Annotated in this window: 43 protein-coding genes; 14 read left to right on the top strand and 29 right to left on the bottom strand. The window is 68.6% G+C overall.

Annotated features, from left to right (window positions below):
* Nucleotides 1–239 (bottom strand): hypothetical protein (locus tag VHR41_02945; GenBank protein ID HEX3233127.1); only part of this gene is annotated, 239 nt, incomplete at its 3' end.
* A 29-nt stretch (nt 240–268) separates the two neighbouring features.
* Here VHR41_02945 and VHR41_02940 point away from each other — a divergent pair.
* Nucleotides 269–418, top strand: coding sequence for a hypothetical protein (locus VHR41_02940; protein ID HEX3233126.1), 150 nt, complete (start codon nt 269–271; stop codon nt 416–418).
* A gap of 66 nt (nt 419–484) precedes the next feature.
* On the opposite strand, the gene VHR41_02935 is transcribed toward VHR41_02940, so the two are convergent.
* From VHR41_02935 to VHR41_02900, 8 genes are all read right to left on the bottom strand, one after another.
* Complete coding sequence (locus VHR41_02935; protein ID HEX3233125.1) at nt 485–1,462, bottom strand: invasin domain 3-containing protein; 978 nt, start codon at nt 1,460–1,462, stop codon at nt 485–487.
* Between the two features lie 186 nt (nt 1,463–1,648).
* Nucleotides 1,649–2,008, bottom strand: coding sequence for a hypothetical protein (locus VHR41_02930; protein ID HEX3233124.1), 360 nt, complete (start codon nt 2,006–2,008; stop codon nt 1,649–1,651).
* A 225-nt stretch (nt 2,009–2,233) separates the two neighbouring features.
* The gene (locus VHR41_02925; GenBank protein HEX3233123.1) at nt 2,234–2,758 is read right to left on the bottom strand and encodes a DUF488 domain-containing protein; all 525 of its coding nucleotides are present in this window, start codon (nt 2,756–2,758) and stop codon (nt 2,234–2,236) included.
* A 64-nt stretch (nt 2,759–2,822) separates the two neighbouring features.
* Nucleotides 2,823–4,028: a cyclopropane-fatty-acyl-phospholipid synthase family protein gene (locus VHR41_02920; protein ID HEX3233122.1), complete on the bottom strand. Its 1,206-nt coding sequence runs from the start codon at nt 4,026–4,028 to the stop codon at nt 2,823–2,825.
* 121 nt (nt 4,029–4,149) lie between these two features.
* On the bottom strand, nt 4,150–6,504 hold the full coding sequence (locus VHR41_02915) for a protein kinase (protein HEX3233121.1): 2,355 nt from the start codon (nt 6,502–6,504) through the stop codon (nt 4,150–4,152).
* A 67-nt stretch (nt 6,505–6,571) separates the two neighbouring features.
* Nucleotides 6,572–9,604: an efflux RND transporter permease subunit gene (locus VHR41_02910; protein HEX3233120.1), complete on the bottom strand. Its 3,033-nt coding sequence runs from the start codon at nt 9,602–9,604 to the stop codon at nt 6,572–6,574.
* Nucleotides 9,601–10,671 carry an efflux RND transporter periplasmic adaptor subunit gene (locus tag VHR41_02905; GenBank protein HEX3233119.1) on the bottom strand — a complete coding sequence of 357 codons (1,071 nt, stop codon included), beginning with the start codon at nt 10,669–10,671 and terminating at the stop codon, nt 9,601–9,603. Before VHR41_02905 ends, VHR41_02910 begins: the two co-directional genes overlap by 4 nt.
* Nucleotides 10,668–11,870, bottom strand: a complete 1,203-nt coding sequence (locus tag VHR41_02900) for a TolC family protein (protein ID HEX3233118.1) — start codon at nt 11,868–11,870, stop codon at nt 10,668–10,670. The genes VHR41_02905 and VHR41_02900 overlap by 4 nt, the downstream gene beginning before the upstream one ends.
* 184 nt (nt 11,871–12,054) lie before the next feature.
* Between VHR41_02900 and VHR41_02895 the strand changes: the two genes are divergently transcribed.
* Together VHR41_02895 and VHR41_02890 are read left to right on the top strand one after the other, a co-directional pair.
* Nucleotides 12,055–13,104 (top strand): hypothetical protein, encoded by a 1,050-nt coding sequence (locus tag VHR41_02895; protein ID HEX3233117.1) that lies wholly within the window; start codon nt 12,055–12,057, stop codon nt 13,102–13,104.
* Nucleotides 13,105–13,237: 133 nt separating this feature from the next.
* Nucleotides 13,238–14,965, top strand: coding sequence for an FAD-dependent oxidoreductase (locus VHR41_02890; protein HEX3233116.1), 1,728 nt, complete (start codon nt 13,238–13,240; stop codon nt 14,963–14,965).
* A gap of 15 nt (nt 14,966–14,980) precedes the next feature.
* Here the strand turns inward: VHR41_02890 and VHR41_02885 are convergent, their stop codons facing one another.
* Genes VHR41_02885 through VHR41_02875 form a run of 3 tightly spaced genes read right to left on the bottom strand, consistent with a single transcriptional unit; the run spans nt 14,981 to nt 18,539 of the window.
* On the bottom strand, nt 14,981–16,675 hold the full coding sequence (locus VHR41_02885) for a multicopper oxidase family protein (GenBank protein ID HEX3233115.1): 1,695 nt from the start codon (nt 16,673–16,675) through the stop codon (nt 14,981–14,983).
* A complete protein-coding gene (locus VHR41_02880) occupies nt 16,672–17,154 on the bottom strand; it encodes a hypothetical protein (protein HEX3233114.1) in 483 nt (160 codons plus the stop codon). The genes VHR41_02885 and VHR41_02880 overlap by 4 nt, the downstream gene beginning before the upstream one ends.
* Entirely contained in the window at nt 17,151–18,539 is a 1,389-nt protein-coding gene (locus VHR41_02875; GenBank protein HEX3233113.1) for a hypothetical protein, read from the bottom strand. Before VHR41_02875 ends, VHR41_02880 begins: the two co-directional genes overlap by 4 nt.
* Nucleotides 18,540–18,684: 145 nt before the next feature.
* Between VHR41_02875 and VHR41_02870 the strand changes: the two genes are divergently transcribed.
* Genes VHR41_02870 through VHR41_02860 form a run of 3 tightly spaced genes read left to right on the top strand, consistent with a single transcriptional unit; the run spans nt 18,685 to nt 20,188 of the window.
* Nucleotides 18,685–19,146, top strand: coding sequence for a hypothetical protein (locus VHR41_02870; GenBank protein ID HEX3233112.1), 462 nt, complete (start codon nt 18,685–18,687; stop codon nt 19,144–19,146).
* A gap of 41 nt (nt 19,147–19,187) precedes the next feature.
* Nucleotides 19,188–19,640: a MarR family transcriptional regulator gene (locus VHR41_02865; GenBank protein HEX3233111.1), complete on the top strand. Its 453-nt coding sequence runs from the start codon at nt 19,188–19,190 to the stop codon at nt 19,638–19,640.
* Complete coding sequence (locus tag VHR41_02860; protein ID HEX3233110.1) at nt 19,628–20,188, top strand: dihydrofolate reductase family protein; 561 nt, start codon at nt 19,628–19,630, stop codon at nt 20,186–20,188. Before VHR41_02865 ends, VHR41_02860 begins: the two co-directional genes overlap by 13 nt.
* 57 nt (nt 20,189–20,245) lie before the next feature.
* On the opposite strand, the gene VHR41_02855 is transcribed toward VHR41_02860, so the two are convergent.
* From VHR41_02855 to VHR41_02825, 7 genes are all read right to left on the bottom strand, one after another.
* On the bottom strand, nt 20,246–20,812 hold the full coding sequence (locus VHR41_02855; protein ID HEX3233109.1) for a YcxB family protein: 567 nt from the start codon (nt 20,810–20,812) through the stop codon (nt 20,246–20,248).
* Nucleotides 20,813–20,822: 10 nt separating this feature from the next.
* Nucleotides 20,823–21,272, bottom strand: a complete 450-nt coding sequence (locus VHR41_02850) for a DUF4440 domain-containing protein (protein ID HEX3233108.1) — start codon at nt 21,270–21,272, stop codon at nt 20,823–20,825.
* Between the two features lie 42 nt (nt 21,273–21,314).
* Nucleotides 21,315–22,787: a PQQ-dependent sugar dehydrogenase gene (locus VHR41_02845; GenBank protein ID HEX3233107.1), complete on the bottom strand. Its 1,473-nt coding sequence runs from the start codon at nt 22,785–22,787 to the stop codon at nt 21,315–21,317.
* Nucleotides 22,788–22,972: 185 nt separating this feature from the next.
* Nucleotides 22,973–23,398: a plastocyanin/azurin family copper-binding protein gene (locus tag VHR41_02840; protein HEX3233106.1), complete on the bottom strand. Its 426-nt coding sequence runs from the start codon at nt 23,396–23,398 to the stop codon at nt 22,973–22,975.
* A gap of 232 nt (nt 23,399–23,630) precedes the next feature.
* On the bottom strand, nt 23,631–24,578 hold the full coding sequence (locus VHR41_02835) for a serine/threonine-protein kinase (protein HEX3233105.1): 948 nt from the start codon (nt 24,576–24,578) through the stop codon (nt 23,631–23,633).
* Between the two features lies 1 nt (nt 24,579).
* A complete protein-coding gene (locus tag VHR41_02830; GenBank protein ID HEX3233104.1) occupies nt 24,580–25,086 on the bottom strand; it encodes a hypothetical protein in 507 nt (168 codons plus the stop codon).
* Nucleotides 25,087–25,145: 59 nt separating this feature from the next.
* Complete coding sequence (locus tag VHR41_02825) at nt 25,146–25,796, bottom strand: NAD(P)-dependent oxidoreductase (GenBank protein ID HEX3233103.1); 651 nt, start codon at nt 25,794–25,796, stop codon at nt 25,146–25,148.
* Nucleotides 25,797–26,032: 236 nt separating this feature from the next.
* Between VHR41_02825 and VHR41_02820 the strand changes: the two genes are divergently transcribed.
* Nucleotides 26,033–26,572, top strand: coding sequence for a cytochrome c (locus tag VHR41_02820; protein HEX3233102.1), 540 nt, complete (start codon nt 26,033–26,035; stop codon nt 26,570–26,572).
* A 7-nt stretch (nt 26,573–26,579) separates the two neighbouring features.
* Here the strand turns inward: VHR41_02820 and VHR41_02815 are convergent, their stop codons facing one another.
* Entirely contained in the window at nt 26,580–29,243 is a 2,664-nt protein-coding gene (locus VHR41_02815) for a protein kinase (GenBank protein HEX3233101.1), read from the bottom strand.
* 178 nt (nt 29,244–29,421) lie between these two features.
* On the opposite strand from VHR41_02815, the gene VHR41_02810 reads away from it, so the two are divergent.
* From VHR41_02810 to VHR41_02800, 3 genes are all read left to right on the top strand, one after another.
* Nucleotides 29,422–29,772 (top strand): helix-turn-helix domain-containing protein, encoded by a 351-nt coding sequence (locus VHR41_02810; protein HEX3233100.1) that lies wholly within the window; start codon nt 29,422–29,424, stop codon nt 29,770–29,772.
* Nucleotides 29,773–29,839: 67 nt separating this feature from the next.
* Nucleotides 29,840–30,532, top strand: a complete 693-nt coding sequence (locus VHR41_02805) for a hypothetical protein (protein ID HEX3233099.1) — start codon at nt 29,840–29,842, stop codon at nt 30,530–30,532.
* Nucleotides 30,533–30,576: 44 nt separating this feature from the next.
* Nucleotides 30,577–31,344: an SDR family oxidoreductase gene (locus tag VHR41_02800; protein HEX3233098.1), complete on the top strand. Its 768-nt coding sequence runs from the start codon at nt 30,577–30,579 to the stop codon at nt 31,342–31,344.
* A gap of 100 nt (nt 31,345–31,444) precedes the next feature.
* Here VHR41_02800 and VHR41_02795 read toward each other — a convergent pair whose 3' ends face one another.
* Nucleotides 31,445–32,419, bottom strand: a complete 975-nt coding sequence (locus tag VHR41_02795) for a hypothetical protein (GenBank protein HEX3233097.1) — start codon at nt 32,417–32,419, stop codon at nt 31,445–31,447.
* Entirely contained in the window at nt 32,386–32,622 is a 237-nt protein-coding gene (locus tag VHR41_02790; protein HEX3233096.1) for a hypothetical protein, read from the bottom strand. The genes VHR41_02795 and VHR41_02790 overlap by 34 nt, the downstream gene beginning before the upstream one ends.
* 131 nt (nt 32,623–32,753) lie before the next feature.
* Between VHR41_02790 and VHR41_02785 the strand changes: the two genes are divergently transcribed.
* A complete protein-coding gene (locus VHR41_02785; GenBank protein HEX3233095.1) occupies nt 32,754–33,329 on the top strand; it encodes a DUF4142 domain-containing protein in 576 nt (191 codons plus the stop codon).
* On the opposite strand, the gene VHR41_02780 is transcribed toward VHR41_02785, so the two are convergent.
* The 3 genes from VHR41_02780 to VHR41_02770 form a co-directional block, all read right to left on the bottom strand.
* Nucleotides 33,292–35,250, bottom strand: coding sequence for a pyrroloquinoline quinone-dependent dehydrogenase (locus tag VHR41_02780; protein ID HEX3233094.1), 1,959 nt, complete (start codon nt 35,248–35,250; stop codon nt 33,292–33,294). The genes VHR41_02785 and VHR41_02780 overlap by 38 nt on opposite strands.
* A 5-nt stretch (nt 35,251–35,255) precedes the next feature.
* A complete protein-coding gene (locus tag VHR41_02775) occupies nt 35,256–36,281 on the bottom strand; it encodes a hypothetical protein (protein ID HEX3233093.1) in 1,026 nt (341 codons plus the stop codon).
* 168 nt (nt 36,282–36,449) lie between these two features.
* A complete protein-coding gene (locus VHR41_02770) occupies nt 36,450–37,634 on the bottom strand; it encodes a hypothetical protein (GenBank protein ID HEX3233092.1) in 1,185 nt (394 codons plus the stop codon).
* A 194-nt stretch (nt 37,635–37,828) separates the two neighbouring features.
* Between VHR41_02770 and VHR41_02765 the strand changes: the two genes are divergently transcribed.
* On the top strand, nt 37,829–39,073 hold the full coding sequence (locus VHR41_02765) for a hypothetical protein (protein ID HEX3233091.1): 1,245 nt from the start codon (nt 37,829–37,831) through the stop codon (nt 39,071–39,073).
* A 20-nt stretch (nt 39,074–39,093) separates the two neighbouring features.
* Here the strand turns inward: VHR41_02765 and VHR41_02760 are convergent, their stop codons facing one another.
* Nucleotides 39,094–39,696, bottom strand: coding sequence for a peroxiredoxin (locus VHR41_02760; GenBank protein HEX3233090.1), 603 nt, complete (start codon nt 39,694–39,696; stop codon nt 39,094–39,096).
* Nucleotides 39,697–39,976: 280 nt separating this feature from the next.
* On the opposite strand from VHR41_02760, the gene VHR41_02755 reads away from it, so the two are divergent.
* Nucleotides 39,977–40,534, top strand: coding sequence for a hypothetical protein (locus tag VHR41_02755; protein ID HEX3233089.1), 558 nt, complete (start codon nt 39,977–39,979; stop codon nt 40,532–40,534).
* A 131-nt stretch (nt 40,535–40,665) separates the two neighbouring features.
* Here VHR41_02755 and VHR41_02750 read toward each other — a convergent pair whose 3' ends face one another.
* Genes VHR41_02750 through VHR41_02740 form a run of 3 tightly spaced genes read right to left on the bottom strand, consistent with a single transcriptional unit; the run spans nt 40,666 to nt 42,966 of the window.
* Nucleotides 40,666–40,935, bottom strand: coding sequence for a hypothetical protein (locus VHR41_02750; GenBank protein HEX3233088.1), 270 nt, complete (start codon nt 40,933–40,935; stop codon nt 40,666–40,668).
* Nucleotides 40,936–40,975: 40 nt separating this feature from the next.
* The gene (locus VHR41_02745) at nt 40,976–42,205 is read right to left on the bottom strand and encodes an ABC transporter substrate-binding protein (GenBank protein HEX3233087.1); all 1,230 of its coding nucleotides are present in this window, start codon (nt 42,203–42,205) and stop codon (nt 40,976–40,978) included.
* 44 nt (nt 42,206–42,249) lie between these two features.
* Complete coding sequence (locus VHR41_02740) at nt 42,250–42,966, bottom strand: alpha/beta hydrolase (protein ID HEX3233086.1); 717 nt, start codon at nt 42,964–42,966, stop codon at nt 42,250–42,252.
* A 323-nt stretch (nt 42,967–43,289) separates the two neighbouring features.
* Here VHR41_02740 and VHR41_02735 point away from each other — a divergent pair.
* The coding region (locus tag VHR41_02735) for a serine/threonine-protein kinase (GenBank protein ID HEX3233085.1) at nt 43,290–44,074 on the top strand (785 nt) is incomplete at its 3' end.

The following is a 44,074-nucleotide window of genomic DNA, read 5'->3' as shown; positions in this document are numbered from 1 at the left end:
AAGGCAACGAGCGCGGTCGCGTCGATCCGATCCGCGGCACCGCGGACCGCCGTGCGGGCGCTGCCGAGATCGCCCCGGCCCAGCGCGACGAGCACTTTGAGCAGCACCATCTGCGGGCTGGTCGGCGCGAGAGTGATGGCGCGGTCTATGGCGGCGTCGGCGCTGTCGTACTGCCGGAGGAAGATGTGCACGGTGGCGACCCGCCGCGCCACGGTGGGCGAGCGCGGGTCCAGCCGCATGGCGCGCGTCCGGCGGAGTGCAGCTCTTCGTGTCGCCGAAGCTCGCGCTGGACGGCGGGCTCAGCGTGGGTGTGGGGAAGTTGAGGAACATCAAGGTGGACGGGCAGCGGCAGGACTGGGGGACGCCCAACAACACCACCACGACCCGGATCAGGTTCGGGGCGAACTGGTATCCCTGAGCCAGGGAGTGGAGCGAAAAGGGAATGTGGAACCGCCGCCGAGAGCTCGAGCTCTCGGCGGCAGCGTCATTTCACTTCGAACGGCAGACTGAACAGGTACGGCTCCGGCCCGTGGGGCCCCAGCTCGGGCAGCTGATCGGACAGAACCCGCAACCGGTAGTGTCCCTTCTTGTCGACCGCCAGATCGTCGAACACGGCCACCCCGTCCTCAGTCTCCCTGAAGCGATTGCCCAGCAGCCGAGTGTTGGTCGGCGAATCACTCCCTACCGGGAACAACCCGAGATACAGCAGGATTCCGGCGAGAGGAACCAGATTGCCATCCGCATCCGCCATGGCGACCTCGACCCGGAATCGCTCGTTCTTGCGTACGTCGTGGGGCTGAAGCCGAAAGACGAAGTGATCGACCTGGGTCTCCGGAACCTCGGTGACCGTCACATCGGCGGTCTGCGCCAGTCGTATCGAGCCGTTTACGGTGGCCGAGACGACGATCGTTCCCGGCGCGGCGCCGGCCACCGTGCCGGTGGCGGTGCCATCCGATTCAGTCGCGCCATCGGGCTGCGTCACTGTGACGCCGGTACCGCTGGCCTCGAGCGACACGGTGGCGCCCTCGATCGGATCTCCCCGATCATTTCGGACGGTCACCGTGATCGTCGAGCTCCCGGCACCCGCGACAATGGAGGCCGGGTCCGCCGAAAGGCTGGAGCGGCTAGCGCTCGGCGTAGAATCCCCGCCGTTGCCGCCGCCATCGCCCCCGCCGGTGCTGACGGCCGTGAAGGTGACGAAGCTGATACCGGAGATGGTGGCTCGGGCCGCGTTGGCACCGGGTTCCGGGCCCAGGGTCCACTTCGCGGAAGCGAGGCCATCGGCGTCACTGGTGTCCCTCTCCGGGACCAACGTTCCTCCACCGATGGTCACCGCCCAAGTGACCTCGCGGCCGGAGATTCCGACGCCGGTCGTATCCACGACTCTCACGACCAGCGAGTCGTCCAGCGGCTCGCCGACTTTGCCTTCCTGGCGATCTCCATGCACGGCAACGACTTGCATTGGCCCCTCTGAGACCGGAAGGACCAGGTCAGCGCCACCGCATCCGAGGGCGGCAACCATGCAGAGCGGCGCGGCAAGGGGGACGAGGCGCAAGGGAGGCGGGAAGTGAGAGGTTGATCGGCAAGGATCTGATCTCAGGATAGCCAGGCGCCGGATCCGAGGAGAGGACGGCCGTCACAATCCCCGCTAGGGCGCCTCTCTGATCTCTGTCCGTGCCCAGGGGATGATGTCTAGCCGCTCGAATGGGATCGGCTGCCCGGTGGACTCGCTGAGGCCGAACCGATCGGGAGTCTCGTAGAGCCGCTGCAGGGCCGCATCGATCTCTTCCAGCTCACGGGTGGCACGCTCGGCCAGCTGAGTCGACATCTCCTGATCGAAGCTGTCGGTGCCCTTGTCCGCCATATGAAAGGGGTAGTTGGTGAGGTCGCCATCGCCCGTGGGGTTCGAGCCAGACTCGTCATAGCTGCGGATGACCCGCAGGGCGCGTTGGCGCTCCTCCTGGAGACGCTGTTCGAGATGGCGACGCTGCTCGTCGGTCAGTGCCATGGCCTCTCTCTCCGAATCATTGGTTCGCCCCGCTGGGGCCCCTCACAATGATCGCCGAGGGCCGCGTCCGGCGGTGACCGCCGCCACGTCCAGGGCTCACCTGCGCTTCAATGGCTCCGGACGGCCGGCTTCTGGGGAAACACAAGCAGGCCCACGATGATGGCGATCAGCAGCACCGCGGACGCGATGGGGACGACAGGGTGACCGCCGGCACCTTGCTCATGCTCAACTCGGCCCCGCATAGCTCAAGAGACCCGCCGTGATCCGGGCCGCCGAGGTATAGGGGTGTGGGATGGACGAGGTGAGCCCCAGAATGTGGTAGACCTCGAAGCCCGCCCAGCGCAGCCCGTCAGAGATGAGGGCGCGGTGACACCGCCACCAGAGGGCCTCCGCACACATGATGGCGGTCCGGAGGCCACACCCCAGGTCCGCGAGTCGGGCCAGGCCTTCCGCAAACGGCGGCGTCGCCATGTAATCAGCGTAACCGCGGAAGGCCGTGCTGCGCCATGCGGTGTTCGCGGAGTCGGCGCGCGGCTGTCGCCGTCCACCGAGCTCTGGAAACCATTCGTAGTCGAGGCCGGCAGCGAAGAGAGACTTGGCAAGGGCCTCGCCGGCGAAGTGTGGCCATCGGCGGCTGCCAGGATATCGGCGGACATCGGCGACCAGCTCGATGTCGTGAGCTGCCAGCAATGCCAGGAACTGGTCCAACGGCTGGGTGGAGTGGCCCACCGTCCAGAGGCGCGGCGTCATTCCTCAATGTATGCCGGCCCGAGGGTGGGCGGGTTCGGCGGCTGCGTACCCTCAGCAGTCGGGCCTACCGGCGCGCCAGGCGGCACAGTACCTGGTAGACCGAAATGAACCCCGACTCGAAGTTCTTGCGCGCTCCCCGCAGATACAACCGCCACACCCGGAGCCGCTCTTCGCCCGCGATCCCGGCGGCCTCGGCGCGGCGCCGGTCGAGCCGCCGCGCCCAGTGGCGCAGCGTCTCCACGTAGTCCTGCCCGAATCCCTCCACGTGCTCGGACACGAAGCCGGCGCGCTCGAGCGCGAGCAGCACGCGCGAGAGCGGCAGCGGGTCGGTGTCGGGAAACACGTAACGCATGGTGAATGCCCCCACCGCCGCCTCGTACAGCCGCGCGATGCCGTGATTGAGCAGCCTGCCGCCCGGCTGGAGCATGCCGGCCAGCCGCCTGGCGTACAGGTCGATCCGCTCGCCACCGACGTGCTCCACCATGCCGATGCTGGCGATGGCGTCGAACCGCTCGCCGGCGAGATCGCGGTAGTCCAGTAGCAGGATCTGGACCCGCTTCTCCAGCCCAGCCAGGCGGACGCGCTCGCGGGCGAACGCCGCCTGCCGCTGGGAGAGGGTGATTCCCACGACGTCCACGCCGTGCCGCGTGGCGGCATGGATGGCGAAGCCGCCCCATCCGCATCCGACGTCGAGCACCCGCTCGCCGGGTCTGAGCGCGAGCTTCCGGCAGCTGACCTCCAGCTTGGCCTCCTGCGCCGCCTCGAGCGAGTCGGGAGCGCGCGAGAAGAAGGCGCAGCTGTAGGTCATCGAGCGATCGAGGAACAACGCGAAGAACTCGTTGGACACGTCGTAATGATGGCGGACCGCCCGGGCATCGCGGCCCCGCGAGTGGAGCACGCCGCGGGGACGCAGCTCGGCCGCCGGTGCCGGGACGCCGGGGACCGCGCCGCCGGCCCGTGCCGCGGCGAGCATGAGACGGGCGCGGCGGCGGGCGGACAAGCTGGGCGGGTGCCAGGAGTCGGCCACATCCACCAAGGCGTCGAGGTCACTCACCTCGAGCTCACCGGTCACGTAGGCGCGGCCGAGGCCGAGCTGGCCGGGTGCGCGCAGCACGTGGGCCACGCCGCGGGGAGACCGGATGGTAAGGGTGGGGCCACCCCCGTCGGTGGCGGGGACGCCGGTTCCGTCCCAGAGCTCGATGGCGAAGGGGCGGTCGGGAAAGAGCCGCTGAATCTCACGGCGAAGGGGAGCGGTCGAGGCGAAGGGCATGGTCGTCACCGGCGGCCTGGAGTGCGGACGCAAGGGCTGTCGTTCGCAGCTTAGCGAGGCCGGGGGTGGCTCGCATCGGCAGAATGGGCCAGGGCGGCATCTGCTGCTGTTGCGGCCGGCCTCACTCCCCTTCAAGCCGTCGAGCCAGCGCGAGAAACCGTGGGTCGCTCCTGAGCGGCGCGAGCCGTGGATCGATCAAGACGTAGGCGAGGACGGTCGAGCGTTCCTCGTAGGCGCGCTCCAGGTCGCGGAGCGCCTGCTCCCGCTCTCCCAGCCCGGCGTGTACCAGTGCAAACCAATAGGAGGGCACGTATTGCCCGGCCGCGGCCTTGCGAAGCGACTCGAGCACGCCTCGGGCACGGGCGGTCTTCCCGGCGACCGCATAGACGTGCCCGAGGGACGACGCGCGCATGAGGCTGCTGCCGACGACCGGCTGCAGGACCGCGATGGCCTCGTCGAGTCTCCCCTGTTGTTCGGCTACCAGCGCCAGCCCCCATTTGGCGAGGGCGTCGCTGGAGTCGCTCTTGAGGACCTCCCGAAGCCCGTGCTCCGCCTCGTCGTATCGACCCGCGAAGTAGTCGAGCAGGGAGCGGTTGGTCTGCAGCTGCAGCGAGAGCGGGTCCAGCTCCAGGGCCCGGCCGAGCTGCGCGATTGCCTCATCCAGCCGGCGGCGTGACGCGAGAAAGCGGCTGTAGGAGAAGTACGCGTCGGCGTAGTTGGGCCGCAGCTCGAGCGCGCGCCGAAACTCCTGCTCGGCGGCGCGCCAATCCCATTCGTAGTAGGCCCGAATGTAGGCGGTCGCCGCATGCGCTTCCGCCAGGGTCTCGTCCAGTTGGAGCGCGTGTACCAGCGCCGCCCGGGCTTTCGGCAGGACCTCCACCGGTGACACGTCGGTGTAGAAGGGAAGCGCGGTGTAATAGTTGGCCAGGCCCACGTAAGGCGGCGCCCAATCCGGAGCCATGTGGCCGGCATGCTCGAACAGCTTGCGGGCCTGCTCCAGCTCGCCCCGATCCAGATAGAAGCGGCCGCGAAGGTAGGCCTCGTAGGCCCGCTGATCCACTTCTCGGCGGGCATCGAGACGGCTTCGCTCTGTGCCTTTGACGTCGGCCTTGATCGACCCGGTGAGAGCGAGCGTGATCCGCCGTTGCAGGTCCGGCAGCTCACCGAGCCCACCTCGATAGTCTTTCGCGAAGAGGAGGGCACTATCCCGGGCCTGGAGGAGTCGGACGCCGATCCGGACCGTATTCCCTTCCCTTCGAATCGAGCCTTTCACGACCGCGTCGACACCGAGCTCCCTCGCCAGCTCGGCAAGCGGCCGGGCGGTCCCCTGGGCCGCGGCGCCGGAGGAGCGCGAGATCACCTTCAACGAGCCGATCTCGGCCAGATCGGCGATGAGCCCTTCCGTCATGCCCTCGCCGAGATAGGAGCTATCCGGACTGCTGCCCAGCTCCTGGAACGGGAGCACCGCGACCGCCCTGATCATGCTCGAGGCGGGGTGGACCCCGCCCGCAGGAGCTCGTGCGACCAACCACCAGATGGCTGCGGCCAGCACCAGGCCGGCTCCGAGCGCAATCAGTCCCACTCGGCGCGCCAGCGGCGCAGGCCCGCTCCGCGGCGAGGTGGGCACCGGCGCTGGGACTGTCGCGATCTCCGGTGACTGCAGAGCGTCCAGGAACTGCTGCATGGAGTCGAAGCGGTCGGCGGGCAGCTTCGCCATGGCCCGCATGATGGCCGTCTCCATCGCCTGGGGCACGGTCTGGCGAACCACCCGCAGGCTCGGGACGGGCTCGAGCGAGTGCCGGGCGAGGACCGCTTGGGTGGACGGTCCGGTGAAGGGAGGCTGACCGATCAGCATCTCGTATAGAGTGCACGCCAGGCTGTACTGATCGCTGCGACCGTCCACCGCGGCACCGCCGGACTGTTCCGGACTCATGTACTGCGGCGTACCGACGACGATGCCGCTCTGGGTGAGCTGCTCCGTGCCCGCGGCGCTCAGGGCCCGCGCAATGCCGAAGTCGGCGACGACGGCCTGGCCGCCGGAGAGCATGATGTTCTCCGGCTTGATGTCCCGGTGCACGATGCCGTGCTCGTGGGCGTACTGCAGGGCGCTGCCGACTTCTCGGGTGATCCGAAGCGACGTGTCCAGCGGAAGCTGCGGTTCCCGCGCGAGCCGCTGGCGGAGCGACTCGCCTTCGGCGAACGGCATGACGTAGTAGAGCAGGCCATCCGCCTGCCCCGAATCGTACAGCGGGAGAATGTGAGGGTGCTGCAGGCCCGCGGCGATCTCGATCTCACGGAGGAACCGGTCGCTGCCGAGGATGGCCGACAGCTCGGGCTTCAGCAGTTTGATGGCGACGGGTCGGTGGTGCTTGAGATCCTCGGCGAGAAAGACGATGGCCATCCCACCCCGGCCAAGCTCGCGCTCAACCCGGTATCGATCGCCCAGCGCCGTCGCCAGCCGTGCGAGGAGTTCCATGGCGCCGCCTTTTCTCCGGTGGAGAGAATGTGGCGCCGGCGGGCGGGGCGGGCAAGCAAGGACCCGATCAGACCCGCGCGCGCCGCTCGAGCTCCCCAAACACTTCGATCAGCACTGGGACGATCAGCAGCGTCACCAGGGTCGAGACCACGAGCCCGCCGATTACCGCAAGCGCCAGCGGCCGCTGCAGCTCCGCGCCCGCGCCGAGACCGAGCGACAGGGGCACCAGCCCGGCGAGGGTGCAAACCGTCGTCATCAGGATCGGCCGCAGCCGGACCCGTCCGGCATGCGCCAGCGCCCCTGCGGTATCCTCGCCCCCATCAGACGCGTGGTGTGCCGCGTCGAGCAGCAGGATGCCGTTCTTGACGATGAGACCGACCAGCAGGATGAGCCCCATGAAGCTGGAGACGTTGAACGGCACGCCGGTGGCCCCGAGCATGAGCAGCGCACCGGTGGCCCCGAGCGGGACCGCGAGGATGATCGCGAGCGGTCCTCGGAAACTCCCGAACTGGGCCACCAGCAACAGCAGCACGGCGCCGATCGCGAGCGCGAGCACGCCCAACAGCTCCCGAAACGCGGCCTGCTGGCTGGCGTACTGCCCACCGATCTCCAGCGTGACACCGGCCGGCAGCACCACCCGGCCGAGGGCGCGCCGCACGTCGCCCATCACGCCGCCGAGGCTCCGGCCGCTGGTCCGGCCAGTCACTGCCACATAGGGACGCAGGTTCTCCCGCAGCAGTACGCTGGCTCCGCCGCTGTCCCGCACCTGGCCGAGCTGCGCCAGCGGCAGCCAGCCGCCGGGCCCGACGATCGGCACTCGAGCGAGCACGTCGCCCTGCTGGCGCAGGCTGTCGGTCAGGCGGACGCGGATCGGCACCAGGCGGTCCGGCTCTCGGGCGGTTCCGGCGTCAGCCCCGAACAGCGCTGCTCGCGCCTGCGTCTGTACCTCGGCCGCGGTGAGCCCCAGCCGGGCCACGCGAGCCGGGTCGAGGTCCACCCGCCGCTCGGGGTTGACGCCCTGCACGCCATCGAACAGGTCCACCAGGCCGGGCGTCGGCTCGATGGCGGCCGCCACGGCTCGCCCCGCCCGCTCGGCGGCGGCCTGATCGCGGCTGAACAGCTTGAGCTCGACCGGTTCGGGCGCGCCGGCCAGGTCGCCAATCACATCCTGCATGAGCTGCACGAACTCCACCCGCACCGCCGGCGCGCGCTGCTCCGCCGCCACGCGCACCCGGTCCATGACCTGATACACCGACGGACGCCGCCGTCGAGGTTTGAGCAGCACGGTGAAGTCGCCCCGGTTGGGCGAGGTCGCGGCGAAACCGAGCTCGCTGCCGGTGCGGCGGGTGAACGCCTGGACCGCGGAGTCGGCGAGCAGAATCCCTTCGATCACGTGCACCTGGCGATCGGTCTCGGACAGCGCGGCTCCCGCCGGCGCCCAGTAATCGAGAATGAACCCACCCTCGTCCATCTCCGGCAGGAAGCCGGTCCCGATCACCCGGCTGAGACCGAGACCGAGGGCCAGGAGCGCCACGCACGCCGCCACGGCCGCGCCGCGGTGTCCCAGCATCCAGCCGATCGCGCGAGCGTAGCGCTCCTCCAGCGGCCGGAGCGAGAGCCGCGGCACGGATCGCCGCCCGGACGGCGCTATGATCGCGGGGATCAGGGTCATGGCCAGCACCAGCGACAGGAACACCGCTATTGCCAGCGCCAGGGCGAACGATCGGAAGAACTCGCCCACCACCCCAGTCAGCAGCCCCAGTGGCGCGAACACGACGACCGTCGTGAGCGTCGAGCCCGCCACCGGCCCGACGATCTCGTCCGTACCGCTCCGCACCACCTCCGCTGGCGACTCGCCCGGATGGAGGGCCAGCCGCCGCTCGATGTTCTCCACCACGACCACGGCGTCGTCGATGATGATCCCGATGGCCACGGCGAGGCCGCCCAGGCTCATCAGGTTCAGCGAGTCACCCGCCAGCGCGAGCCCCAGCAGGGTGATCGCCACGGTGAGCGGCAGGCTCAGCGCGGCCGCGCCCGTGGTGCGCCATTCGCCGAGGAAGAGGAGGAGCACGAGCACCGCCAGGGCGCCGCCGATCAGCATCGCGTCGCGCACGCTGCGCATGGAGTCGCGCACCAGGGCCGCCTGGTCGTAGACCGATTCGAGCCGGACCCCGGTCGGCAGCAGCGGCCGGATCGAATCCATGGCCGCGCGCACCGCCGCCTGCAGCCGCAGGGTATTGCCGCTCGGCTGACGCGAGATGTTGACCAGCGCCGCAGGCCGGCCGTTCCCCGCCACGATCTGAAAGAGATCCTGGGCGCCATACCCGACCGTGCCCAGGTCGGCCACGCGGACCGGCCGGGGCCCGCTCTCACGGACCACCACCTGCCCCACGGCCTCCGGGGTATTGGTGAGGCCGGAGACGACGATCGCGTACTGGCGATAATCGCGGTCGGTGCGACCCGCGGCCTCAGCCACGTCGGTAGCGCCGATGGCCTGCGCCACCTGGTCCACGCTCACCCCGTTGGCCGTGAGGCGGGCCGGATCGAGCTGCACCGAGATCTCGCGGACGCGCCCGCCCTCGACGGCCACCTCGCCCACGTCCGGCAGGCCGGCCAGCCGCGGCCGCACGGTGAACTCGGCCAGGTCGCGAAGCACCAGCGGGTCGGCGCCGGTGAGCTCGTACTGCAGCATCGGGAACACCGACGGCGTGAGCCGCTCGGCGCTCAGCTCGAGCCCCTCCGGCAGCGAGCTCCGGGCGGCGGCCAGGCGGCCCTGCACCTGACTCAGCGCGAACTGCATGTCGGCGTTGGGACGGAAATCGAGGCTGAGCTCGGCGGAGCCGCGGACGGTGAGCGTGCGGACCCGCCGAAGGCCGAGGATTCCGCTCAACGCCTCCTCGAGCGGGCGGGTGACCGCCACCGTCATCTGCTCGGCCTCGAAGGTACCACCCCGTGCGAGCACCACGATTCGCGGGTAGGTGACCTCGGGATAAATACCGGCGGGGAGAGTAAGCAGCGCCCACACGCCGCCGGCGGCGAGTAGCGCGACGGCGAGATGGACGGCTGCCCGGTGTCGAAGGAAGAACCCGGTAAACCTCACCGCGGCGGTCCGGCCGCCGCAGGTGGAGCGGAGTGCGGGGTCGAGACGACATGCATCCCGTCCTCCAGGCCGAAGGCGCCGGTGGTCACGACGCTGTCGCCCTCGCGCACGTCACCCCGGATCTCGGTGCGTCCGCCGGCGCGAAGCCCCCGAGCCACGACACGCGCGTGCGCCACCGAGTCTCGCCCGACCACGAAGACCACGGTGCTGTCGCCGGCCAGCGCGAGCGCGGCGTCCGGGATTACCAGCACATCGCGCCGGACGCCGAGCCGGATGCGCGCCACGGCCGCCGCGCCCGGATGCAGCCGTCCGGCGGAATTGGGCACTCGGATCACGGCCTCGCCCGCGTTGGTCAGCGTGTCCACGCCCGGCGCGAGGGCGGCGAGCCGCCCGTGCGCGACGGCCGTGTCCCCATCCTGCAGGACGTCCACCGGCAGACCGGTGCGGAGACGTGCGAGATCGGGCGCGGGCACCGGCACCGCCAGATCGAGCGTGTCGGCGGCCATCACCTGCGCCAGCGGGCGGCCGGCGTCGACCCGCTCGCCCCGCTGGACCATGACTTCCTGGAGCCGGCCCGCGATAGGGCTGGCGACCCGGGTCCGGGCCAGCAGCGCGCCGGACGCCGATGCCGCGGCCCTCGCCTGTCGCGCGCTGGCGGCGGCCTCCTCGGCCTGCCGCGCCGAGGTGATTCCGTCGGCCAGAAGCTGCTGCTGGCGATCTGCCTCACGCTCAGCCTGGGCGGCGGCCGCCGTCTTCTGCGCGGCGTCGGCCGCGAGCTCAGGCACTTCGAGCTCGACCACCGTTGCCCCACGCGCGACCCGATCGCCCACCTGGACGCGCACCGCCAGGACGACGCCGGCTGCCGGCGCGGCGAGCAGGGCGGCACCGCCGGGTCGCGGCTCCAGACGCCCGGTCAGGACGAGCGTCTCGGCGAGGGAATCGCGCGCGATGGTGCCGAGCGCAACCGGGACCCTCGCCGTGGCCCCGCTCCCCTCGGCCTCGTCGCCCGAGTTGCCGCCGCACGCGGCCACGACGATCAGGCCGGGCAGCAGGAAACGGCGGGTCACTTGGCCGATCCCACGACGGCATACCAGTCGGCGAGCGCCTCCTGGAACGCGAGCTGATCCTGCAAGGCACCGAGCGATGCGTCGCGTTCGCCGCGCAGCGCGTCGAGCACCGGGAGGATGCCGGTCTCGCCGGCCTGGTACGCCCGCAGCGCCCGGCCCCGCAGCACGCCGGCGCCAGGGACGATTGAGTCGCGATCGAACCGCGCCCGCGCCGATGTCTCCTCGAGATGGATGCGTACCAGCCGGAGCTGGCGGACGGCGTCGAGCCGCGCCTCGCGCGCGAGGGCCGAAGCGCGGGTGGCGCGGGCTCGCGCTTCGTCCACTCTGGACCCACCCAGGTTCCAGAGCGGGAACGGCAGGGCGAGGCCGATGACCCTGAGCGCGCCCGGCTGCGCCTCATCGCCCCACTCCGCACCGGACTGGACGGTCGGCAGGGGCACGCGGGCGCGCGCGGCGCTCCGCGCCTGCTCCGCGGCCGCGGCCGAATCCGCGGTGGCGGTGCGCACGCCCGGAAGCGCCGCGAGGTCGACCGAAGTGTCGGGTAGCTGGTCGAGGCCCGCATCCAGGGGCCCGATTGGGGTCGGCGGCACACCGTCCCAGGCAATCGCTCGCGCCAGGTCGGCCTCGTCCACCCGTGCGGTCTCGCGTGCCGCCGCTGCCGTCTGCCGGGCGCGGGCCGCCTCCTGCGCCGCCTGCTCCTGCTCGAGGAGGGAGATGTCGCCGGCCCGGAGTCGCGCTGCCGAGAGCCGGGCCACGGTGTCGGCCAGGGCCGCCTGGGCGCGCACCAGCGACTCCGCCAGACGCGAGGCGCGCGCCCGAAAGTATGCGGAGCGCACCTCGCGCAGCAGCCCGGCCACCGCGAGCGACGAATCCGCCAGCGCCCGGTCCACACCTGCCCGCGCTGCCGAGCGGTCGCTGCCGCGGCGGAGCAGCCAGTCGAGCGGCTGGTCGAACAGCAGGTGGTTGCGCGGAACGGATTCGGTGCGACTGTAGGAGATGGTGGGATTGGGAACGGCGCCGGCTGTGCGCAGCGCCGACCGCGCCTCGGCGACGGCGGCCGCCGCAGCCACCACCGAGGCGCGCGCGTGGCGGGCGCGGTCGAGCGCCTGGTCCAGGGAGATGGTATCCCCCGGCGATTGGAGCAGGATGGCGACACCCAGCAGGATCATCAGCATGCCGCCGTCGGGCTCACGTGCCAAACCTCCGGTGGAGGCGGAAAGACGGCCGGTCTATGCATGGAAGGTGTACCTGGCCTGGAGAGCAGGCAAATGCCCCACCGCGCCACCGGCGGGTGGGCAGATAGCCAGCGCTCTTGGTCCGTCATTACGTACAGCACTACGGTGTCGCGTCACGGAATCGCTCCCCCAACACTAGAGTCTCCTCATGATATCGACTACCCTGCCCTCTCTCTTCCGCATCCTGGCCGGCTCTGTTGCACTGTGGACCGAGGCTATACCGCCCGTCGCTCAGCCGACCGACTCGGTTTATCACGTCTCGCGCGAGATCAGGCTGGGCGGCGAGGGGCGATGGGACTATGTGACCCTGGACTCGGCCGGACACCGCCTCTTCATCGCGCGGCAGACCCGGGTCATGGTCGTCGATCCGGAGACCGGCCGACTGCTGGGTGAGATCCCAGGCCTCAACGGGGCGCACGGCGTGGCGCTGGCCTATCCGACTGGACACGGCTTCGCCACCTCCGGCCGCGACAGCAGCGTCACCATGTTCGACCTCAAGACGCTCAAGGTCCTTCGGCGGTCCCGGGCCGGCGACGACGCCGACGGCGTGCTGTACGATCCCGCGTCCAAACGCGTCTTCACCTTCAACGGCGACGCCAATTCCTCGACAGCGATCGACCCGGGGTCCGGCCAGATCCTCGGTACTATCCGGCTCGGCGGCAAGCCCGAGTTCGGCGTCAGCAACGGCACGGGGCGACTGTACGTGAACCTCGAGGACAAGGCGGAGATGGTGGAGATCGATCCGGCTCGCCTCCGGGTCACCCGCCGGTGGCCCCTCGGCCCCTGTGAGGAGCCCACCGGGCTGGCAATCGACCGCGGGCACCATCTGCTCTTCAGCGGGTGTCACAACAAGTTGATGGCCATCAGCGACGCGGCAGCGGGCCGGAAGATCGCCCAGGTCCCCATCGGCGGAGGAGTTGATGGCGCGGCATTCGACGCAGGCACCGGGCTGGCCTTTGCGTCCAACGGAGATGGCACCCTCACGGTGGTCCACGAGGACAGCCCCACGACATTCCATCTGGTGTCCAACGTCTCCACGCGCCGGGGCGCGCGTACGATGGCGCTGGATGAGCGCACACACCGTGTGTACACCGTCACCGCGGCCTTCGGCGAGACGCCGGCACCGACGGCTGAGGAGCCGCACCCCCGCCCCAATCTGGCTCCTGGCTCCTTCACGCTGCTGGTGCTAGAGCACTGACGAAACTCGGCTTCCACCTCCGTGGCGGCGGATGCGGCAGGCGCGAGCCTGAGCTGCGATAGATTACGGAGTCCCCGCCGGACCCTCGAGGTCCGGCTCGATTCCTGGAAGCGATACGACCATTGGACTCAACGTGATCACTGCCGACTTGATACGCCATATCTCGCTCTTCTCCAAGGTACCGGAAGACGAGCGCATCTCCCTGGCCGCCCGCGCGGCCGATCTCCGCCTGCGCAAGGACGAGTGGCTCCTCGTCGAGGGCCAGAACGCAGGCTTCTACGGGTTGCTCGAGGGCCACATCGACGTGCTCAAGATCGTCGACGGCCAGGAACATCGGCTCACGACCTATGGCCCAGGCGACTCGTTCGGCGAGGTGCCGCTGCTGCTCGGCTCTCCCGCCATCGCCAACCTCCGCGCCACTGAGCCGTGCCGCGTGCTTCGGCTCGAGGGGGCGGATTTCCTGCAGCTGGTGAGTCAGTGCCAGGTGCTGAGCTCCGAGATCACCAAGACGATGGCGGCTCGGGTGAAGCACCTGAGCCAGTTCCAGGTCGAGCACCCGCGCGGGGTGGTCACGGTGATCGGAGACGCCCGCGATGCCGCCTGCTTCGACCTGCGTGACTTCCTCCTGCGCAACGGTGTGGCGTTCGTCTGGCAGGAGCCGAACGGATCTTCTCCGGCTGACCAGGAGGCCCGGGTCACTCCCACGGCCGTGGTGCTCCCCGATGGCAGGCGGCTGGAGGCGCCCACCTTCCGCGGGCTGGCGGAGGCACTCGGGCTCCAGACCCAGCCCAAGCACCGGGCCTACGACGCCGTGATCGTCGGCGGCGGAATCGGCGGACTGGCGGCCGCGGTGTATGGCGCCTCCGAAGGACTCCGAACGCTGTCAGTCGAGCGGCTGGCGTACGGGGGGCAGGCGGGCACCTCCTCCCGGATCGAGAACTACCTCGGCTTCCCCGTGGGCATCGGCGGTGACGAGCTGAGCGCTCGCGCGCGCCGGCAGGCGCTCCGCTTCGGCGCCGAGCTGCTGGTGCCCCGAACGGTCGCTCGGCTGGAGCCGGGCGATCCCCGGGCGGAAGGGCCGTCTCATACCATCGTCCTCGACGACGAGACCCGCATCCAAGCCAGGACGGTGATTCTCGCAACCGGCGTCGACTGGCGCCGGCTCTCGGTGCCTGGGATCGAGCGACTGGTCGGGCATGGCGTGTACTACGGGGCCGCGAAGGCCGAAGCGCTCAAGATGCAGGGGCTCGACGTGCACCTGGTGGGTGGAGGCAACTCTGCCGGGCAGGCGGCCCTGCTCTTTGCCGACTACGCGAGATCGGTGACGATGCTGGTGCGGGGACAGTCGCTTGCGGCGAGCATGTCACGTTACCTGATCGATCAACTCGAGCAGCAGCACAACGTCACGGTGGAGACCGGAGTCCAGGTCACCGGCGTGGAGGGGAAGGAGAGCCTCGAGGCCATCGAAGTGACGTCTGACAAGGGACGGCGCCGGGAGCGGCGGGCGAGCGACGCGCTCTTCGTGCTCATCGGAGGCGAGGCGCAGACCGCCTGGCTGCCCGACGCGGTGATCCGGGATCAGTGGGGCTACATCTGTACCGGTCGCGACGTCATGGATCTGCTGCGCGAGCGTCCGCCGACCACCTGGCCGCTCGAGCGCGATCCCTTTCTCCTGGAGACCAGCGTGCCTGGCATCCTCGCCGCCGGCGACGTTCGTCACGGATCCATCAAGCGGTGCTCGGCGGCCGTGGGAGAGGGAAGTATGGCGATCGCCGTGGTGCATCATGTGCTGGCCGAGCTCGAGACACGCGGCGAGAGAGCCGAGGTGGGCGGCGGCGCCGGGCAGTCTGCCGTATCGTAGGTGGCGCGTCGGCTCTCAATCGACGTGCAGCACCGCCATCATCCCCGCGCCGAGGTGCTCGGCGATGTGGCAGTGAAGCATCCAGGCGCCGGGGTTGGAGGCATCGATGAGGAGGTCCACGGTAGAGCCGACCGGGATGAGCGCGGTGTCCTTCCAGACCAGGTTCGTGGTGCGAACGCCATCCCGCGCCACGACCAGCATGCGTTGGCCGTGCAGGTGGATCGGGTGCTGCATGGGATGAAACGAGCGGGGATCGTTGACGATTCTGAGCTTCACGACCGAGCCGCGTCTCACGTGCCAGTCGATCGCCCCGTTCTCTTTGCCGGTCGCGTCGTCACGAAGAACCCAGCGGACCTGCTTCGAGGTCGACAGCCAGTTCATGTCCGGCATCCCATCCACCCACTCGACCGGCGCGTAGTAGGCGGTATCGATGGTCATGAACTGCACGGTGGCGAGCGGGAGGCCGGCCGTGCGGACCGTGAGCGTCAGCCGCTTGTCCGGCTCCTTGTCGAAGTACCGCCGGTAGCGCTCGATGTCCTTCGAGACGGCGGTATTGGCTCGCAGCCGCTCGAACGCGGGCGCGTGATCGGGCGTGGCCGCCGCCGAGTCCACCCGCACCATCCCGAGCGTGTCCACCTCTGACTGGAACTCGCCGCGGAAGTGGTTGATCGCCTGCACCATGTTGAGCAGCGGATAGGCCCCCGGCCGGTCGAAGCGCACCTCGACGAGGTACCGCTCCGCCGGGCCCAGCACCACGCTCGGCACCATGGCCTCGCGCTCGAACCGGCTCAGGTCCGACGCGAGCAGCTTGATCGGCGCGCCGCCGAACGAGAGGTTCCAGGTGCGCGAGCTGGCCGCGTTGGTGAGATAGAACCGGATCACCTCGCCCCGGTGCGCGCGCAGCGCGTAGTCCGGCTCGCCGTTCACCAGCAGCACGTTCCCCACCCGCCCCATCAACGCGAAGTCCGGCGCCTCCTTCCCGAACGGAATGAGGCTGTCGGCCTGGATGAGCAGGTCGCTCAGCATCAGCGCCTCCTCCCGGTTGGCCGGCGAGTAGTAGTCGGCGTCGGGGGAGTCGACCACCATGTTTCCGAACAGGCCCATGGACTGCTCGATGTCCTCCCGGACGTGCGGGTGGTACCAGTAGACGCCGGCGTCGGGAAAGCGGACCGTGTACGTGTAGTCGCCGCCGGGCGCCACCGGGTCCTGGGTTACGCCGACGGCCCCGTCGGATGCGTTGTCGAGACGAACGCCATGCCAATGCACCGTGCTCGGCAGGTCGATCCGGTTGTGGAAACGCACGACGATCGCGGCGCCCTGGGCGACCCGGATGAGCGGTCCCGGCACCTGGCCGTTGAAGGCGTACATGGCGAAGGCGTGGCCGCGGATCGTCCGCCGGACCAGCGCGGCCGTCAGGTCGAGGGTATCGTCGTCATCGAGACGCGTGAGCGACGCCGGCTTCGCCGGCGGCAGCGTCATGGGATCGACGCCGCGCCCGGGGACGAAGGGCGTGGTGCCCGGCGTCAGGCCGACGAGCCCCGGCATCATGACCATCCCGCGTGGCATCGGCACCGGCATCGCCATGGCACTATCCGGGTGCTTCCCGCCGTCCATGTCCGTCATTCGATGCGCCGGCTGTTGAGCGGCGAGACGGCTGGCGGTCACGGCGACAGCCGCGGCCGCCAGGAGTACCACCGCCGCGCGGCTCATTGAGCGATCCCGCGGAACAGCGGATGCGTCAGGAAGGACAGGAGCCAGCCGCTGGGCGAAGTGCCGTGGAGGACAGTCGGGCCCGAGTGTCGCGCGGCAGACGAGTCGGGCTCGGCCGTGATCACCAACAGGAACTTGTTGAGCTCGACCGGACCCACGGTAGAGACGCCGTTCCGGACCGAGCCGAGCCGCACCCACTGGGTCAGGTCGGGCGTGGCGGCCCAAGCGACGTAGGCGGCGAACTTGCCCAGTCTCTCCGGCCGCGGGAGCTTCGCCGCGGAGATGCGAACGTCGTAGCTCGCGTGCCCGTCGGCTGTCACCCCGATGCCGAAGGGGGAGCCGCTAGGGATGAGCCGCGCCTCGCCGCTCGCGCCGCGGGCGACGGGTGTCGGGAACAACGCGATGTCGTACGGCCCGCCACCGGACAGCACCAGCACGCTCGCGGCCAGCGTCGCCAACCATGAGAGCGTGCGGGTCACCGGGTCTCGCGGCTCGGGGCGCTTCCCGCTGCGGCGACGGGCCCACGATCGTAGTCCTGCACGCTCGAGATGTTGGGCATGCCGACGTCGCGGCCGTTCCAGCCTTTGAACCCGTCGAGCCGGAAGAGCCAGAGGCCGCTCCGCATATCGGTCATCGCGATCAGCCCGTCGCGGTTTCGCACGTCGATGCCGAACGCGCCCTGCTCCACGCTGTTGGTCCCCTGCCAGCCGTTGTCCGGAGTGCCACCGAAGCCGTTCCCGTGCTTGCACCCGCAGGTGTAGTACCAGCCGTCGGTCTTGGGCGCCCTCGGGTTCTTGAGGTCGAACACCTGGAAGCCATCTTCGTACGCGGAGACGAACACGTAAGGCCACCGCACCTCGTGGTTGTGCGCCAGGTCGCGCCAGTCGGCGGTCCACGCGCTGACGGCGAGGTCGAGGTTCTTGGTCGAGTCACGCTGGCCGGGCCCGAGATCCCAGATCCGAAGCGGCGTGTATTCGTATTCGGTCATCGTCACCGCCCACCGGCCATCGGGCGACGGTGTGAAGGTATGTGCGATGTCGAAGCCGAGTCCGGTCAGGGTGAACATCTCCGTGGGTGACTCGGGATGGGTCACGTCCCATACCGAGTACCCGCCGAGCCCGGCGCCGTAGAACTTGTCCTGGTGAGTGGCGGGATCGTAGCCGACGTAAAAGTCGTGATACCCGCCGGCGCCGATCTGCTTGAAGGGGGTCGGGTTGGGGACGGCGCCGACGATCCAGCCGGTCGAATCGGCGCCACTCACCACCTTGCCGAGGTCGTAGACCAGCGCCTTGGTGTCATTGATGGTGGCGAAGAGCAGCACGCGACCGTCGGAATGCTTGTAGGCAAAGATGTTGTGGAAGCCGCCCGGCGCCGCGGGATAGCGAAGGCGCGCCACCTCCTTCACCTTGCTCGAGTCGGGCAGCCCGGTCACGTCGAACACCACGGCGCCGAGGTCGGCGTCGGGGCTGCCCTGCATGAACTGGAGTGACTGCACGTAGAAATACTTCGAGCCGATCTTGAAGTACTTCCCGTCCATCGCGCCGATGCCGCGGTGCAGCTCGGGATTATCAATCTGCCAGCGGAAGACGCGGCGCGGGTGGGCGGGGTCCTTCACGTCGTAGATCTGGGTATCGAAGTTGACGAACCCGCAGACGTAGACGTACGGCCGCCCGGGGTCCTGCTCCATCTCGATGTCCGCCGCCTTCCACGGGGCGGGGTTGGTCACGACGTGGGCGAGCATGTGCACCGACTTGCTGCCCCCATGCTTCTGGTCGAAGGGGCGCACCGCGACCCCCGGGTCTTGGGCCCGGAGGGCGGCAACCGGGATAGATAGCAGGACCAGGGAGATGAACAGGCGGGACATCGAGGCTCCTCTCGAGGTGGATGCCTGCAAAGATAGGCGTCTGCCTCCCTGCGTGGGGGGGATATTACGGCTTGACAGATATTTCGGTCCACCGTATTATCGTCGACGCCGACATTCGACCCCCGCTCTGCCAAGGATCTGGCTCGTGCTCGCTCTGCCTCTGGCCCTCGTGGCCCTGACCGCCGCCCTCGCCCTCGCCTCGCTTGGTGGCGGCCTCTACGAATTTCTGGTCGTGGACCCGGCTTGGCCCCGCCGGCCGGAGCTCATCCAGCCGGCCCGCGGCGGCGTGTCACGCCGGCGCTTCTGGATTCCCGCCCACACCACCTTCGAGCTGTCGTTGATCGCCTCGCTGATCGTGTCGTGGGGCCAGCCGGCGGTCCGGATGCCCCTGCTCGCGGCGCTCGCCAGCCATGCGGCCATGCGACTCTGGTCCGCCTTCGACTTCATCCCCAAGGCGCTGGCGTTCGAGCGCGCGGATCCGAGCAGCATCACCGAAGACGCCGCGCGCCGCTGGAACCGACGGAGCGTCGGCCGGTTTCCCCTGGATCTGGTGACCTGTGCTGCGCTGATGGACGCGCTCGTGGCCGCCGCCCGGCTCGCGGCATGATCGCGTCGCCCCGCAAGAGACCGGCCTCCACACGAGCGGAGGTGCTCGAGGCGTTCGCCCGGGTGGGACGGGAGCACAGCGACGCCACCGTGCTCTTCCATGGCGTCATGGCCAGCCAGCTCGACCTGCATCCGACCGACTACAAGACGCTGGGCATTCTCGAGCGGCTCGGGCCCATGAGCGCGGGAGAGATCGCGGCGCATTCCGGGTTGGCGAGCGCGTCGGTCACGAACCTGCTGGACCGGCTCGAGCGCAAGGGGTTCGTGCGGCGGGCCCGGGACAGCGCGGACCGGAGACGGGTCCTGGTCGAGCCGGTCAGGGACCGGCTCACGGCGGCCGGCGAGCGGTTCGCCTCCACCCGCCGGTCTCTCGCGCGCCTGGTCGAGCAGTACTCCACCCGCGATCTTGCCGTGATCACCGATTTCCTGGCGCGGAATGCCGAGCGGCTTCGCGCCGAGACCACCAAGCTCGAGGAATCGTCATGCGAAAGCTGAAGCTGCAGATGCAGATCACCGTGGACGGCTTCGTGGCGGGGCCGGCCGGTCAGTTGTCCTGGATGACCACTGAGGCCAATGATGAACGGCTCATCGGGTTCATCACCCACCTGACCGACACCAGTGACACGATCCTGCTGGGGAGAAAGATGACCGGAGGGTTCGTGCAATACTGGGAAGCGCTGATGACGCGGCCGGACAGCCCGGAACACGTTTTCGCCCGCAAGATGGTCGATACCCCGAAGGTCGTCTTCAGCAAGACGCTGAGCCAGGTCCCGGGTAAGAACATCCGGGTGGAGAGCGGGGATCTGCGCGAGGCGGTCAGCCGGCTCAAGGGGCAGGCGGGGAAGGACATCGTCGTGTACGGCGGCGCAACCTTCGTCTCGTCGCTGATTCAGGCCGGGTTGATCGACGAGCTTCACTTCTTCGTCAACCCCGTGGCGATCGGGCAGGGGCTGCAGGTGTTCAAGGCCGAGACGCCGTTCAAGCTGATCGGGTCGACCGCCTATCCGAGCGGGATCGTCGTGAACAGCTACCAGCAGAGGTAGCCTCGCGCACGAGGCAGCCACCAGCGCGGCTACGGTTGCACTGGCCCGGCTGGCCGCTCATGGCCCCGCTGCCTTCCAGTCTCGAATCTGCTGGTGGAAGTCCTCCGCCTCCTGGGCGTCTCTGAAAGCGCGCCGGGGAACCACGTGCGCGCCGACCGCCGACGTGTAGATGAAGATGTAGTCGGCGTTGTGCTCGATTCGATCCACCCCGGCCCAGGAGGCGCGCGCCTCACCGACTGCCGTGCTCTCGGCGATCCCCTCCCGGCTCACCGTCAGCCGATGCCTGCCCACCTGACCTCGCTCCGGCTTCTCCTCCGCAATCAGTCGCCGGATGGCGCGCCGCATCAGCCGCCTCTCCAGGAACCATTGCGCCAGGGAGACGATGGGGAACGCAACCAGGATGAAGATGAAGCTCACGCGTGAGATAACGAAGCCGTCCCGGCCGATGGCGGGCAGGATCGCAAACAGGACGATCGCGGCGAGCCAGCCGAGGTAGGCCCAGCGCCGGGTGCGTCGCGCCCTGGGGGAGGTGAAGGCCGCTCGCCACTGGAAGGCGAACAGGTCGTCCCGGGTGATCTCGTAGTCGAGGGCGTAGCGGTCGCGAAGCTCGCGCTGGGGAGCCACGGGCTCTGGGTTACTTCTTTGCCATGCTGCTGTTCCAGATGTCCCGATAGATCTTCCAACCACCGCCCACCTTCCTGTAGAGCGTCGTATAGGGGCCGTGGTCCAGATGTTTGCCGTCGGTGGAGTTGGCCACCCAGCCGCCGGTCGCGAGGGCGAAGTCGCCGAAACCCACGACATCTCCCGTGGTCAAGGTGTTCTTCGCACCTTGCTTGAGATCTGCTGTAAACAGAGCCTGAATGGCGCTGGTGCCGGAGGCCGGTTCGGCTCCGGGAGCCATGACTGTGGCGTCCTTGGCGTAGAGCGCGGTGAGGGCGGCCGCGTCTCCGGCGTTGTAGGCGGTCTGCCATGCCTGGTCCATCTTCCCGATTTGGGCACGAAGGTCCGCACCGGCCTGCGCGAGCGCGGGGAGCGGCAACGCCAGGGCGAGCGTGACAAGGCCCGCTGCGATACGACGGTTCATACGGCCTCCAGTCTGTGGGAGTGGTGACTAGGCAGAATCGCTTCAGTGCGCAACGATCTTGAATACGCCGCCCTGCTGGGTGACCAGGTAGAGCTCGCCCGAGGCATCTTCGCCGAAGCTGGTCACCTGACCTCCGGGCTCGAGCGCGGGCCAATCGGTCTCCTCCACTGCCATCCCGCCTTCTATCCGGAGGCTGCGCACCCAGCCCAGGCAGTAATCGGCGTAGAAATAGGTTCCCTGCAACGAGGGAATTGCCGGGCCGCGGTAGACGTAGCCGCTCATGACGGCACATCCCTCGGAGTGAGCGTACTCCACGACGGGTAGGGTGAGCCCGGTCTGATCGCAGCCGGCCCGGACGCAATGTGTCCCTTCCATCACGCTCCAGCCGTAGTTGACACCGCGGCCGGCGCCGTCGGCGGCAGCGGCGTGATCCACTTCCTCCCAGTTGCTCTCCCCGACATCGCCGACGTAGAGATCGCCGGTGCTCGGGTCGAAGCTGAAGCGCCAGGGGTTACGGAACCCATAGCTCCAGACCTCGGGCCGGTCGCCGGAGATGCCCACGAACGGATTGTCGGGCGGAACCGTGTAGGGAGCGCCCGAGGAGACGTCGATCCGCAGGATCGAGCCGAGCAGGTCCGCCAGGGACTGGCCCCGTCCCTGATCGTGGTCGGAGCCATCGCCGAGCCCGATGTAGAGCATGCCATCGGACCCGAAGAGGAGCTGGCCTCCCTTGTGGGCGACACCCGGCTGCTCGACCCCGAGCACCAACGTCTCGCTCGCCGGGTCCGCGACATCGGGATCGGCAGACACCTGGAACGACGAGATGCGGCTGTTGCCCGATCGATCGATGTAGTAGACGATGAACCGCCCGCTCGTCGCGTAGTCGGGAGTGAAGGCGAGGCCGAGCAGGCCCAGCTCACCGCCATCGCTCATGACCTTGCTGGTTATGTCGAGGAAGGGGGTGGGCAGGACGGTGCCGCCCTTGATCACCCGGATCGCGCCGCCTTTCTCCACGATGAAGAGCCGGTCGTCGCCCATTGGTGAGGTCAGGTAGAGCGGGAAGTCGAGTCCGGAGGCGACCTGTTGAAGTCCCACAGTCACCGGACCGGGCGGACCGGGGGGACCGGGCGGGCCGGCCGGAGCAGCGACGACCGTGATCGTGAGGCTACCGCTGACGCCTTCGCTGACGGCGCGGATCTCGGCCTGACCCGGTTTGAGGCCGGTCAGGAGACCGGTGGGGGACACTGAGGCAACGGCGGTATCGGCGGTGGCCCACTCGACGGTGCGGTCCTCGAGCACGTTCCCGGCCGCGTCCTTCGCTGTCGCCGAGAGCTGCACCGTCTGCCCGGAATCGATGGTGGTCTTGGGGGCGGTGACGGTGACCGTGGCGACCACCACGGGCTCCTGGATATCTCCACCGCCGCCGCCTGGGCGATCCGAAAAACAGGCGGCAACAACCAGCACGTGGCAGAGGGCGAGCACGGTCGAACGCCGGCGCAGCGGGGGTCTCGGCACAGCGCCTCCCCTTGATCAGACGACAGCAGGACGGCCTGTCATCTGGATAATGGCGGAGGTTCCGGAGGGGCGGAAGAGGCGTATGGCTCAAACCAGACGCCGAAAAGGAGTGAAAATGCGACACGATTCCGGGGAATCGTGTCGCAAGTGCAACCCGCTGCAGCTCCGCGAGGGTCGAGCGTGCGCTACCGGACGACGATCCTCCCTGACATCATCGTGCCGTGAACCGCACAATCGTACTGGTAGGTACCCGCCGTGGTGAACGTGACCTGATACTTCTTGCCGTCGCCGCTCTGGACGGCACTGCTGGCAAAGCTGGGCGAGCCCAGCGACTCGATGCTGTGGGGGACGGCACCCGAGCTGGTCCAAGTCCAGGTGACGGTGCCGCCCACGGCGATGGTGTCCACGGCCGAGTTGGCGGAGCCGTTGTGGCCACTCTTGAAGAAGATGTTGCCGACGATGACGGCAGCCGTGGCCGGTGCCGCGCCGCCACCGGTGCTGCCCCCGGTGCTGCCGCCGGTGCTACCGCCGGTGCTACCGCCGGTCGAGCCGCCTGTCGCCCCCCCAGTGGAGCCCCCTCCGCTGTTCCCCCCCGTCGACCCACCGCCCATGCTGCCCCCGCCGCCATATCCACCGCTCCCCGACCCGCCGGCAGATGGGCCGGTGGGTGAGTAACTCCCGCAAGCCACGAGTACTGCCAGCGTGGCCGCCGCCAGAAAACGCCTGATCATAAGATCCCCCCGCCCCTGAATGTGATCTTGCCTGAGATTCGTAGGGCAAGTTTACGAGGGGGACCATGGAGGAAATATCGGCTGGAAGCTCAGGAGGATGTCGGTGTTTGGACTACAGTGCACGCACGCCCGGCTTCGCCGTGACCGACGCGAACGCCGCGCTCAGCTCGTCCATGGACTGGTAGCGCCCCGCGGGGTCGAGCGCCAGCAGCCGGTCGATTACGGTCTCCAGGTTCGCGGGGAGCTCGGGCTGCAGCGCGCGGAGGCGCAGCGGCTGGTTCTTGAGCCGGGCGAGGGTGACCTCCTGCGGGCCCTTGCCCTCGAACGGCACGCGGCCGGTGAACATCTCGAAGGCGAGCACCCCGAGCGCATACAGGTCGCTGCGCCAGTCGAGCGGCTTCCCGAGGATCTGCTCCGGGCTCATGAACTCCGGCGTGCCGATGGCGATGCCGCTCCGCGTGAGCTTGGTCAGCCCCGGCTCGTCGCGCAGGACCTTGGCCAGGCCGAAATCCAGCAGGACGGCCCGCACACCTCCCGCGGCCCGGTGGTCGGGCACCAGCATGACGTTCTCGGGCTTGAGATCGCGGTGGAGGATTTCCAGCCCGTGCGCGTGCGCGAGGCCCTGGCAGATCTGCAACAGCAGCGGGATCCCATCGCCCACCGACAGCGGACCCTGGCGCATATAGCGCAAGGCCAGCGGCTCACCCGCGAGGTACGGCATCACCAGGTAGATGGGCAGGTCAGGCGCCTCGCCCACGTCGAGGATGGGGCAGACGTTCGGGTGGTCGAGCCGCATCGCGATGGCCGCTTCGCGCCGCAGCCGCTTCACTGACTCCGCGTCGCTCATCAGCTGGGGCAGCAGGACCTTGACGGCGACCTCGCGGTCGTTTCGGAGGTCACGCGCGAGATAGACGTGCGCCATCCCGCCTTCGCCGAGCCGTCGCTCGACCCGGTAGTACGCGTCGAGCGTCTCGCCGGTGAGATCCAGGTGCAGCGGGCCACCCGGCGCGGTGGCCAGCTCGACGGCCCGATCCCGCGCGGTTGTGGTTGGGTCGCTCATCTCAACTCTTGGCTGGGGCCCCGAGAACGTAATCGCCCTTGATGTCCCAGCTCGCTGTCCCGTCCGGCCGGAACGTGCCCTTACAGGTGCCCTTCCCCTTGATGTCTTTGAGCTTACCGGTCCCACCGGTGAACTTCCAGGTGCACTCGCCGCTGGTGGGCTGGCCGCCCGTGAGCTTGCTCTCGCCCTTGAAGTGGACGAAATACTTGTCGCCGTTGGCCACGGTGCCGACGCCATAGCCTCGATCATTGGAGGCGTCGCCCGTCGCGTCCGACGAGATCGTCTCCTGCTCGTCCTTCAGGCGCTCCCCACCCAGCGTGCCCTCGGTCCAGGTACACTTGATCGAGGCGAGCGCCAGGGCGTGATGCGGGCCATCGGCAATGGGCACGGCGTAATTCTGGTCGGGCTTGGCGCACGTGATCTTGCCGGCGAAGGCGGTGGACGTTTGAGCCCCGCCGGTCGTGGCCAGCGCGACGAGCGCGCAGGCAGATAGTACCGTCGTTTTCATGGATGCCTCCGGGTGAGTCGAGCAATCTACTCACAAGATCAACGCGTGCTCCGCGACAATCAATACGCCACGCCGAAGCGCCGACCGATGTGTTGCGGGCGCTCAAGTTCATCGAGCACCGCCGCGGCGTAGTCCTCGAAGGTGATGAAGCTCTTCCCCGACGAGTCGACCAGGAGCTGGTCGCCGGTAGTGCGGTACTTGCCGGTGCGCTGGCCCGGGCCGATCTCCGCGGCGGGGCTCAGGTAGGTCCAGTCGAGTCCCGCCGCTTCGTTGCGCCACACCGCCAGCGCCTCGCGTCCCTCGCGCGCTTCGGCTTTGTAGATCTCCGGGAAGTCGGGCTGGTCGGCGAGTGCCTTGCCGGGGGCGACTTCGAGGCTGCTGGCGCCGCCCACGTAGAGCACTCGCTTAATGCCGGCCGAGCGGAGACCCGCGATGAGGGCGCGGGCGTTGGCGGCGAGTGACGGTGCGGCGAGCCCCCGTGGGTTCGGGCGCGGGGAGATGGCGCTCACCACCGCGTCGGCGCCCTTCACAAGCCGGGCGACGTCGGCGGCGCTGGTGGCATCGCCTTTCACGAGGCGCACGCTCGGGTCGGGGGGCTCAACGGCTTTGGGGTCGCGGACCACGCCAACGACCTCGTGGCCGCGGCGCAGGGCTTCTTTGGCGATGCGCTGGCCCATGTTCCCGGTAGCACCGAAGATGACGATCTTCATGACCTCACACTCCTCGCTTGCTATGAAAATATCACTCGGAGCGCGTCTCCGCCTTCGGTCCGCCCTCCCCTCTCTTGACGATCAGGGCGTTGCGTCTTAGCGTCGGCTCGCGCGGTTCGACAACTGCGCGTGTCACTCATCACCCTCCCCAGCACCGTCTCTCCGACGAGGTCGTCCATGTCACGCCTCTTGATCCCGGTTCTCGTGCTCCTTTGCATGCACGGGCCAAGGTGACCGTGAACGCGAAGGGGGTTGTCGTCTGGCTGACTCTCGCCGGCGCGGTTGGCGGCCTCGTGATATTCGGCGTGACGGTGTTCCTGACTCTGTACGGCGGCCTCTGGCGAATGGAGGCGGATGCGACCCCGTCGTGGATCGAGTCGCGCATCGCCAAGATGGCGTTGAACGCGTCTCTGGCGCGGCGGGCGCCTCACCTCGCCAACCCGTTTCCTCCGTCTGATAGCAATCTCGCCGCAGGGATGCGGATCTACCGGAACAATTGCGCGGGGTGTCACGGCGGAGCCAACAGGAAACCGGCGCCATTCGGTCTTGGCTTCTATCCTCCCGCGCCGCAGCTCGTCCTGCATCCGACGCGCCGGGAGGAGGACCAGGTCTTCTACCTCGTTCGCAACGGCATCCGGCGGACGGGCATGACGGCCTGGAGCAAGATCATGAGCGACGACGATGTCTGGAGGGTCGTTGGGTTCGTGAGTCGGATCGATTCGCTGCCAGGTCCGATCGATTCGGCATGGCGCGCTCCGCCGGCTGGGAAGCCGTGAAAGTGCGCTACGCGGTCCCCTCCACCAGCTTCCGGAACCGCGGATTGTTCCGCAGCGGATCGAAGGTCGGATCGATGCGGAGCCAACCGGGCGAGAGATAGTACGGCGTCTTGAGCATCGACTCGAGATGGTCCAGCGCCTTCTCGGGCTCGCCCACCAGCAGATAGGTCCGTACGAGCTGGAGCTGGTAGTAGGGACCGTTAGACTGATCCCGGCTCACGGGCACCATCTGCACCGCTCGTAGGCCTTCCCGCACCGCCTCGGCCTTCCGTCCGAGATAGCCCAGCGCCACTCCGAGCAGCGCATGGCGCGTGGGGTCCTTGGGCGCGGCCCGGCTCTGCTCCTCGAAAGCGATCCGCGCCGAGTCGGCGTAGATGGCCGCCTGTACCCGATCGCCCCGCAAGTAATAGAGCTGGGCGCGGACGATTCCCCAGTTCCCCCGGTCGTCGTCGAACGCGCTCGGCGGCAACTGGAGCGTCTGCCGTTGGGCGTCGTCCTCCAACACCCAGTAGAGGTCCTGATAGGTCGCGAGGTAGGCGTAGAACGCCCCGGGATCGATGTGCCGCACCGCCGCCCGAATGACCGCGCGGGCACTGTCCAGATCTCCCCGGCCCAGCTGGTTTATCACCTTCTGCCAGGGTGTCCGAGGATTGGTGGGAGCCAGCGCGAGCCCGCGGTCCGCGGCCGAATCGGCCGTGGCGTAGTGCCGGAGCATCGTATGCAGGTCGGCCAGTTGGCTGGTGATGTTGACCGACCGCGGATCCAGCACCGCGGCGTGCGCGAGGCGGGCCGCCGCGCTATCCCAGCGGCCGATACCTGGTTCGATCGCGGCGAGGCCCACGAGCAGCGCGACGTTGTCGGGGGCGAGCCGAATGCCCTCCTGATACTCCGCGAGTGCGCGAGCCAAATCGAGCGGGATGGTGCCGTAGTAGGCCCCGAAGGCCCGGTAGACCAGGGGCTCCTTCGGCTTGAGCCGCTGCGCGCGCTCTGCCGCGACCCGCGCCTGCTCCCCCAGCGCTGGGTCTGGGACACCGTTGTTATACAGGCGTGACCGTGCGTGGGACAGCCGCGCCCAGGCCACCGCAAAGGTGGAATCGAGGGCCACCGCCTGCTCGTAGTAGCCGATCGCCCGGCGCAGATTCAGCGGATCCACCACGCTCATGCCTTGCGATACCGCCTCGCCCTTCAGGAACTCGTCGTACGCGGCGAGGTTCTCGGTCGGCTTGGCCGTGAGCTGGCGCTGGGTGCTGTCGGCCAGGGCGACGCCAAGGGCGTCGGCCACCTTGGTAGCGATGTCGGCCTGCACCTGGAAGACGTCAGTAAGCGAGGCGTCGAACTGCTGACCCCAGCGGGAGCGGGCCGCCTGGCCGGGCCGCGCGTCCACCAGCTCCGGCGTCACCCGAACTCGGCTGGTGCCGCCGGCCTTCTCCCATCGCACCGTGCCGGTCAGCAGGTAGTCGGCGCCGAGCTCGTGGGCGATCTCGGTCGCCCGCTTGGCCGTGTGACGGTACTCGAGCGAGCTGCCCCGGGCGATCACCTCGAGCCCCGCGACCTGGCCAAGCTTGGTGCGCACCTCGTCGCTCACGCCGTCGGCGAAGTAGGCGTCGGCGGAATCGCCCAGATTGTCAAAGGGGAGCACCGCAACCACGCGGGTGCCGCCGGGCGATTCGTGCCCGGCCGCGCTCCGCCGCCAGGCGAACAGCAGGCCGCCGCCGATCAGGAGACCGGCGGTGAGGGCGACGGCCGCAACCGGGACGGGCCGGCGGCGGGGCACTTGTGCCGCCATGGGCCGCGGGGCCTCGGCGACGGGCGAAGGGATCGTGGTAGCGGCCGTCGCGCCGGACGAGGTGACGTGCAGCGCCTGCGCAAACTGGCCCACGGTTGCGAACCGGTCCGCCGCCACCGGCGCGAGGGCCTTCCGGATCGCCTCATCCACCGCCGGCGGCACCGTCGGCCGAACCGCCCGCACGCTCGGCGGCGGCTCGGTCAGCCGCTTGGCCGCGATCGCCTGGGCGGTGGGACCGGTGAACGGCGCCTCCCCCGCCAGCATCTCGTACAACACCGACCCCAGCGAATACAGATCGGTGCGGGGATCGAGCGAGCGATCGCCCGCCGCCTGCTCCGGGCTCATGTACGCCGGCGTCCCCACCGCGAAGCCAGTCTGCGTGAGCCCATCGTTTCCGCCGAGCGCGCGGGCGATGCCGAAATCCGCGACGAGCGTGCTCCCGTCCTGAGTGAGCAGGATGTTCTCGGGCTTGATGTCGCGGTGGACCACGCCGTGGTGGTGGGCGTAGTCGAGCGCGCGGGCGGCCTCGGTCGCGATCCGGAGTGCGTCGTCAACGGGAAGCTGGCGCTCGCGGCGGAGCCGGTCACGCAGCGACTCGCCCTCGACGAACGGCATGGTGAACCAGAGCTGGCCGGCTGTTTCCCCCGAGTCGTGCACCGTCAGGATGTGGGGATGCTGGAGCCGGGCGGCGAGTCGAATCTCGCGTTGGAACCGCTCAGGGCCGAGCGTGGCGGCGAGCTCGGGGAGGAGGATTTTCAGAGCAACCGGGCGGTCATGTCGGAGGTCTTGGGCCAGGTAGACCACGGCCATGCCGCCCCGCCCGAGCTCGCGCTCGATGACGTAGCGGTCGGCGAGTGCGTCGCGCAGGCCGTCCGGCGCGCCCATGCGGATCCCGTGGTTCGAGGAACGAACTGCCTGGTGTCGGGCCTGGAGGTAGGGATAAGTAAACCCGCGGAGACGCCGGGCGCCAGCGACGGGGCCGGCCCGGGGGGCCATCTGCCGGTCGGCGGAAACCCGGTAACATTAGAAGGACCCGAACGGCCCTGCCGGAACGGAGAGAACCATGCCGAGCGATCAGCACCGCGAGACCATGCGGCCGGGGGTGCGCATCCTGGTGAACCTGTTGGGCGATAAGTGGACCGTGCCGGTCATCGACCTGCTCTCGCCCGGGCCGCGCCGCCACGCCGAGCTCAAGCGGGGGTTGCCGGGCGTGTCGCAGCGCATGCTGACCCGCACGCTGCGCCGGCTCGAAGCGCGCGGGCTGCTCACCCGTCGAGTGTATCGCACGGTGCCGCCCGGCGTGGAATACGCGTTGACGCCGTTGGGTCGGAGTCTCACCAAGCCGCTCCAAACTCTCTGCCATTGGACCGAGCGCCATGCGGACGACCTGGACGGGACGACGGTCCGCGTCTGATCGCTCGCCCGACGGCACACAGGTGTTCCTTCTTGCTGGTCGAATGGGCTGTGTCTAGCCTAGGCAGATGTCACAGCAACTCCTCGTCGGCCTGGTAGTCAGCGCCACGGCGCTCGTGGTGATCGCCCTCTTCGCCATCATGTGGCGGGAACGGACATCGCCACGCTCGGCGTGGATCGCCATCCTGAGCGGCCTGGTACTGGCTGCGTGGGCGATCGCCGCCGGCGTTCTCGCGTCCTCCGGCTTCTACCAGCCTCCCGACACCCGGACTCCACCGCCGGTCGGGATCCAGCTGGTCGCGGCGCTGGCGGTGATGGGGGCGTGCCTCTGGCTCTCCCCGACGCTGCGCGGCCTGCTCAGAGACCAGAAGAACCTGATCCGGCTCAACGTCTGGCGGCTGGTAGGCGCGCTCTTCCTGGCTCTCATGTTCACCGGACAGCTTCCGCCCCTCTGGGCGATCCCCGCCGGCACCGGCGACGTCCTGATCGGCGCCGCCGCCTTCTGGGTCGCCGCGCGGCTCGATGCACCCGGCGGCCGGCGCCGCGCCGTGATCTTCAATCTGCTCGGGCTGCTGGACCTGGTCGTGGCCATCGGCCTGGGTATGATGACCACTCCGGGTCCGGTGCAGGTCTTCCACACGACTCCGAGCCCGGAGCTGCTGACGAGCTTTCCCCTCGGCCTGGTACCCGCATTCCTGGTTCCCCTTGCCTTCATGGTGCACTTCGTCTCCCTGTGGCAGCTGAGAGGGCATACAAGATGACGGCTCACGATCGACCCCAGAGCGCGGTGACGCGGACGGCATTAGTGACGGGCGCGACCGGCGGAATCGGGCTCGAGCTGGCGCGGCTCCTGGCCGCGGATGGTTTTCATCTGATTCTGGTGGGCCGCCGGCGGGACCTGCTGGATCGGATTGCGGCCGAGCTCGGCGAGGCACATCGGATCCGGGTTCAGGTCGAGTCCCGGGATCTCTCGACGTCCGGCGCCGCATCGAAGCTCTGGAGCGATCTGGCCTCGACGGGGGTCAGCATCGACGTGCTGGTCAACAACGCGGGTGTGGGACTCTACGGCGCACTCGAGGAGCAGGATCCGGCCGAGCTGGATCGGATGGTGCAACTGAACGTGGCGGCGCTCACCACCCTCACCCGCCTGGCGCTGCCGGGCATGCGCGAGCGCCGCTGGGGACGCATTCTCAACCTCGCGTCGGTGGTGGGGTTTCAGCCGGGCGCCCCGTATATGACGGCGTACTATGCCAGCAAGGCGTACGTCCTCTCGTTCTCGAGGGGTCTGGCGCTGGAGCTGCGGGGCAGCGGTGTCAGCGTGACGGCTCTCTCCCCCGGGCCCACCGAGACCGAGTTCGACGATCGGGCAAGAGCCGGTACGGACGTGCTCTTCAAGCGGCTCCCGAAACTCTCGGCCGCCGCCGTGGCCCGGGCCGGCTATGCCGGGATGCTGCGGGGCTCCATGGTGGTCATCCCCGGTCTCATGAGCAAGCTGTTGTCCTTCGCTGGCGAGCTGCCGCCGCGGCGCATCGCCCTGGAGGTGAATCGGGTATTGTGGACCCGGAGGTCCTAGCGCGGCCAGAGCTTCGCGAGCGCCACGAGATAGAGGTTCAGCCAGTACACATCGACACCGAAGAGGAGCCATCTGGGCGGGATCGAGCCGGTCGCCCGAATCACGGCGGCGATGGCGAAGAGCACGAGGTTGAGCAGGAAGAGCCGGCCGAAGGCTCGGTCGCCTTCGGCCGCGAATCGCTCGGGGAGCTCTGGGAAGTGGTGGTGCCGTTTCCGAGCTCTCCGCGCGGGTTGGTCCCCCAGCACCAGGCGGTTCCGGCCGAGGTCAGGCCGCAGGTGAACTGGAGTCCCCCGGCCAGGCGCTCGAACACGGTACCGGCGACGACCGACGGCGTAAGCCGATCCGTCGTGGTGCCGTCGCCGAGCTGTCCGGCTGTATTGTCGCCCCAGCACCCCATCCCCGTGGTGGTAGCGGCGCAGGTGTGGGAGTCTGGCCCATCGAGACCGCTCGCGGCGATGGCGGTATATCGGAACCCGCCGGCCACGGCTACCGGCGTCGCCGACGCGGTCGTCGTGCCGGTACCGAGCTCGCCCTCGTCATTCTTGCCCCAGCAGTACGCCGCGCCGTCGCTTGCGAGCGCGCAGGTGTGGAGCGCCTCGGCGGAGAGCGCCCGGAACAGCCGGCCACCCGCGACCCTCGTCGGCCTGTTCGACCCCAAGGGTGTCAGATTGCCGAGCTCTCCCTCGGTGTTGTCTCCCCAACACCAGGCGACGCCGTCGGTGCCCAGACCGCAGGTGTGGATCCAGCCCGCCGTGAGGAGCGAGAAGGTGAGCGGCGAGCCGCCGGTCGGGGCGGCCACGGGCACGGGCACGTGCTGTTCGACCTCCGTGGTGCCGTCGCCGAGCGCGCTGCGGCCGTTGTTGCCCCAGCACCAGGCGTGTCCGGCGGTGTCGAGCCCGCAGGTGTGCGTGGCGCCGGCGGTCAGGCTGACAAAGACCACCCCGCCGCTCACCGGCACGGGCGAGGTCCGGGCGGTGGTCGTGCCGTCGCCCAGCCGGCCCTGGTCGTTGACTCCCCAGCAGTAGGCTGCCCCGGCCGCGTCTAGGGCGCAGCGGTGGTAAAGCCCTCCCGCCACGTCGAGCCCTGGGTCGTCACGGTCAGGGTCCCCGGAGTAGCCTGCGGGATGGCGAACTGGAGCGTGGCAGGGGAGACGGCGAGGGGCGTGGGAGCCGGCTTGAGGCTCGGCTCCTCGGGCGACTCGGTGGAACAGGCGAGCGCCGCGGCGGCGGCCACGGCGGAGAGCAGCCGTGAGGGAGTGACGCTTCGAGAGGCGGACATCGTGAGGCCCTGGGTGGAATGATCAAATCAGAGCGGCCATACGACGCGGACGAAACCATCCGCGGAAATCGGCCGTCTGACTTTGGAGCGCGGGTGAACTCGCCCGCGACACAACCTGAAAGGATCAGCGCATGTTCGGCAAACTTCTGGCTCCCGTAGGAGTTACCTGCCTGTTACTCAATGCCGCCGCTGGCCTCACGACAGCGGCCGCGCAGACCGCCCAGCAGCATGCGGCGCTGGCGGCGGACAGCGCCTTCATTCAGATGGCGGGCAGCCTTGGCCTGCTGCAGGTGAAGCTGGGGAAGCTGGCGCAGGAGAAGGGCTCCAGCGAAGTCGTTCGGGATTTCGGCAAGCGGATGGTGGCCGACTATTCGAAGGCGAACGAGGAGCTCGCGGCGGGAGCGAAACAGGCTGCCTATCCCAGGCCCGTCCTGCTGATACAGCATCAGCAGATCTACAACCGTTTGTCCGGCGTGAAGCGGTCTGCCTTCGACAAGAGCTATATGGCCGAGATGATGAGCCAGCATGATGGAGCGGCCCGTCTGTTCCAGGACGAGGCCAAGGATGGGCGGGTGCAGTCGCTGAAGCAGCTCGCCTCGAGCCTGCTGCCGGTCGTGGAGCAACACGAGGCCCTGTCCACCGAGACGGCGCGCTCCGTCGGCGCGGACGTCACCGCGACGGCCTCGCAGGCGCGGCGCGAGTCATAGCGAGCCGAAAGGCCACGACGTAGTCCCCCTGCTTGCTGCCGAGCTTGCCGTGACCGCCGGCGGCGATCACGACGTACTGCGTGCCGTGGATCGCGTAGCTCATCGGCGTCGCCTGGCCGCTGGCGGGAAGCGGGTGGCTCCAGAGCTCCTTCCCGGTCTCCGAGTCGAAGGCCCTGAGGACGGGGTCGATGGCGGCGGCGGTAAACATCAGACCGCCCGCCGTCACCATCGGCCCGCCGAGGTTGATCGAGCCGGTCGTCTTCCCCGGCACCATGGTGCCGAGCGGGGTCTCCCAGCGCGTCTTCCCGGTGAAGAGATCCACGGCCGCAGTGGTGCCCCAGGGCGGCGCATTGCAGGGCGTGCGACTGGGGGAGAAGAGAAACGTGCGGTAGATGCCGTAGGGCGCCGGCTCCTGGTCGCCGAACTCGCCGAAAAGGCGGTTGTCCTGGTCTTTCATCGTCTCGGCGTGGTACTCGGCGCGCGGGATCATCCGCACCCAGGCGACCAGGCGGTTGGTGTTCGCGACCATCAGGTGGCGCTCGGGATCGTATGCGGCGCCGCCCCAGTTGACGCCGCCGACGTTGCCGGGCACCACGACCGTGCCCTTGAGGCTCGGCGGGGTGAAGATCCCTTCCGATCGTGAACGCCGGATCTTGTCGGCGCACCAGGCGGAGTCCGCGGGTGTCGGTCCCCAGGCGTCATCAGGTCCGAACCTCTCCGGCACCAGCGAGATGGTGGAGAACGGCTGGGTGGGCGAGGCCTGCTCGCCCGGCACATCGGTCGCTGGCACCGCTCGCTCTTCGATCGGCAGGAGCGGCTTGCCGGTGAGCCGGTTCAGCACGAACACGTGCCCCATCTTGGTGTTGATGACGACCGCGGGCGTGCCGTCCTTCCAGGTGAACAGCGTGGGCTGGGCGGCCACGTCGTAGTCCCACAGATCGTGGTGGACCACCTGGAAGCCCCACACCAGCTTGCCGGTGGAGGCGCGCAGCGCGACGACGCTGTTGGCCCAGCGGTCATCGCCTTTTCGGAGACCGCCGTAGTAGTCGGGCGCCGGGCTGCTGGTCGGGACGAACACCAGGTCGTGCGCTTCATCTATGGAAAGGGTGGACCAGGCGTTGCCGGCGCCGGTGGGCGGTTTGGTGCCGGCGGCCCAGGGGATCGGGTCCCAGGTCCAGCGCAGCCGTCCGGTGCGGGCGTCGAAGGCGCGGACGATACCGCGGCCGGTGCTCACCTTCCAGTTGTCCGCGATGGAGGAGCCGGTGATGACGAGATCGCGGTACACGGCGGGGGCGGAGGTCACCTGGTAGCCGCCGGTCCAGTCGGACGGGGGATCGGCCCCACGGGTGAGATCGACTGTGCCCCGAGTGCCGAAGCCGGCACAGGGACGGCCGGTCTCACCGTCGAGGGCGATGAGGCGGCCGTCCAGTGTGCCGATGAAGATTCGGAGCCGGCAGGGATGGCCCCGGCCAGCCTTCGGATCGGTCCAGGCGGCCGCGCCTCGGGAGGTGACCTCGGAGTAGTTCCGATCGAGGTTCACGCGCGGATCGTATTCCCATAGCCTCACCCCGGTGGTGGGCTCGAGCGCGATGACGTGGTTGTAGGGCGTGGTCAGCAGCAGCTTCCCCTCGGCCAGGATGGGGGTGGACTCGAAGGCCGCCTTACGGATCAGGTCGGTCTTGGCGTCGAGGGCGCCGGTGCGGTAGGTCCAGGCCGGCTCCAGCCGGGAAATGTTGGCGCGGGTGATCTGGGTGGCAGGGGAATAGCGCGTGCCGGCGGGGTCGGCGCCGTAGTTGGACCAGATCGCGTCGCGGAGCTGGGGGCGGAGAGGATGCGCGCGGGACTGAGCGAGGGCGGGGCGTGCGAGACCAACGACCAGGGTTGCCAGCGTGGCAAGGCGAACGTAATGGCGGCGGTGCATTGTCCTCAGAGACCAATGGCCAGGAGTAGAACCTTACCGAGGACGGGTAGGAGCAGGGGCACCACGTAGGCGGTGGCGAACTTGCGCAGTGTCTGGGCGTCGAACGGCCAGACTGGCAGCTCATCGATGACGGCACCAAGCTTCCTCAGCCGGTCGATGGCGGCCTCGTCCGTCGAGGTAATCTCGCCGGTTGTGATCCTTCCCCTGAGTCGCTCGAATTCCTTCCGCAGGAGACCAGCAACCTGGCTGGTCCATTCCGCCTTCGCCTGCAGCATTCCGTCCCTGAACGGCAGGAGTGGCGCCATGAATACCAAAGGACCTAGGGTAAGGTAGGCCAACGACGCCAGGAGGAGCACCAGTTGCACGGACTGGTCTCGGTCTTGGCTGAAGACCCACACCAGAATGAGGAGAACAATATTGAGACCGAGGATGGTCAGGGTGTATTGATTGCGAAGGCCGAGTCGGCCGACCGGGCGAAGGCCGCCGCACTTGTCGGGGTGAAAGGGGAGAAGCCGGAGGGGGGCCACAGCAACCAAAGCTCGGAGGAAGCTCGAGATGGTCACGCACCGCCAAACGTAGATGATGACCATAGCGTAGAGCAGGCTTATACCAAATGCGTACGAGTAGCTCACTAATCCAACGCCGGAAACGGGCACAATCCACGTCTTGCCGGCAGTCCCCCTGTATGCGAGAAGCGTAGCCAAACCCAGGCAGAGGCCGGCAGTGATGCCTGCCAGTTGACTGACGATATTCGCCTTGCGGAACTTGCGCTCCCAGCTCTCAGTGAGCGTTTTCGCATCCCCGTCGGCAACGTCAACTATACCATCGCGCTGGATTTGTCTTAACGAGGCTGCAAGAACAAGCTCGTCGGAAAGGAACAGCACGAAGAGTGTGGGAAGGGAGATCAAGAGTCCGTAGGCAAGCCCCCAGTCATGAAGCAATGTTAACCGTGCAGCATGGTTGGCCCGCCAGAGAGGAACTCCTGAGATCACGGCTGCGAAGAGCACGGGCAGATAGGCGGCAGCGGCCAACACCACGTATGCGACAACCAGGGAAGTCTGACCGGAGCCACGGACACGGTAACCCACCAGCCAGTGGAGGAAGGAGCCGGTCTTGGTATCCGGACACAACGACGGGCCTGACTGGGGCGACATTGGCTACAGAACCTACCCGACGTTCGAGTCCGGACAAGAGCCAGCTCACCGCGCCCCGTCCGCGAGTTTGGCGACGAAGCCCCACCCGCCGCCCAGCTCGCTCAGCGCCAGCACCAGCTCGTTGGGCCCCTTCCGGAGCGGAAGGTACAGCGCGTCGTCGTCCGCGCTCACGATGCCCAGAAACCCCGGGTCGCGAAAGCCCTGGGCGCTGCGGCCGCGGTAGAGAATGCGGCCGTTGAGGAACACGCTGACCTCGTCGCTGTAGCCGAGGTACAGCTTCCGCACCTCGTCCCGCTCGGCCGGAATGGAGGTCCGCGCGTAGATCAGCTTGGTGCCGGGCTGGGGCGTGAGCCGGGTGGACCAGTCGGTCTGGAAGGTGACGTGCGGGTGGGGCGCCATGCGATAGCGGTAGATGGCGACGATGCCCGGCGGTTCGGCCTCCACCTCCTGCCACCGGATCGCCGCCCGATCCGTCGCGGAGAGCGGACGCTCGGGATCGCGCTGGAGCGCGTCGTAGGTGGGCGAGAGACTCCAGCGCACCAGCGTGCCGGGAGGCATCGGCGGCAGGTGCCGTTCCCAGGACGCGTCGGGCGTGGAACGGATCTCGACGTTGGAGAAGCAGGTGGCGCCGATCAGATCGGCGAGGGCCACCTCGCCCCGCTCGCGGCCGCTCTTGAGGTCGGACATATCGAGCGCGGGCTTGGTCGTGTCCTGCACGTAGAGCCGGGCCGCGGCGCCGGCGATCGCGAGCCGGACATGGAACCAGGTGTCCCGCGGGATGTCCACCGCGCCGGTGAACCCGGGCCCGCTGTAGAGCTGCCAGTTGAGCCCGGTGTTGAGCACCGGCGTGTACTGCATGGCGTCGGGCAGGCCGGACTTGTGCTGCCGCAGGTAGACGAACTCCCCACTCACGCTGTCAGTCCGGAACTGGATCCCGAAGAAGCCGCGGGTGGCGGGGGTCGCGACATCCAGGTCGATCACGCCGTCCCGGAGCTCGAGGTCCTTGATCGTCGCCGCGCCGCCGTCGAGCATGACGCATCGGCGGCCCAAGTACTCGGCGACGCCCGCGCGGCCCTCGAAGGTCCAGCGCGAGGAGTCGGGGGGCACCGCGAGGGACCCTGCCGACTGAGCGGCGGCGGCCAGCGGCGCGAGGAGGGTTCCGGCGATGAACAGCCGCGTGAGGCGGTGCGGACGAGCGCGAACCGACGGGGACGCGATGGCGCCGGGCACGGAAGCTCCTGAGAGTGGGAACTCCAGGCCCTACGCCGGGCGAGGGAGCGGGGTTTCGGGCAGCACCATGGCCGCGCTTGTAAAGCACTGCCGAAGCCGGTAATGTCACGTTATCTCACTCCGACAAGAACCACGCGACAGCCAGGTCGCACCCCCTTCGAGCACGGTCAATCCGGCTCAGACCGAGAAGTCATATGCCCTCCCAGAGTGGCGTTGCAACCTCCGACACCCTGCCTCCCGCGGTCCGCGTGCACGTCGTCGGCGCAGGCCCCGTGGGTCTCATGGTGGCGGCCCTGTTCCAATCGATTGAGGGGTTCTCCGTCCACCTCTATGAAAAGCGACCCGAGTACACCCGGACCCGGATGGTTCAGGTCGCCTCGTACCTGGTGGCCGATTCGGTCGCGAGCTACTGCACCGATTACATCGATAGCGGGAGTGTCGCGGCCATCTTCGATGCCGTGGAGCTCCAGGAGAGCCTCGCGTTTCGGCAGTCCATCGCGCCGGACTTGATGGGGCTGCTCCGCGGCTGGGTAGTTGGATTCTGCCCGCTCAAGGCCATCGAGCGCTCCCTCAGCGATCTGATCGATGCGCGCCGGTCAAATCCGGTGCAGCGCACCGCGGGCGCCGTCACGCCCCAGGACGCGATGGCGATGCTCCAGCCAGGCGACGTCCTGGTCGACTGCACGGGGACCAACTCGCTGCTGCGGGATCAGCTGGTGCCCGGCGCCGCAGCCGGGGATCGCGACGCGAATACGTTCAGGATACGGCTCGAGCACGCACTCGTGGTCACCTTCCTGTACGGCCGCGCCTACGACTGCAACGAGTACTGCAAGTACTACAAGAACATCGACAGCCCGTACTACAAGTTCATTCCGGCGGTCAACCGCACGTTCTACGACGGCAGCATCAGCCACGTGACGGGCGTCGTCAACATCTCCGCCGACGAGTTCGAGCATATGCCCTCACGCTTCGACGGCCAGTGGCTGCGCACCAACTTCCCCCATGTCGCCCAGTCGATGGACCGCTTCATCAGCAAGGTCGACCGGGAGACCGGCGGCGAGATGGTCGGCGACCTGGAGATCGTCCGGATCCCGTTGGACGTGTACCGGGCTCGCCATGCCACCAGCCGGCAGTGGCGCCGGGCGGTGACCGCCGACAACCCCTTCGCCCGTTCGCCGGTGTTCCTGGTCGGCGATTCGGCCCTGGGGTCGCCCTACTTTCAGTCGATTTCGCTGGGCTTCGAGTGCGCGATGTTCCTGGCGGGGCTGCTGGCGCAGCGCGACCTCCCGCTGCGCGACATCCTCGACCACTACGAGCTGCACGTCTACAAGCAATGGCTAAGGGTGTACATGCGCAGCAGGATGATCAAACACAACAAGGACGTGTTCGAGTCCGTGGGTGACAACTTCGCGGTCCTGGAGAAGCTACACATCTATTGAAGGGGCGGATGCCCGGGCGCTCAGCGAAGCGCGGGCCGCTCCTTGGTCTCCCAGGGTGCGGACTTTCCCCCATCCTTGGGCGGCTGGAGCGTCGCCTGGCCCGGCCTCCAATTGGCCGGGCACAACTCCCCGCACTGGAGGCCCGCGAGTACTCGCAGCACTTCCCCGGTGTTCCGGCCCACGCTCAAGTCGTTCACGCAGAGCCACCGAATCTTCCGCTCCGCGTCGAGCAGGTAGGTCGCCCGAAGCGGAACCTGTTCGATCGGATCTATAATGCCGAGCTCGCCGGCGACCTCCTTGCGATCGTCCGCCAGCATCGGGAACTGGATGTTGCGAAGGTCCGGGTTCTCCTTGCGCCACGCGAGATGGGCGACGTGGGTATCGCCACTGACGCCGAACACCCTCGCGCCGAGGGCGCGGAACTCCCGGAGCGCGCGGTTGAACTCGATGAGCTCGGTCGGGCAGACGAAGGTGAAGTCGAGGGGCCAGAAGAAGATCGCGACCCAGGTTCCCTCCAAGTCGTGCGCATTGATGACGCGGAATTCCGATCCCGGCTCGACCGAGACGCACGCCTGCATGGAGAACTCCGGGAACCGCTCGCCCAGGCCGAGTAGTCGGGCCATCATTACGCTCCTATCTGTGCGTCCATGGACACTGGAAAGATGGTCGTGCATCCCGCGTCCTGCCAGACCGCGGGAACCAGCGATGGGCCCCAGGTAGCGTGCCGGATAGCCGCCGGGCCATCGGGACCTGCACGGTGCATTAGGTGTTCTGAGGCGTCCTGTCCCAGTGACCTGCATCCCCGCGGTCTGCAACGTTCCCTTCTAAGGTTGAGCCCGGTACGCCGAGTCTTCGGCGGTCGAGCACCGGCGGAGGTGCGAGCTTTCTCCTGAAGGGGGCGCCATGCTGCAGCGACAAGACCCGGAATGGGTGATCTGGCCGATCGCGTGGAGTGCCGTCTGGGTCGGCGCGCTGACGGCGCTGGCCGTGGGCCTGCTGATCGGCCTGATCGGAGTCGCGCTCGGCGCCAACGAGGCGGCCCAGTATGTGGACTGGAAGAAGCTGCACCTGATCGGGCTCATCTTCTCGGTCGGCGGCGCCTTCTTCGGCTACGTGGCGGGCGGATGGGCGGCCGCGCGGATCGCGGGGCGGGTCCGCTCGGAGCCCGCCATTCTCCACGGCGCCATCGTCTGGCTGGTGACGATCCCGGTGCTGCTCCTGCTTGGCGCCCTTGGCAGTGCTGGCCACATCGGCGGCTGGTACGGCGGCCTCTCCGCGATCGCCGCGGGGGCGACCCCGCTCTCCGACGCGGACATGGCGGTCGCGGTCCGCAACAACGCGCTGGCCACGGCGGTTGCTCTCCTTATTGGCCTCATCGGCGCGGTGCTGGGCGGTTGGATGGCGTCCGGCGAGCCGATGACCTTCACCCACCACCGCACGCGCGATCGCGCGGCGGCCTGACCGACCGCTGAGGCGGAAAGGAGCCTACCGTGGCGCTCATTCTACTGTGGCTGCTCGGAGTGCCGGGCGTGATCATCCTGCTGCTGTTCCTGTTCGGGATCGGCCACTAGCTCGCCTTTGCACGCACCCGCTCAACGGCCGCCCTCGACCTCGACATAGATATCGATGGGCTCGAGGACGGTATGCCGAGATTTGGCCTTCTCCGTGTCGGGGTGGCTGAGCACCGCCTCGAGCTTCTGGAGATCGGCATTCTCCCAGGCCAGCGCGATCTTGTTCTCTTTCGGGTGACGATAGATGCGATACGCGCTACAGAACTGCTTGAAGATCTCCGCGCGCTCTTTTCCCCCCGCGAGCCAGGTATCCATGTTGCCCACCGCGTGCGTGGCGATCACTCTCGGCATTTGAAGCTCCTCTCATGAAGTCATTTGGATGGTACGACCATCAACATGCCCCGACGTTAACGACCGTCCCAGGAGTGGCTCGGTACGCCTCCACTCGTCTCCAGGAAGGTGGCGCGCTGGCGCAGACCTGGTAGAAGTCATAGTCCCCGATGGCGCGATCGCCAGCGGGATTCAGGGTGGTAGGCCCGGTCGCTCCGGTGTAGGTGCCGGCCTGGCGGAGCAATTCCGCCCGGTACTCCTCGATCGATCCCAGGCCGACCTCCGCGTAGGCGAGGGTCGCCACGTGCAGCGCGTCGTATGCGGCGAGCGTGAACGCGTCGGGCGAGAGACCGCTTCTGGCCTGGATGGCGCCGATCAGTTCGGCATCCTGCTGGAGCAGTTCATCGTCCAGACCGTACGTCGGCGCCCTGAACGCCGTCGACGCGGCAAACCCGGCGGCGGCGGGATCGGCCACCACCGCGGCGCTCTGCACCGTCCCGTCTCCGCCGTACCACTGGACCTGGGACAAGGTGGGATCCTGGCTCGCCTGCGCGAAGATCGCGGCGCTCTCCTCGAACGCGGCCAGGTAGACGGCCACGGTTGCGGCGCCGTTCTGGGCCACCGCATCGCCGACCTGCGATCGGATCGCCTCGAGCTGCGCGGAGAAATCGGTCGTCGCCGGCGGGTAGTGGGCGCCTGCGGTCACCGTGCCGCCCTGCTCCGGGAACAACCGCTCCACCGCATCGTGGAGACCCTGGTTGCCGGCGTCCTCGCGCCACAGCGGCACGACGGTCTGGATTCCATCTCCGCCGAGGAGCGCGACCATCGCCTGCCCTTCCTGGGAGTCGTCCGGCACCAGCCGGAACACGTTGTCATCCGCGATGGAAAGGGCGGACGCCGTGCTGCCCTGGCTCATGAGGACCACGCCGGCGCTATCGGCGAACGGCTTCAGCGCGCCGACCTCGGAGCTGGACTGGGGCCCGATGAAGATTCGCACACCCTCTCCCGCCAGCGCTCTGAGACGGTCCAGCGCGAGCGTCGGGTCGAGTCCGGTGTCCTCGACCCGCACGCTGACCCGGGTCGGCGAGCCTTGGCTGCTGAGCTGGGCGTTGAGGTCGTCGGCCGCGAGCTGGAGCGCGGCCTCGCTGGTCCGGCCGAGCGTCTGACCCGGGCCCGTCAGCGACAGCAGAGCTCCGACGACGAGCTGGTTGGAGCCGGCGCCTGGTCCCGAAGAGTCGTCACCGCATGCTGCCAGGCCCAGCGCCAACGCCAGAACGACCAGCCGCCTCATATGCCCTCCGTCCGGGGAAACCGATGCGCGCCTCGGCGCGTTTCTCAAGCGGTCGCTGGATGCGCCGCCCCGGCCGCTTCCACGATCAGCCGGGCCACGGCCTCGGGCTGCGACACGTAGACGGAATGGCTGGCGGCCGACTCGGCGACGGTGGCGCCGGCCCGCTCGGCCATCACCCGCTGGGCGGGAGGTGGGATCATCCGATCGTCCCGGGTCACGAGGTACCAACTCGGCTTCGTCTTCCACGCCGGCTGGGTGATGGCGCCCTGCAGGGCCTCTACCCCCCAGGGGAGTTGCGCATCCGCCATGAATGCGGCCAGCTCCGGCTCGACATCGGCGGCGAACGCGGCGGCGAACTTCTCCCGGTCCAGCAGCAAGAAGCCGTCGCGCGGCGGCAAGATGGGCGGGACCGGCGCGCCCGGCGGCGGATCGGCGATGAGCGAACCCACCGACTCCCCTGCGTCCGGCGCGAAGGCCGCGATGTACACCAGCGCGGCCACCTTGGGATCGGTGCCCGCCTCCGTAATGACTGCGCCGCCGTACGAGTGCCCCACGAGCACGGCCGGACCGTCCTGCGCCGCCAGGACGGCCCGGACGGCCCGGACGTCATCGGTCAGGGACGTCGTGGGGTGCTGGGTGATGGTGACGTTGTAGCCCTGCCGCCGGAGCGAGCGATAGACGCCCTCCCACCCCGATCCGTCCACGAACCCGCCGTGCACCAGCACGACATTCCGAATGTCTCCCGCCGTCTGCTCGAACATGGTGCGCCCCTTTCGCCTTCGTCTCTAGAGTTCGACCGTTTCGTCACGGCCCTACTTTACCTACCGGCGCCTGTGAACACAAATCCAGAGATCTCACATACTGCTGAGTTTGCTGAACTATGGATTTCCCTCTGGCACGCGCTCGACACAACAGTAAGCACGGCTGGGCAGACGGCTGGCTGGTGCAGTGGGCGGAGGCCATATTTGGCTCACCCCCAGTTCCCCTCGGGGATGGACCCGCATCCTCGACCCGGACCAAACCATGATCGTTCAGAAGAGTCCGCCCCTGTGCCTCAGTCGCAGGGCTCCCCAGACGCGGCACAGTGATCGACACCTCTAGGCTCATTGCGGGCCTCGCCGACCGCTACCACATCGAGCGGGAGCTGGGCCAGGGCGGTATGGCCACGGTGTACCTCGCCGAGGATCTGAAGCACCACCGCAAGGTGGCGCTCAAGGTCCTCCGCCCCGAGCTCGCGGTTACCATGGGCCCCGAGCGCTTTGCTCGGGAGATCGAAGTCGCCGCCCGGCTGCAGCATCCTCACATCCTCGGCTTGCTCGACTCGGGCGTGATCACCGAGGGGCAAGGGCCGGCACTGCCCTACTACGTGATGCCCTTCGTCGAGGGCGAAACGCTCCGCGAGCGACTCGCCCGAACCGGGCCGTTGGCGGTGCCCGAGGTTGTTCGGTTGACCGGTGAGATCGCCGATGCATTGGCCAAGGCCCACAGGACGGGGGTGGTGCATCGCGACATCAAGCCGGAGAACATCCTTCTCGCCGATGGCCACGCTCTGGTCATGGATTTCGGCGTCGCCAAGGCGGTGAGCGACGCGACCAGCCGGCACCACCTCACAACCGCCGGCGTCTCGCTCGGCACGCCGGCCTACATGGCGCCGGAGCAGGTCGTCGCCGATCCGCAGATCGACCATCGGGCCGATCTCTACGCCCTGGGGCTTGTCGCATACGAAATGCTCGTGGGTGGGTCGCCGTACGGGGCCACCACGCCGCAGCAGCAGATGGCGGCGCACGTCACGCAGACGCCGGCCCCGATCCAGCTCAAACGCCCGGACTGCCCGCGCGCGCTGGACGCGTTGATCATGCGGTGTTTGCT

Source organism: Gemmatimonadales bacterium (assembly GCA_036265815.1).
Classification (GTDB): Bacteria; Gemmatimonadota; Gemmatimonadetes; order Gemmatimonadales; family GWC2-71-9; genus CAVVWJ01.
The sequence above is the reverse complement of the archived record's forward strand: the minus strand, read 5'-3'. Positions and strand labels throughout refer to the sequence as shown.

What these genes read in the sequence shown, in the direction of transcription:
- VHR41_02935 (HEX3233125.1), bottom strand. Translation starts at nt 1,462, where the DNA reads ATGCAAGTCGTTGCCGTGCATGGAGATCGCCAGGAAGGCAAAGTCGGC.
- VHR41_02930 (HEX3233124.1), bottom strand. Translation starts at nt 2,008, where the DNA reads ATGGCACTGACCGACGAGCAGCGTCGCCATCTCGAACAGCGTCTCCAG.
- VHR41_02925 (HEX3233123.1), bottom strand. Translation starts at nt 2,758, where the DNA reads ATGACGCCGCGCCTCTGGACGGTGGGCCACTCCACCCAGCCGTTGGAC.
- VHR41_02920 (HEX3233122.1), bottom strand. Translation starts at nt 4,028, where the DNA reads ATGCCCTTCGCCTCGACCGCTCCCCTTCGCCGTGAGATTCAGCGGCTC.
- VHR41_02915 (HEX3233121.1), bottom strand. Translation starts at nt 6,504, where the DNA reads ATGGAACTCCTCGCACGGCTGGCGACGGCGCTGGGCGATCGATACCGG.
- VHR41_02895 (HEX3233117.1), top strand. Translation starts at nt 12,055, where the DNA reads ATGATATCGACTACCCTGCCCTCTCTCTTCCGCATCCTGGCCGGCTCT.
- VHR41_02885 (HEX3233115.1), bottom strand. Translation starts at nt 16,675, where the DNA reads ATGAGCCGCGCGGCGGTGGTACTCCTGGCGGCCGCGGCTGTCGCCGTG.
- VHR41_02875 (HEX3233113.1), bottom strand. Translation starts at nt 18,539, where the DNA reads ATGTCCCGCCTGTTCATCTCCCTGGTCCTGCTATCTATCCCGGTTGCC.
- VHR41_02860 (HEX3233110.1), top strand. Translation starts at nt 19,628, where the DNA reads ATGCGAAAGCTGAAGCTGCAGATGCAGATCACCGTGGACGGCTTCGTG.
- VHR41_02850 (HEX3233108.1), bottom strand. Translation starts at nt 21,272, where the DNA reads ATGAACCGTCGTATCGCAGCGGGCCTTGTCACGCTCGCCCTGGCGTTG.
- VHR41_02840 (HEX3233106.1), bottom strand. Translation starts at nt 23,398, where the DNA reads ATGGGCGGTGGGTCGACGGGGGGGAACAGCGGAGGGGGCTCCACTGGG.
- VHR41_02835 (HEX3233105.1), bottom strand. Translation starts at nt 24,578, where the DNA reads ATGAGCGACCCAACCACAACCGCGCGGGATCGGGCCGTCGAGCTGGCC.
- VHR41_02830 (HEX3233104.1), bottom strand. Translation starts at nt 25,086, where the DNA reads ATGAAAACGACGGTACTATCTGCCTGCGCGCTCGTCGCGCTGGCCACG.
- VHR41_02825 (HEX3233103.1), bottom strand. Translation starts at nt 25,796, where the DNA reads ATGAAGATCGTCATCTTCGGTGCTACCGGGAACATGGGCCAGCGCATC.
- VHR41_02815 (HEX3233101.1), bottom strand. Translation starts at nt 29,243, where the DNA reads ATGGGCGCGCCGGACGGCCTGCGCGACGCACTCGCCGACCGCTACGTC.
- VHR41_02810 (HEX3233100.1), top strand. Translation starts at nt 29,422, where the DNA reads ATGCCGAGCGATCAGCACCGCGAGACCATGCGGCCGGGGGTGCGCATC.
- VHR41_02805 (HEX3233099.1), top strand. Translation starts at nt 29,840, where the DNA reads ATGTCACAGCAACTCCTCGTCGGCCTGGTAGTCAGCGCCACGGCGCTC.
- VHR41_02790 (HEX3233096.1), bottom strand. Translation starts at nt 32,622, where the DNA reads ATGTCCGCCTCTCGAAGCGTCACTCCCTCACGGCTGCTCTCCGCCGTG.
- VHR41_02785 (HEX3233095.1), top strand. Translation starts at nt 32,754, where the DNA reads ATGTTCGGCAAACTTCTGGCTCCCGTAGGAGTTACCTGCCTGTTACTC.
- VHR41_02780 (HEX3233094.1), bottom strand. Translation starts at nt 35,250, where the DNA reads ATGCACCGCCGCCATTACGTTCGCCTTGCCACGCTGGCAACCCTGGTC.
- VHR41_02765 (HEX3233091.1), top strand. Translation starts at nt 37,829, where the DNA reads ATGCCCTCCCAGAGTGGCGTTGCAACCTCCGACACCCTGCCTCCCGCG.
- VHR41_02760 (HEX3233090.1), bottom strand. Translation starts at nt 39,696, where the DNA reads ATGGCCCGACTACTCGGCCTGGGCGAGCGGTTCCCGGAGTTCTCCATG.
- VHR41_02755 (HEX3233089.1), top strand. Translation starts at nt 39,977, where the DNA reads ATGCTGCAGCGACAAGACCCGGAATGGGTGATCTGGCCGATCGCGTGG.
- VHR41_02750 (HEX3233088.1), bottom strand. Translation starts at nt 40,935, where the DNA reads ATGCCGAGAGTGATCGCCACGCACGCGGTGGGCAACATGGATACCTGG.
- VHR41_02745 (HEX3233087.1), bottom strand. Translation starts at nt 42,205, where the DNA reads ATGAGGCGGCTGGTCGTTCTGGCGTTGGCGCTGGGCCTGGCAGCATGC.
- VHR41_02740 (HEX3233086.1), bottom strand. Translation starts at nt 42,966, where the DNA reads ATGTTCGAGCAGACGGCGGGAGACATTCGGAATGTCGTGCTGGTGCAC.